49 protein-coding genes, 1 tRNA gene and 6 pseudogenes (1 of these 56 running past the window's edge) are annotated in these 57524 nt (G+C 57.1%); 23 read left to right on the plus strand and 33 right to left on the minus strand.

Annotated features, from left to right (window positions below; translation table 11 throughout):
* Positions 1-1743, plus strand: a 1743-nt coding sequence (locus ACYVG8_RS13460) for a heavy metal translocating P-type ATPase (protein WP_460746026.1), incomplete at its 5' end; no start/stop codon positions are given.
* Between the two features lie 383 nt (positions 1744-2126).
* Here the strand turns inward: ACYVG8_RS13460 and ACYVG8_RS13465 are convergent.
* The 6 genes from ACYVG8_RS13465 to ACYVG8_RS13490 all read right to left on the minus strand — a co-directional run bounded on the left by ACYVG8_RS13465 (position 2127) and on the right by ACYVG8_RS13490 (position 6479).
* Positions 2127-3254 carry an alkene reductase gene (locus tag ACYVG8_RS13465; RefSeq protein ID WP_460746028.1) on the minus strand — a complete coding sequence of 376 codons (1128 nt, stop codon included), beginning with the start codon at positions 3252-3254 and terminating at the stop codon, positions 2127-2129.
* Positions 3255-3331: 77 nt separating this feature from the next.
* Entirely contained in the window at positions 3332-3886 is a 555-nt protein-coding gene (locus ACYVG8_RS13470; RefSeq protein ID WP_460746029.1) for an OsmC family protein, read from the minus strand.
* Positions 3887-3999: 113 nt separating this feature from the next.
* Positions 4000-4683, minus strand: a complete 684-nt coding sequence (locus tag ACYVG8_RS13475) for a DsbA family oxidoreductase (RefSeq protein WP_460746031.1) — start codon at positions 4681-4683, stop codon at positions 4000-4002.
* A 104-nt stretch (positions 4684-4787) separates the two neighbouring features.
* On the minus strand, positions 4788-5351 hold the full coding sequence (locus ACYVG8_RS13480) for a TetR/AcrR family transcriptional regulator (protein WP_460746032.1): 564 nt from the start codon (positions 5349-5351) through the stop codon (positions 4788-4790).
* A gap of 105 nt (positions 5352-5456) precedes the next feature.
* Positions 5457-5813 (minus strand): carboxymuconolactone decarboxylase family protein, encoded by a 357-nt coding sequence (locus ACYVG8_RS13485; RefSeq protein WP_460746033.1) that lies wholly within the window; start codon positions 5811-5813, stop codon positions 5457-5459.
* Between the two features lie 315 nt (positions 5814-6128).
* Positions 6129-6479 carry a hypothetical protein gene (locus ACYVG8_RS13490; protein WP_460746035.1) on the minus strand — a complete coding sequence of 117 codons (351 nt, stop codon included), beginning with the start codon at positions 6477-6479 and terminating at the stop codon, positions 6129-6131.
* A gap of 93 nt (positions 6480-6572) precedes the next feature.
* Between ACYVG8_RS13490 and ACYVG8_RS13495 the strand changes: the two genes are divergently transcribed.
* Positions 6573-6752, plus strand: coding sequence for a hypothetical protein (locus tag ACYVG8_RS13495; protein ID WP_460746036.1), 180 nt, complete (start codon positions 6573-6575; stop codon positions 6750-6752).
* 212 nt (positions 6753-6964) lie between these two features.
* On the opposite strand, the gene ACYVG8_RS13500 is transcribed toward ACYVG8_RS13495, so the two are convergent.
* The 11 genes and pseudogenes from ACYVG8_RS13500 to ACYVG8_RS13550 form a co-directional block, all read right to left on the minus strand.
* A complete protein-coding gene (locus tag ACYVG8_RS13500; RefSeq protein ID WP_460746037.1) occupies positions 6965-7330 on the minus strand; it encodes a thioredoxin family protein in 366 nt (121 codons plus the stop codon).
* Positions 7331-7354: 24 nt separating this feature from the next.
* Positions 7355-7678, minus strand: coding sequence for a thioredoxin (gene trxA / locus ACYVG8_RS13505; RefSeq protein WP_460746039.1), 324 nt, complete (start codon positions 7676-7678; stop codon positions 7355-7357).
* Positions 7679-8418: 740 nt separating this feature from the next.
* Positions 8419-10248: a glutathione-regulated potassium-efflux system protein KefC gene (gene kefC / locus ACYVG8_RS13510; protein ID WP_460746040.1), complete on the minus strand. Its 1830-nt coding sequence runs from the start codon at positions 10246-10248 to the stop codon at positions 8419-8421.
* Between the two features lie 241 nt (positions 10249-10489).
* On the minus strand, positions 10490-10687 hold the full coding sequence (locus ACYVG8_RS13515; protein WP_460746101.1) for an ACP phosphodiesterase: 198 nt from the start codon (positions 10685-10687) through the stop codon (positions 10490-10492).
* Between the two features lie 104 nt (positions 10688-10791).
* On the minus strand, positions 10792-11103 hold the full coding sequence (locus ACYVG8_RS13520) for a YdhR family protein (protein ID WP_460746042.1): 312 nt from the start codon (positions 11101-11103) through the stop codon (positions 10792-10794).
* A 104-nt stretch (positions 11104-11207) separates the two neighbouring features.
* Positions 11208-11477 carry a hypothetical protein gene (locus tag ACYVG8_RS13525; protein ID WP_460746103.1) on the minus strand — a complete coding sequence of 90 codons (270 nt, stop codon included), beginning with the start codon at positions 11475-11477 and terminating at the stop codon, positions 11208-11210.
* Positions 11440-11556 (minus strand): annotated as a pseudogene (locus ACYVG8_RS13530) (hypothetical protein); the annotation flags it as partial. The pseudogene ACYVG8_RS13530 and the gene ACYVG8_RS13525, both read right to left, overlap by 38 nt.
* Positions 11557-11585: 29 nt before the next feature.
* The gene (locus tag ACYVG8_RS13535) at positions 11586-11855 is read right to left on the minus strand and encodes a hypothetical protein (RefSeq protein WP_460746043.1); all 270 of its coding nucleotides are present in this window, start codon (positions 11853-11855) and stop codon (positions 11586-11588) included.
* Between the two features lie 57 nt (positions 11856-11912).
* Positions 11913-12710: an SDR family NAD(P)-dependent oxidoreductase gene (locus tag ACYVG8_RS13540; protein ID WP_460746045.1), complete on the minus strand. Its 798-nt coding sequence runs from the start codon at positions 12708-12710 to the stop codon at positions 11913-11915.
* 88 nt (positions 12711-12798) lie between these two features.
* A pseudogene (locus tag ACYVG8_RS13545) lies at positions 12799-13023 on the minus strand (hypothetical protein); the annotation flags it as partial.
* Positions 12965-13642: pseudogene (locus ACYVG8_RS13550) on the minus strand (DDE-type integrase/transposase/recombinase); the annotation flags it as partial. The pseudogenes ACYVG8_RS13550 and ACYVG8_RS13545, both read right to left, overlap by 59 nt.
* A 12-nt stretch (positions 13643-13654) precedes the next feature.
* Between ACYVG8_RS13550 and ACYVG8_RS13555 the strand changes: the two are divergent.
* The 12 genes and pseudogenes from ACYVG8_RS13555 to ACYVG8_RS13610 form a co-directional block, all read left to right on the plus strand.
* Positions 13655-14038, plus strand: a pseudogene (locus ACYVG8_RS13555) (integrase core domain-containing protein); the annotation flags it as partial.
* A gap of 219 nt (positions 14039-14257) precedes the next feature.
* Entirely contained in the window at positions 14258-15886 is a 1629-nt protein-coding gene (locus ACYVG8_RS13560) for a methyl-accepting chemotaxis protein (RefSeq protein WP_460746046.1), read from the plus strand.
* Positions 15887-16249: 363 nt separating this feature from the next.
* Positions 16250-17275: a DUF3829 domain-containing protein gene (locus tag ACYVG8_RS13565; protein ID WP_460746047.1), complete on the plus strand. Its 1026-nt coding sequence runs from the start codon at positions 16250-16252 to the stop codon at positions 17273-17275.
* 185 nt (positions 17276-17460) lie between these two features.
* The gene (locus ACYVG8_RS13570) at positions 17461-19077 is read left to right on the plus strand and encodes a methyl-accepting chemotaxis protein (RefSeq protein WP_460746049.1); all 1617 of its coding nucleotides are present in this window, start codon (positions 17461-17463) and stop codon (positions 19075-19077) included.
* 119 nt (positions 19078-19196) lie between these two features.
* Positions 19197-19496: pseudogene (locus tag ACYVG8_RS13575) on the plus strand (integrase core domain-containing protein); the annotation flags it as partial.
* A gap of 196 nt (positions 19497-19692) precedes the next feature.
* On the plus strand, positions 19693-20391 hold the full coding sequence (locus tag ACYVG8_RS13580; RefSeq protein WP_460746050.1) for a hypothetical protein: 699 nt from the start codon (positions 19693-19695) through the stop codon (positions 20389-20391).
* Positions 20392-20555: 164 nt separating this feature from the next.
* Positions 20556-21119 carry a dynamin-like protein LeoC gene (locus ACYVG8_RS13585; RefSeq protein WP_460746051.1) on the plus strand — a complete coding sequence of 188 codons (564 nt, stop codon included), beginning with the start codon at positions 20556-20558 and terminating at the stop codon, positions 21117-21119.
* 1 nt (position 21120) lies between these two features.
* Positions 21121-22872, plus strand: a complete 1752-nt coding sequence (locus ACYVG8_RS13590; RefSeq protein ID WP_460746053.1) for a hypothetical protein — start codon at positions 21121-21123, stop codon at positions 22870-22872.
* Positions 22844-24610, plus strand: a complete 1767-nt coding sequence (locus tag ACYVG8_RS13595) for a LeoA/HP0731 family dynamin-like GTPase (RefSeq protein ID WP_460746054.1) — start codon at positions 22844-22846, stop codon at positions 24608-24610. Before ACYVG8_RS13590 ends, ACYVG8_RS13595 begins: the two co-directional genes overlap by 29 nt.
* Before the next feature lie 120 nt (positions 24611-24730).
* The gene (locus tag ACYVG8_RS13600; RefSeq protein WP_460746055.1) at positions 24731-24925 is read left to right on the plus strand and encodes a hypothetical protein; all 195 of its coding nucleotides are present in this window, start codon (positions 24731-24733) and stop codon (positions 24923-24925) included.
* A 66-nt stretch (positions 24926-24991) separates the two neighbouring features.
* Positions 24992-26079, plus strand: a protein-coding gene (locus ACYVG8_RS13605) for an IS3 family transposase (RefSeq protein ID WP_460746057.1) whose coding sequence is annotated in 2 segments (ribosomal slippage) — positions 24992-25244 and positions 25244-26079 — 1089 coding nt in all. Because the reading frame shifts where the segments join, the coding sequence is not laid out codon by codon here.
* A gap of 154 nt (positions 26080-26233) precedes the next feature.
* Positions 26234-26306 (plus strand) — tRNA-OTHER (locus tag ACYVG8_RS13610).
* A 192-nt stretch (positions 26307-26498) separates the two neighbouring features.
* On the opposite strand, the pseudogene ACYVG8_RS13615 reads toward ACYVG8_RS13610, so the two are convergent.
* A pseudogene (locus ACYVG8_RS13615) lies at positions 26499-26695 on the minus strand (transposase); the annotation flags it as partial.
* Between the two features lie 269 nt (positions 26696-26964).
* Here ACYVG8_RS13615 and ACYVG8_RS13620 point away from each other — a divergent pair.
* Positions 26965-33567: a DUF3320 domain-containing protein gene (locus ACYVG8_RS13620; protein WP_460746058.1), complete on the plus strand. Its 6603-nt coding sequence runs from the start codon at positions 26965-26967 to the stop codon at positions 33565-33567.
* A gap of 141 nt (positions 33568-33708) precedes the next feature.
* On the opposite strand, the gene ACYVG8_RS13625 is transcribed toward ACYVG8_RS13620, so the two are convergent.
* The 4 genes from ACYVG8_RS13625 to ACYVG8_RS13640 form a co-directional block, all read right to left on the minus strand.
* Complete coding sequence (locus ACYVG8_RS13625) at positions 33709-34293, minus strand: GNAT family N-acetyltransferase (RefSeq protein ID WP_460746059.1); 585 nt, start codon at positions 34291-34293, stop codon at positions 33709-33711.
* 441 nt (positions 34294-34734) lie between these two features.
* Complete coding sequence (locus ACYVG8_RS13630; protein ID WP_028499807.1) at positions 34735-35802, minus strand: alkene reductase; 1068 nt, start codon at positions 35800-35802, stop codon at positions 34735-34737.
* Positions 35803-35869: 67 nt separating this feature from the next.
* Positions 35870-36664, minus strand: a complete 795-nt coding sequence (locus tag ACYVG8_RS13635) for an SDR family NAD(P)-dependent oxidoreductase (RefSeq protein WP_028499808.1) — start codon at positions 36662-36664, stop codon at positions 35870-35872.
* Positions 36665-36716: 52 nt separating this feature from the next.
* Positions 36717-37718 (minus strand): NADP-dependent oxidoreductase, encoded by a 1002-nt coding sequence (locus tag ACYVG8_RS13640; RefSeq protein ID WP_028499809.1) that lies wholly within the window; start codon positions 37716-37718, stop codon positions 36717-36719.
* Positions 37719-37929: 211 nt separating this feature from the next.
* Here ACYVG8_RS13640 and ACYVG8_RS13645 point away from each other — a divergent pair, with 211 nt between their 5' ends.
* Entirely contained in the window at positions 37930-38373 is a 444-nt protein-coding gene (locus tag ACYVG8_RS13645; RefSeq protein WP_460746061.1) for a winged helix-turn-helix transcriptional regulator, read from the plus strand.
* A 57-nt stretch (positions 38374-38430) separates the two neighbouring features.
* Here ACYVG8_RS13645 and ACYVG8_RS13650 read toward each other — a convergent pair whose 3' ends face one another.
* From ACYVG8_RS13650 to ACYVG8_RS13660, 3 genes are all read right to left on the minus strand, one after another.
* A complete protein-coding gene (locus ACYVG8_RS13650; RefSeq protein WP_460746062.1) occupies positions 38431-41520 on the minus strand; it encodes an efflux RND transporter permease subunit in 3090 nt (1029 codons plus the stop codon).
* Positions 41517-42632: an efflux RND transporter periplasmic adaptor subunit gene (locus ACYVG8_RS13655; protein WP_460746064.1), complete on the minus strand. Its 1116-nt coding sequence runs from the start codon at positions 42630-42632 to the stop codon at positions 41517-41519. The genes ACYVG8_RS13650 and ACYVG8_RS13655 overlap by 4 nt, the downstream gene beginning before the upstream one ends.
* Before the next feature lie 84 nt (positions 42633-42716).
* Entirely contained in the window at positions 42717-43334 is a 618-nt protein-coding gene (locus ACYVG8_RS13660; RefSeq protein ID WP_028499813.1) for a TetR/AcrR family transcriptional regulator, read from the minus strand.
* 92 nt (positions 43335-43426) lie between these two features.
* On the opposite strand from ACYVG8_RS13660, the gene ACYVG8_RS13665 reads away from it, so the two are divergent.
* The gene (locus ACYVG8_RS13665; RefSeq protein ID WP_112692816.1) at positions 43427-45064 is read left to right on the plus strand and encodes an efflux transporter outer membrane subunit; all 1638 of its coding nucleotides are present in this window, start codon (positions 43427-43429) and stop codon (positions 45062-45064) included.
* 79 nt (positions 45065-45143) lie between these two features.
* On the plus strand, positions 45144-45572 hold the full coding sequence (locus tag ACYVG8_RS13670) for a VOC family protein (RefSeq protein ID WP_460746067.1): 429 nt from the start codon (positions 45144-45146) through the stop codon (positions 45570-45572).
* Here the strand turns inward: ACYVG8_RS13670 and ACYVG8_RS13675 are convergent.
* The 3 genes from ACYVG8_RS13675 to ACYVG8_RS13685 all read right to left on the minus strand — a co-directional run bounded on the left by ACYVG8_RS13675 (position 45569) and on the right by ACYVG8_RS13685 (position 48346).
* Entirely contained in the window at positions 45569-46819 is a 1251-nt protein-coding gene (locus tag ACYVG8_RS13675) for a GGDEF domain-containing protein (RefSeq protein ID WP_460746068.1), read from the minus strand. The genes ACYVG8_RS13670 and ACYVG8_RS13675 overlap by 4 nt on opposite strands.
* Positions 46816-47277 (minus strand): integrase core domain-containing protein, encoded by a 462-nt coding sequence (locus ACYVG8_RS13680; RefSeq protein ID WP_156952555.1) that lies wholly within the window; start codon positions 47275-47277, stop codon positions 46816-46818. Before ACYVG8_RS13680 ends, ACYVG8_RS13675 begins: the two co-directional genes overlap by 4 nt.
* 424 nt (positions 47278-47701) lie before the next feature.
* Entirely contained in the window at positions 47702-48346 is a 645-nt protein-coding gene (locus ACYVG8_RS13685; RefSeq protein WP_199489855.1) for a CatB-related O-acetyltransferase, read from the minus strand.
* Between the two features lie 279 nt (positions 48347-48625).
* Here ACYVG8_RS13685 and ACYVG8_RS13690 point away from each other — a divergent pair, with 279 nt between their 5' ends.
* Positions 48626-49213: a hypothetical protein gene (locus ACYVG8_RS13690; RefSeq protein ID WP_460746070.1), complete on the plus strand. Its 588-nt coding sequence runs from the start codon at positions 48626-48628 to the stop codon at positions 49211-49213.
* 51 nt (positions 49214-49264) lie between these two features.
* Here ACYVG8_RS13690 and ACYVG8_RS13695 read toward each other — a convergent pair whose 3' ends face one another.
* From ACYVG8_RS13695 to ACYVG8_RS13715, 5 genes are all read right to left on the minus strand, one after another.
* Complete coding sequence (locus ACYVG8_RS13695) at positions 49265-49606, minus strand: hypothetical protein (RefSeq protein WP_036386390.1); 342 nt, start codon at positions 49604-49606, stop codon at positions 49265-49267.
* A 36-nt stretch (positions 49607-49642) separates the two neighbouring features.
* Positions 49643-50131, minus strand: a complete 489-nt coding sequence (locus tag ACYVG8_RS13700; protein WP_460746071.1) for a DinB family protein — start codon at positions 50129-50131, stop codon at positions 49643-49645.
* Between the two features lie 77 nt (positions 50132-50208).
* Entirely contained in the window at positions 50209-50868 is a 660-nt protein-coding gene (leuE, locus tag ACYVG8_RS13705; RefSeq protein ID WP_460746073.1) for a leucine efflux protein LeuE, read from the minus strand.
* A 185-nt stretch (positions 50869-51053) separates the two neighbouring features.
* Complete coding sequence (locus tag ACYVG8_RS13710; RefSeq protein ID WP_107888504.1) at positions 51054-51347, minus strand: helix-turn-helix domain-containing protein; 294 nt, start codon at positions 51345-51347, stop codon at positions 51054-51056.
* A gap of 213 nt (positions 51348-51560) precedes the next feature.
* Positions 51561-51851 (minus strand): hypothetical protein, encoded by a 291-nt coding sequence (locus ACYVG8_RS13715; protein ID WP_211249633.1) that lies wholly within the window; start codon positions 51849-51851, stop codon positions 51561-51563.
* Here ACYVG8_RS13715 and ACYVG8_RS13720 point away from each other — a divergent pair.
* From ACYVG8_RS13720 to ACYVG8_RS13735, 4 genes are all read left to right on the plus strand, one after another.
* Entirely contained in the window at positions 51753-53258 is a 1506-nt protein-coding gene (locus ACYVG8_RS13720; protein ID WP_460746104.1) for a methyl-accepting chemotaxis protein, read from the plus strand. The genes ACYVG8_RS13715 and ACYVG8_RS13720 overlap by 99 nt on opposite strands.
* A gap of 92 nt (positions 53259-53350) precedes the next feature.
* Positions 53351-55372 carry a PAS domain-containing hybrid sensor histidine kinase/response regulator gene (locus tag ACYVG8_RS13725; protein ID WP_199489852.1) on the plus strand — a complete coding sequence of 674 codons (2022 nt, stop codon included), beginning with the start codon at positions 53351-53353 and terminating at the stop codon, positions 55370-55372.
* Positions 55369-56400, plus strand: coding sequence for a response regulator (locus ACYVG8_RS13730; RefSeq protein ID WP_107888502.1), 1032 nt, complete (start codon positions 55369-55371; stop codon positions 56398-56400). Before ACYVG8_RS13725 ends, ACYVG8_RS13730 begins: the two co-directional genes overlap by 4 nt.
* A gap of 551 nt (positions 56401-56951) precedes the next feature.
* Positions 56952-57524 carry the beginning of a YfcC family protein gene (locus ACYVG8_RS13735; protein WP_244879582.1) on the plus strand. 924 nt of this gene lie beyond the right edge of the window, so only the first 573 of its 1497 coding nucleotides appear in the window; the start codon lies at positions 56952-56954; its stop codon lies beyond the right edge, outside the window.

A 57524-nucleotide genomic window follows, 5' to 3' on the forward strand; every position in this document is an offset into this window, starting at 1 on the left:
TGGCGCGACCTGCGCAACCGCCGCGCCGGCATGGACGTGCCGGTCACCGTCGGCGTGCTGACCTCCTTTGTCGCCAGCAGCTGGGCACTGTTCAACCATATCGACCATGGCATTTATTTCGACTCGGTGTCGATGTTCGTCTTCCTGCTGCTCGGCGGCCGTTACCTCGAAGGCATGGCGCGCCGGCGTGCCGGCGACGCCGGTGAGCGGCTGGTCAAGCTGATTCCGGCCTTCACCCAGCGCGTGGCCGACTGGCCGGCCGATCGCGACACGCACATGGCGACCGTCGCCAGCGTTCGCCCTGGCGAAGTGCTGCTGGTCAGGCCGGGCGAGACGGTGCCGGTCGACGGCGAGGTGCTGGACGGCCATTCCAGTGTCGACGAATCGCTGCTGACCGGCGAAAGCCTGCCGCAGCCGAAGCAGTCCGGCGACACGCTGATTGCCGGCTCGGTCAACATCGCCAGCCCGCTGTATCTGCGCGCCACCCATACCGGCGAGTCGACCCGGCTGGCCGGCATCGTCCGTCTGCTCGATCAGGCGATGAGCGAACGACCCCGGCTGGCGGTGCTGGCCGACCGGGTGTCGGCGTGGTTCGTCACCACCCTGCTGCTGGTCGCCGTGCTGACCTATGCCGGCTGGTATATGGTCGACCCGGAGCGCGCGCTGTGGATCATAGTCGCCGTGCTGGTGATTTCCTGCCCGTGCGCCCTGTCGCTGGCCACGCCGGCCGCGCTGACGGCTGCCAGCGGCACGCTGGCCGGACGCGGCGTACTGCTGGCCAGGGGCACGGCGCTGGAATCGCTGGCGCAGATTACCGATGCGGTCTTCGACAAGACCGGGACGCTGACCTGGGGTGACATGCAGCTGAAGGACCAGCTCGTGTTCGATGCCCGCATCGACGCCCTGGCACTGGCGCAAGGGCTGGAAGCCGGCAGCGAGCACCCGCTGGCCCGCGCCCTGCTGGCGGCCGGTGGCGAGCCGTTGCGCTGCACCGGCCTGCACAGCGTGGCCGGTCAGGGGGTCGAGGGCGAGTTCGCCGGACGCCGCTACCGGCTCGGCAAGCCCGCCTTCGTTGTCGCCGTCGCCGGGGAGGCACCGGACGCACTGGCCGGATTCGGCGGCAACGACAGCGTGATCGCGCTCGGTGACGCCGGCGGCTGGATCGCCGCCTTCGCCATTGGCGACCGGCTGCGCGACGACGCGGCCGCCGTTATCGCCGCGCTGCGCGCGCGCGGCATCCGTACCCACCTTGCCAGCGGCGACCGCGCCGAAACGGCTGCCGCCGTGGCGGCCACGCTGGGCATCGACCAGGCCCAGGGCGGCATGACCCCGGAAGACAAGCTGGCCTACGTGACTGCGCTGCAGCAGCAGGGACGCCATGTACTGATGGTCGGCGACGGCGTCAACGACGCCCCGGTGCTGGCCCGCGCCGACGTCAGCGCTGCCATGGGCAGCGGGACCGATGTCGCCCGCCTCAGCGGCGACCTGGTACTGGTCGGCAACGGCCTGTCACCCCTGGTCGATGCGCTTGGTATCGCCCGCCGCACCCGGCGCATCATCCGCCAGAACCTGGTCTGGGCGGTCGGCTACAACCTGGTCGCGCTGCCGCTAGCCATCAGCGGCTGGATCACGCCGTGGATCGCCAGCCTCGGCATGGCGTTGAGTTCGCTGCTGGTGGTCGGCAATGCGCTGAGATTGTCGGAGCGGGCGGCGGGGAACAAAAAAGGAAAAGTGGCAGCGTGAATCAATAGCCGGCTTCACGCTGATGACGAAAAGCCAAGACATGATGGAAAGCTTCTCTGGTACGGCTGAAAGCCGGGTTCTTCTATCTAAACAAATTTGTCAGCATCGGGCAGCTTTAAGAGCAAATGGCGTCGCAACATCGCGACTACAACCACGAGCGGGTCAAGCTCACACTGAAAGGGCTGTGTCTTGTGCTGCACAGGACTCTGCCCGCGCAGGCTTAGCCACCGCTTTCTTCAACTGTCCAACTTCTTGGAGGCAGTTCACAGCGCCAAGCTTTTTTGTGTACAACAGCCGCTGGTGGCTGCCCTGTCAAGGCAGAGCCGAGGGCTCACAGGAGCTTGGAGCTGTGGTCTAGTTAGCGCTATTACACCACTGTGGCATCACCCATGCAGAATGGCTGCATTACCTTCACTAGTATCAAATGCAGGATAGTCTGTGTACCCCTTGGAGCCGATAACGCCATAGAAAGTTGACCGATCGCTTTCTGCGAGTGGCCAGTCATTCTGCATCCGTTCAACAAGATCAGGGTTGGCGATATATGGAGTTCCAAAGGCGATGAGGTCCAGATGACCCTTCACCAGCTCTGCTTCAGCAAGTTCGCGGTCAAATCCTCCAGCACCAATCAATGTACCCCGATATGCATTGCGGAATCCCGCCCCAAAATCGGCTGGGACTTCTGCCGCGGAGATGGTAGGTTGATAGTTCAGGTGCACATAGGCCAGTTCTCTTTCATTCAAGGCCAAAGCAACACTCGCCCACGTTTCCGCCTCTTCTGCGAAGGGGTGCAAGTCGTAGAGCCGTCCGAATGGCGAGACGCGGACGCCAACTCGGGAACCACCAATTGCACCGGCCAAGGCATCAACTGTTTCCAGCAAGAAGCGCTGACGGTTGGCGATTGAGCCACCGTACTCGTCGGTGCGGTTGTTCAGCTCGCTGCTGAGAAACTGGTCAAACAGAAAGGCGTTGGCGGCCATTAGTTCGACCCCATCAAATCCTGCTTCGACCGCTCTGCACGCAGATGACACGAAGTCTTGTACAACACGTCGGACTTCATCCGTGCTCAATGCGCGGGGCATGCTGGGAGCAACAGGTCCAGCTTGGCCAGACTCCAGCCATGCGTAAACAGTGGTATTGGTAGCAGGTATTTCACCAGAAGAGACCGGTGGTGCATTATTTGGCTGAATAGAGACATGCGACATTCTGCCGACGTGCCAGAGCTGCGCGAAGATCTTTCCGCCCTTTGCATGCACAGCGTCTGTAACTTTTCGCCATGCTTGGGTCTGCTCGTCAGTGTACAGGCCCGGCGTGTACAGATAGCCGCGGCCCTCGTCGGAAACGGGCAGGCCTTCGGTGATGATCAAGCCGGCCGATGCACGTTGCGCGTAGTAAAGCGCGGTCAGGTCACTGGGAATGTTCTCGGGTGTCCGCGTCCGGGTCATCGGGGCCATGACCACGCGGTTGGCCAATGGTAGGCCAGACAGATCGTAGGGGGTGAAAAGCTTGCTCATGAGGGGTCTCGCGGTTGGGAGCGCAGCCCTGATCTGGGGCTGCTGGTTGCAATGCGGTGCTTGGAGAGGGCCCGGCCTTAGCCTTCCAGGACTTCCAGCTTGGAAACCATTCTGATGGCTTTGGAGAAGTTGGCTAGGTTCACCGAGGTTTTGGTCACGACCTTGTGCAGCTCTTCCAACCGGTCGCGTGAGGCATTGGTGTGCAGCCGTACTACGTAGCTCACTTCGTCGTAGCCGGGGTTTACGTTTTCATCCAAGCCAAGGAACCCGCGCAGGTCCAGCTCACCATCGGTCTCGATTTCCAGGCTGTGCACCGTGATACCCATGGCCGCAGCATTGACCACATAGCCCACGGTCAGGCAGGCGTTGAGCGCAGCCATCAGTAGCTCTTGGGGATTAGGAGCGGAGTTCTGACCCAGCAGTTCGGTCGGTTCATCAGCAGCGATCTCGAAATGGCGTTCGTAGTTCACGCCACTGAGGGAGTAGTGGTTGACCGTTGCCACCGAACGGGTCTGGCCATCCCACTTTGTTTTGACGTTGAAGCGCGCGTTACGCTTGGATGTATCCTCGGCTACGCCTTTCGCAAACTGCTGGAGGGCGGCGATGTCGATACCATTGGGCTTGTTGGTCATTTCTAGTTCCTTTCTAAGTGCGCTTGTGCGCGGAGGATCAAACGATCGCCTTCAGGCGATCGTTTGATCGGGGGCAATTGGTGTAACGAAAGGCTGCTGTGACAGACGGTGAATCAGTGCGTGCAGCCGTCGATGCTGCAACTCTCGCCTTCGCCTGTATCGATCATTGCTTCGGGCGCCTCTTGGGCTGCGTCTAGGATTGCCTTCTCGAAAACGCTTACTTCCTGGGCGCCGGACACATAAACCTTGTCATTGAAGAGGAACAAGGGAATGCCGTTAGCGATGCGGTTTGCTTCCACCTCATCGCGTGCGATTTCTGCTGCGATGCGAGCCGAATCAAATTCAAAGAGGAGGTCGGTCACGCCGACCTCTTTGGCCAGTGAGGCCAGCACGTTCTGGTCAAAAATATCGAGTCCGCCCGTGGTTGCGGCCTTGTAGACACGCTCTGTCATCAGCTGCGCAACCACCGGTGAGCTGGTGCTTTTGATCAGCGCGTGGGCCATCGTCGTGTCTCCGAAACGCATGGTGTCGAAGTTGTAGACCAAGCCTTCCTGGAGCCCATTGGTGCTGACCGCCGCCATCATCCGATCAGCGCCGGCTGCGCTGCCAAACTTCTGATACAGCACGCTCTTGTAGTCCGTCGGCCGCATTCCCTTAGCAAGGCGGTAAGCCTTGTTGGTCAACACGACCTGGACCTGCCCGGCCAACGAAGTAACCGCCTTCTCGAAGCGCTTCTTCGCAATCCAGCACCAGGGGCAAACAAAGTCCGACCAGACTTCTACCTTCACTGTTTTCATCACTATTTCCTTCTGTGTGCTTGGATATGCCTACCATTCAGTAGGTAGATTGTCGAGATAAAAAAAATTGGCCAGTCCTTCCCCCTATGGGGGGAAGTAAACTATCAGGCGTGCTCAACAATGAGCCGAATGACGCTCGGGTTCAGCGGGTCTTCGTCCTTCGTGGCCCAGTTAATGAAGCTCGACCCTTCCAGAACGCTTAGCAGCAGGAAGGCCTTCTGCCTAGCACCGCTGCCCTTGGGAACTTCATTGAGAGCGATGCCGTGCTCCAGTACCTTGGTGAGCCACTTCAACTGCATGTCGAAGAACCGATGCGTCAGTTGCTGCAGGCTCGGCGGCATTGCGGACATTTCTGCTGCGAGCGCACCGCACAAAGGTAGAAGACCGCCTTCAGTACTAGCCCTGAAAATCTGGAAGAACGCCTCCAAGCGGCTGATCACATCCTGATGCTGCACCTCAACGCAATCGAACTGGGTTCGTACGCGGGCGATATAGTCTTCGACGATCGCCGTTCCCAAGTCTTCCTTGGTCGGGAAGTGATGGTGGATGCTCGCCTTCCGGATGCCAACAACCTCGGCAAGGTCCGCATAGCTAAACGCAGTGTAGCCCTTGGTCCGCATGAGATTTTCAGCGGTCTGTACCAAGGAGTCGCGGGTGCCAGCAGCCATGTCTTTTCCTCCATTATTTGGTAGACTTCCGAAAATACTCTACCTACCGCATGGTAGAGTGTCAACCATCGATGACGCAGCCAGATATACTCGTTCGGTTACGAGTTACGCACCGAGTTCTTCATACGCTTCGAGGGCTCGGGAAGAATAGACGTATGCAGCTCCGGCGTTGAGCGCAATCGCCGTGCCCAAGGCTGCAGCAATTTCTTCCTTGGTTGCACCAGCTTTCCTGGCTGCGCCGGCATGCGCTGCAATGCACCCGTCGCAACGAGTGGTCACCGCGACAGCAAGGGAGATCAGTTCGTGTGTCTTGGCATCCAGGACACTATCCTCGCGGGTGGCAAGTTCCAGTTTATGGAAGGCGCCTGCAACCGGCGCGTTCGCCCTGTTGAAACCGCTAACTCGCTTGATGAGCGACTTGAGCTCTTCAGTCCACTTCTTTTCCATTTCGATCACTTTCATGTGTTTGAGTTTACTTGCCAAGCTTGCGTGCAGCTATTACACCACCATCGACATCCCAGACTGCGCCGGTCACCTGCTGCGTATGAAGAACAGAGAACGATTCAAGTTGAGGAAGTTGTCGTAATCCTCGGGGGAGTGCTTCAGGAACGCCTTCGGGTACTATCTGTGTAACCTCAAGTTCAATTCCGCTCGTGCCGCCGACGACGAGGAGCTTGTGACCTTCAAATTACTTGGTATTCATAAATACGCCCTCTCAAGCGAGCAATCTACCAACTAGTAGGTATTGTGTTATTGTGAAGGCGTTAGATGAGGTTGTCAAGCGCTTGAATTGAATGTGTTCAGGGTTGGGGTGGGGGGGCATTCAGATGTCTGAATGAGAGGGTCCCCAGTAATCACTGACCCCTGGCGGCTTCGGATGTAGAAGGGCGTGTAGCACTCGGCACCACACCGATCCACCAACCCCTTGAACAGACTGCCTTGGATGAGCAGTCGCCAGTCGCGCTCGGATGACTTGATCTCTTCAAATGCCCTGCCTCGCAGGGCATCGGGAATGAAGATCTGGGCAAGAAGGCTCTGCGTCAGGCCGGTGTTGCTGGCGAAGTTGATAAAGGAATCAATGCCGAAGGTCAAAATTACTTCAGCGGTGATCTTCTGGCTTTCAAGCAACGGACCTACGGCCAGCTATACTGGCGCGCATCATGCCAGCGCATTTTGGCGTAGCCTTTGGTATGGGCGTCGTCTCGCTGACGGCTGGCTACCGTGCAGACATGGGAAACCGGTATTGAGCGGGCGCTGCTTAATGCTTCACAACAGATCGGCGTGGTTTTTGGCTTGGCGTTTCTTTCGAAGATTGCTGTATTAACTGGGAATAGGGTGATGCCCAATACGTTGCAACAACGCTATCAGGACCACGCAGCGGGAGACATGGTCCTGATGTAATCAGCTAGCGATATCCTCATCAATAACTATGGGGTAGCTTTGGCTCCGTGAGCTCTTACCGTCGTGATAAGCGCGGTGCTTACCGTGATTTTCATCAATTTCAGATCTGCACAGAATACCAATCGTCTTCCGCATGGCTCACCATTGGTGACACCGAGCATGGAAATACTACGCTGTAGGAATTACCGGCAGACATCGGGCGCTACCGGCGCCTATTGTGGTGATTGATCGAGCCTTTCCTGAACCCAACGCGAGATGTCGGGCGCAGGCAAAACTCCTAGGAACCGTGCTAGTTCCTGACCGTGTTCACCATACAGCACGAGCATCGGCACTGATGCGACTCTCAACGAGTTCAGCAGTTGAGAGTCGGTCGCTGCATTTACCTTAACAAATCGAACCTGATCGCCCAAGGCTGCAGCGGCAGCTTCGACCGCTGGCCCCATGGTCGTGCAAGGTGGACACCAAGGTGCTCCAATGTAAAGTAGGAGAGGGCCGCTATTGGAGCGGGTCAAGCGGTTGAATTCTGTGGCGCCCAGTTCTTCCACTTTCCCTGCCCATGAGGGCACAGTCATATTCATCGCCTCACCCTTCCGCTCTGTGACCTATTTTACAAACGCAGCCAGATGGACCTGCAGCGCCTGCTTCGGCATTGAACCAACAATTTCCTTGGCGACCTTGCCGTCGACGAATACTTTCAATGTGGGGATAGACCGCACCCCAAATCGCTGAGCTAGTTCAGGATTCTGATCAATGTCGACCTTGATCACCTGGAGCTTTCCTTCGAGTTCGTCGGAAATTTCCTCTAGGGAAGGGGCAATAGCCCGGCAAGGCGGGCACCAAGGGGCCCAGAAGTCGACCAAGACCGGCGTCTTGCTCTGTATCACATCGGTCTCGAAGTCGAAGGTGGTTGTGCTGCGAGTAGCCATTTGAAACCTCATCTCTATCGGTGTGCACTTTTGCGCGAGTGCATTGATCAGTTGCAAGGGAGCAGCATTCCTTAGCTCGCGTTGCGACTGAACGAAGCACAAAAAATGCTGCATTAAATAAAGTTACCTACTAGTAGGTAGTCTACGATGATGGATGGTCATTGTCAATGGTGCGTGGCGTGCGAGGCAAGTTGTTGATTTAAAAGTAAATAATGTTCATTGCTGGTGGCCCATGCTAGAGACGGCTGGCATTCACAAGCCTCGGTGTAAAGTTAGATCTACCACTAGCTAGGTGGCGCGGCGCTGAGGCGCTCTAGACGAACCGGATGAAGGTTGACATGGAGATCATTGGTTCTGCTGCGCCGGCATGATTACCTACCGAGCCAAAACAGCGGCTTGGCGTGCAAGAATCCGAAGGTTGCGTCGTGCGACGGCAATACGACGCGGTTTGAGCACTCTACAGATGTGAGAACGGTGATGCTCTCGCCATGCTCCGGGCCAACATTGACTCGCATTTTTGCTGCTGCGCGTGTCACGCAGTGGTTACTACGCCTGGCGGCAACGGCCGCCATCGGCACGGAAGATGGTTAATCAGCAATTAACACGGGTCATTCGACTGGTGTTTGCCGTGGTCAATGGCATCTATGGCCATTGATAAATTCACGCCGAGTTGCGTGTCCATTTGCACACTTCTTAAAGTCTCTTGGCAGCCGTAACTGTACGGATGTCATCCGTATGCTTCAATCTAATTTATCGGAACCATTCGATGATTGCATTTGTGTTTTGCGCTCCTGCGCCATCTGCTCCTCCAACTGCTGACGGCCTTGTTTTGCGACTGCAATCGACTTGGCGCTGTCGCGGTAATGTGGGTACATCTGCTCGAAGAGGTCAAGGTTGTATTTTCGAAACCGCTGGATGCTTTGGTCGGCAGCATCTGGCTCGAACTCCAAAAGTTCGAGCACACTGTGGGCACTGCACAGGCTAGACTCAAACAGTTCTCGCTGCACTTGCATAACGTTTCGATCTCGCAACTTGTTCCAGTGCGTTACATCACGCGCTCTGGCCACAATCTGCAGGTGGGCGAAGTGAGCTTGTACCTGATCGACAATTTTCAGCGACTGTTCCACATTATCAACTGCTACCACCAAAATTTTGGCAGTCTCTGCACCAGCGGTACGCAGCAGGTCCAGGCGTGTGGCATCACCATAAAACACTCGGTAGCCAAATTTGCGGGCGGTTTCAATCATTTCCGCATCGTGGTCCAGTACCGTCGCGGCGATGCCGTTGGCCAGCAGAACCCGAGAGACGATTTGTCCGTAACGTCCAAAGCCAGCAATGATGATAGAAGCGCTTTGTTGTTCGGCAATTTCATCCAATTTCGGCACGCCACAATTGGCGTAGCGCGGCAGCACAAGCCGATCAATAGTGGCTAGGATCAAGGGGCTAACCAGCATGGAGACAGCCACCGCCCCAATGAGCAAGGACGCTGCTTGCGTTGTGAGTACATTCGCACCCGCGGCCGCTTGAAACACAACAAAGGCAAACTCACCGCCTTGAGCCAGCAGTAACGTAAAGACCGGGCGTTCCTGATAGGGTAGCTTCATTATTCGTGCAATTGCATAAATAATGATACCTTTAACTGTCAAAAGCCCAGCCACTATTGCCAACATCTGGCTAGGTGATGCGAGCAGCACTTTGAAATCAATGCTCATGCCAACTGCAATGAAAAACAAGCCGAGGAGCAAGCCTTTGAAGGGCTCAATGTCTGTTTCCAGTTCGCGGCGGTACTCGCTTTCGGCCAATAGTACTCCGGCCAGAAAGGCGCCAAGTGCCATCGACAGCCCTACCAGTTGCATCAACGCTGCGATCCCTACTATCAATAGCAATGATGCGGCGGTGAATATTTCTGGCGTATTGGACCTCGCGATCCATCGAAAGATAGGCCTCAAAGCCAGCCGTCCCCCGACCACAATACTGGCAATCACCGCGACAATTGTTAAGACTTCAATTGCCTTTGCTGAAAAATCTGGGGGGGGCGTCTGCCCCGAAACAACACCTAGCAAGGGCAGCAAAGCCAAAATAGGAATTGCCATGACATCCTGAAAAAGAAGGATGGCAAAAGACGATTGCCCACTGGTGGTGGGCAGCAAGTTTCGCTCTCTCATCACTTGCAGGGCGATTGCTGTGCTGGAAAGGGCCAATCCGAGTCCAGACACCAATGCTACGCGCCAACCTACACCAAGCACTATGGCCACAGCAGACAAGGCAAGGGCACAACCAACCACCTGTGCGCTGCCCCAACCAAAGATGGGATGCCGCAAGCTCCATAGGCGCGTGGGCTCAAGCTCAAGTCCCACTAAGAACATCATCAGCACGACCCCAAACTCGGCAAAGTGCAGGATTTCTTGAACGTCACTCACCAACCCCAGTCCCCAGGGTCCAATGGCAATGCCTGCGGCCAAGTAGCCAATAATCGACCCCAGCCCCAATGCTTTGCTCAGTGGCACTGCAATGACGGCGGCACTCAAGTAGACGAAGCTGTTGATCAGCCAGACGGGTATGTGTTCCATGGTCTCAAATGTACAGGCGTTTCTTGGTAGGTGTCTCCATTTTTCCGTGCGCGATGTTTGGCACGGGTTGAGACACTTAGTTTGCTGCTAAGTTGTCACTGATCTGCAAACACTCTTTCATCAGCCGAAAACCACTCAAAGCCTGTTGTGAATCCAGCGGCATCTGTAAGAAACTCCACCTCTCCCTCTGCGAGAGGATTCGGTTGCCGCGCTCGCTGAGTCATGCGACTTAACACTTTTTCTATTCCGTCCAGTTCCGCCGAAAATCGGAATTGGTTTCAAAAAATCCGTCAATTGCGCGGTGCAATGCGACCCCTTGTGCCAAGTCCATGGGCAAGTAGCCGGGCCAAATTCCTTTGGCCCAGTTCCCAATAATGCCGCCGACCACCAAAGCTGGTGTTCTTTTATCAAGAACGGAATGTGCCAGAAAATTAATCAGATTGCTTTAACAAAATATTATGCATGACTTTATTTTTATAAATGTGGTGATTGGTCCACCCTCAGGTGATTTGTAGCGTGGACCTAGCATTGAAAATGCCTCAATTAGAAGCGGCAAATACCTGCTGTTACTGACGTGCCTTCCGGCATGTTTTCATAGCAATTTGTATTGAAATTTGCCAAATTTGGATGGGTGCTAATCATTTTGTACAACTCTGATTGGAGGTAATTTTCATAGTCTTCCTCTGACGCCCAAAAGTACACCCCACCGTAAGTGCCTATCTTGCTTTGTTTGATCCAGACCTTGGATACCAATCCCGGTACTTGTGCATAGCCTAGGGCGAGAGATTTCACAGCCTCTCTGTAGGCTTTTTCATCAATCCCGCTTAGGTTAAATGTGACATGTGTGACATACATAGTTTTGCTCCTGTTTGTAAGCGTTGTTTGAAAATTGCTAGGTTCACAGGGAGAAATTAGTTTATTTTTCTAATCCGTAGCGCGCGGCGCGCGCCAGCGAATCATCACAAATTTCTCGGCCGCCATGGGATGTATCGCCACAATATCGTCAGTTCCTTCTTGGCAACTCCCATCTTCAAGGCAACTGCAAAGCCGTGCAGAACCTCGTCCATACCGTGTCCGATGTCGTGGATACCGACCATGCGCTCGTCTGGCCCAACGCGCACGAGCTTCAATTGCCCCATTTGCCGGTGATGCGTGACCGCGGTGTACATGGGGGTGAACAGGGATACTGGTGTTCTGGTACTTGTCCACCCGAATGTGGCCGGTGTCATCAAGTGCTACTCTGGTGGCCTCCAAGAGAAGCCCCGACGTGTTCGGCTGGCGGCCAATCGCCCACTCCAGGCAATCTTCGGTATAGCTCTGGCCGAAGGGTCAAGCTGCTATCGCTCTTCTTGATGACAGCCTTCGAAACCGAATGAGGATGCAGTGTCACCCCTTTTGCCCTCCATCACCTGCACCAGTGTCCCGCTTAAACATATGCCGTCCCCTGCCTTCTTGGTCGTGGCAGCCACGACCAAGAAAATCAGCTCATGCATTTTGGCATCCAGGACATTGCCTTCTCGTGTCGCCGTTTCGAGTTGATGGAGTGCGTTGGCAACCGGTGCATTCGCCTTGGGAAAATTTTTTATACGCTTGGTCAGTGCAGTCAATTCATTTATTCATTTAGTTTCCATTTTGAGTTTTCTTTGTGCTGTATCTGTTGGTTCTTACTTTCCCAGCTTGCGGGAAGCCATGACACCACCATCCACATCCCAGACTGCGCCGGTCACCCAAGAGGCCTTATCGGAGAGCAGGAAGATAATGGACTCAGCAACATCGTGCGGCGTGCCGTTGCGGCCAAGTGGATGGAAGTCATTGAAATCCTTCAGCGCGCTATCCAGTTTCTCGTCAGGAATGAAGCGCTCGAAAATCCGAGTTTCCACCATTCCGGGGGCGACTGAATTGATACGGATGCCGTTTCCTGCAAGTTCTGCCGCCACATGCTTCGTCATAGCCTCCAGTCCGATTTTGGCCATCGAATAGGCTGATGCGTGAATGGTTTCGATGGCCTGCCGGGCGGCAACTGCAGTGACATTAACGATCGAGCCAGGCCTTCCTTGGGTAACCAGAGAGCTGGCAACCTGCTGTGTGATGAAGAAGATCGCACGGTTCAAGTTGAGGAAATTGTCATAGTCTTCGAGCGAATGCTCAAGAAAGGTCTTGGGGTAAAAAATTCCAGCGGAATTAACCAGTAGATCGATATCGCTGTGTTCGCGCGCCAGCTTGTCGATGAGCGTACGCACGCTAGCGAAGTCCGATAGATCGGCAGAGAAGGCGAAAGCCTTGTCTTCACCAGCAACGGCCGCCAGTTGCTGGCGAGCCACTTCTGTCTTTCCTGGCCGGTTTCCGATGACTACGACTGCGCCACCCTCTTGGGCAACCATCATGGCAGTTTCCAGGCCGATGCCGCTGGTTCCCCCAACGACCAGGAGTTTACGGCCTTCAAAGTTCTTGGCTTGCATCATTATGTGTCCTAAGGGTTATGATTAAAAAGTACACTACCTACTGGTTGGTAGTTAGAATATGCGTGCCAAGTCGGTCTGTCAACTGCGGCAGCTGTTTGAGCTCGGCATTCTCCTCATTGAGTTGGCACAGTTGCTTTAGTTCAGAGGGCCCCAAGCCACCGTACTCCTTGCGCTAGTTGTAGAAGGTGGCGTCGCGGATGGCAGTTCCGCCTGCTGTGGACTTGCCCCCGTACCTCAGGACACCCGTTCCCGCTTCAGGTTGAAGGAATCGCCAGCCGTCGGAACTCCCGGGGTGACCGGTAGCCCAGCGCACTGCGCGGGTGGTGCTCGTTATAGTGCTCGAAGGCCTGCGCCAGGTTCGCCAGCGCGGTTTTCCCGTCCGGCTTTGGCATGAAGGCGATGTAATCCCGCTTCATCGTCCGGACGAAGCTCTCCGCCATCCCGTTGCTCTGCGGACTGCATACCGGGGTCGTCACCGGCTCCAGTCCGATCTCCCGGGCAAAGCGGCGGGTCTCTTCCGCCGTGTAGGCACTGCCGTTGTCACTCAGCCATTGCACGGCATACGGCGGTCGTTCCTGGCCGAAACGGTGCTCGACCGCCGCCAGCATCACGTCGCGTACGTCGTCACCACGGTATCCACGCCGACTGGCGATCCAGCTCAGTGCTTCCCGATCACAGCAGTCCAGTGCAAACGTGACCCGCAGTTTCTCGCCGTTGTCGGCATTGAACTCGAAGCCATCCGAACACCAGCGCGTGTCGCTGGCTGCCACGGCCACACGTCCTTCATGCCGGCGAGCCTGTCCGGGCCGCTTGATCCGCAGCTCCAGCAACAGGCCATGCTCGCGCATGACCCGCTTCCGGTTCACTCTCGGCAAGGCCAACTGATCGCGCTGGCGCCGCAGCACACCCCAGGTACGACGGTAATCCGCGCTGGCCGGCAATTGCGGGGGGAAGACGTGGTCGATGAGGTGGATCGTATTGCCGCAAGCCGAGGTACCCCTGGGAGGATCAGAACGGACAACGGTAGCGAGTTCATCTCGAAGGTGCTGGATCGCTGGGCTTATGAGCAGCGTACCGAGATGGACTTCTCCCGTCCCGGCAAGCCTACCGATAACGCGTTCATCGAGTCGTTCAACGGCAGCTTCCGCGATGAGTGCCTGAACGCGCACTGGTTTCTGTCACTGGAGGATGCGCAAAACAAGGTCGAAAAATGGCGCCAGGACTACAATGAATTTCGGCCTCACAGCGCCATTGGCAATCTGACGCCAAGCGCATTTGCGGGCCAGTACCGCGTTTTATCCACAGGCGAGCAAGGTGAGAGTTTCTAGTTTTGCCTGGAGTAAATCTTGGGGGCGGATCACCAGGTGAGAGTTTCTAGTTCTGCCTGGAGTAAATCTTGGGGGAGGATCACACCCACATTACTGTTGCGCTGAGCTTGCCGTAGTTTCATTATTCCAAGTGGGCAAGACCTCATATCCGTAGAAATACTGAAGTACTTGTCCCGAAAACGGAAATCGGCATAGCTAAAACAAAATTTGAGCGCGATCATGAATTTTTTTGACAACATATCCATGCGGGCAAAGTTCATTGTCAACTTCCTCGCCAGTGCTAGCATACTGATTGCTGCCATTTTTTTCTGCATCTGGCAGATTCGCATCATCGGTCAGAATACTGATGCCATTGCGAGCAACTGGTTGCCGTCGGTACAGGCTGCAGGAGAAATCAGCCAGCTGCGGCTGCGCTATCGCGTTCGCAGTCTTGAATTCATGCAGCCGAATACGCCAGAGGAGCATGCAAAAATTGCTGGTTCGATGACTGAGCTGAATGGAAAGCTGGAGCAGGCTTTTAAGAAATATGAGCCGCTGATCAGCAGTGCAGAGGAGAAACAGGCCTATGACGGGGCAGTAGCAGCTGCCGTCGGCTATCGTGAGGTCGTTCAGCAGGCGGTTCACCTGATGCAGTCCGGAAAGGAAGATGAAGCGCGGGTCTTGAGCAAGGGGGAGTGGACCAAGCGTGCCAACCTACTGCGTGACCAAACCGATGCGCTGATCAGGATCAACGCTGATGGCGCCAAGGAGGCCGCAGCGGTGGCGGCGGAGAGCGCTGCAGCCGGTATCCGGGATGCGCTGATGGCGCTGCTGCTCGGGGTCGTGATGGCGCTGGCACTGTCCTGGCTATTTGCCAGGAGGGTCACAACCCGCTTGGGCCAGACCATCGTAGCGGCGCAGGCTATATCCAGCGGCGAACTCCATACCACCTTGCCAGCCAGCAGCCGGGATGAGGTGGGCAAGCTCATTGATGCGATGGCCGGTATGCAGATCAGTTTGCGAGCCATTATCAAACAGATCTCGCAGTCGGCCGGCCAATTGGCACATACAGCGCACAGCATGACTGAACAAATGGAGCGACTGGAGCAGGCTTCTAGTTCTGCTAACGAATCGACCTCGTCGGCCGCTGCCGCAATCGAGCAGCTATCGGTCAGCATTGATCACGTGTCCGCGAACGCCCGTGAAACCGAAATCGATTCGCGTGGTGTGGCCGAACTGGCGCAGCAGGGCCGGACCACGGCTCACGATGTATCGGCCAACATTCTTTCCATTTCCGGCGAAATTAGTGCCGCATCGACCCAGGTAGAGTCTCTGGCGGAACGCACGCGCAATATTAGCGGCATTGCCGATACCATCCGTGATATTGCTGACCAGACCAACTTGCTGGCACTGAATGCCGCGATCGAAGCTGCTCGTGCAGGCGAGGCGGGGCGAGGATTCGCGGTGGTCGCGGATGAAGTACGTAAGCTGGCCGAGCGCACTGCGCTGGCCACTAACGAGATCTCGACCATTATCCAGGCTGTAGTCAAAGAAACGGCGACTGTCTCCGAGGTCATGGATCATGTAAATCCGATGGTCGTGGCCGGGGTCACCCAGGTAAACCAGCTAACAGCTTCGCTGGGCGACATCGACGACCGCATGGAGCGAGCGCTGGAGCGTTTCCGCAACGTGGCAGAAGCGGTGACCGAGCAGAGCCAGGCCGGTACCAATCTGGCCGGTGATGTTGAACGGGTGGTGGGTGTGGTCGAGGAGACCCAGTCGACGGTTCAGTTTACCCGCGAGGCGGCGCGGCAGCTTGAATCGCTGGCGCTCGGCCTGCAGCAGGAAGTTGCTCGCTTCTCGATCTGACGCATTCTCAGTTTTTGTCAGGTGTCGGGCGTGCCTTGCCGTGATTTCGGGGAGGCGCGCCATCGTTTTCATAGCAGACGTTCCCGCCAAGATAGCCTGGTATGTCCCTGTACCCCAGTTTTATGACGATGTCAAATATGCGTATATGTTCCGTTGTGGTGTGTTGAGTGTCATATGGCTTGACCGTCTGATGCGGAAATGAATCGTGATTATTAGCGGTAAATTAGGTAAAATTTTCTGCACACGGATGGAGTTTTTATACGTGGCGCTAGCCGGCGATTTTTTTTGAACTTATTCTGGTTCTGCCGCTTCACCCGATAGCGCTGTCCGTGTCCTGTTATTATTTCAATAAATGGATAATCCGTGAAGATTACTGCAAAAATTGTAGCTGTCAGTGTGATTGCATTGGGAGTATTTGTTTACAAAATGGATGTATTGCCATCATTCGGTAATGTAGCTTCACCTTCGGCATCCGCGCCGGGGCAATCGCCCGAAGACGAGGCGCAGAAAACCAAAATGGAACCGTTTATCCAGTGCATCAATGGGGTCGATTCCATCTGGGGTGAGCGTTACCAGATTTATCGCGAGATGTATGCAGACTTTGTACGCAGCGGTCCCGCGCCCAATCTTCGCGCTCGCTTCTACCTGACCATGCATGGCGACCGCTATCAGGGGGCCAAGACCTGCATTGCCGGTCTGGAAAAGGGCATCAAGGCAACGCCGGCCGATCCGGAACTCGACAAGGCCGGAGAGGCCTATCTGCAGACCTTGCGCGAACTGCTGCCGCTGATTACGGAACTTGACACCTACTACGACCAGCAGTCCTATCGCGACGACAACAAGGCGAGGGGCAAGGTGCTGGATACACAGATCGGATCGCTGTTCGAGCGCCTGTTCTCGGCCTCGTCACAGATGCATAAGATCATCAGCGGCCGCAACCTGGATATGCAACGCAAGATGCTGGCAGCCATGGAGAAGGAAAACGGCAAGGACATCTGGTGGCAGACTGAAAACGTGATGCTGCAGGCCCGTGTCGCCGTCGATGCCATCGAGGCGCTATCGACGTCGGGCAAGATGTCCGCAGAGAGCGTGCAGGTGGTCGAAACCGCTTATACCAAGGCTTATGAAGAAGCTAAGGCATATGGTGAAGCCAATCGGCCTGCTGCAGGAACTGCCAAGACGGCTGCAGACCCGTTCTGGTTTGACATTGCTAGCACCGCCGACAGCCTCGCATTGTCGATCAAGACCCTGCGGCGCGATCAGGGAGACGGCAAAAAGAACGTATCGCGTGATCTGGACGATATAACCCGCAGCTTCAACCGGCTGGTCGAGCGCTACAATGAGCGCAACCAGATGCGTCAGCGCTATATTGCGTCGACCGGAAGATAAGCGACAGCGCCGTGCCGGATGCCAGAGGCGCCGGCCGGCACAATTTGATTCACTGCAACGAGATGGTTTTTCGGGAGGGGTCAAGGGCGCCGTAATAATCACAACAAACAGCTCATGTCTGTAATGGATACTCCGATAAACACTACGGGTTTACTTGAACACCGTCATACCAGACAGGGCATACCATGCGCGTTTCCACCCGACTCATTGTCATTCTTCTTGCGAGCTTTCTCGGCCTGCTGTTGCTAGCGGGCTTCTCTCTCTACAGCATCCGGAGCGCGCTTTCCCACGAAAAAGAAACGTTCATCGTCAGCCAACTGAAAGCAGCGGAAGGCATCCTCAAGCACTATGCTGACCAGGAAAAGCTGGGCAAGCTCACCCTGGCGGAAGCCCAGGCCCGTGCAGCGCAGACGCTGAACATGATGAAGTACGACGATTTCTATTACTTCGCCCGCACCCGAGACAACGTGCTGGTCGTACATACCAAGGCCGAGCGCATCGGCAAGGTCGATACCGGCAGTAAACTTCCCGATGGGCGCACCACGGTCGACGCCTATAATGACGCGCTGAAGGGCGGCGTGACCTACGGGCTGACCGAGATCCTGACATCGCGCAAGGGCAGCACGCAGGAGTTGCCGAAACTCAATGGCGTCTTCCGCTTTGAGCCGTGGGGCTGGGTGGTGGGCACCGGCATGTTTACCGACGACATCGCCAAAACCTTCTGGGCCAGCGCGTGGGTGCTGCTGGGCATCGGTTTCGCCGTGCTGGTTGTGGTTGCCGGTCTGGCGCTGACCATGTCGCGGCAGATCGTCGGTGCACTCGGTGGCGAACCAGCCTATGCGGTTCAGGTAGTCGAGGCGATTGCCGGCGGCAATCTGTCCACCGAGATCCAGACCCGCGGCAAGCCGCACAGCCTTCTGGCTGTCATGCACACCATGCAGACCAGTCTGCGCGGCATGATTGAACAGATCTCTCTGTCGTCCCGGCAACTGGCTGAGACCGCACGCAGCATGAATGAGCAGATGGGCAAGCTGGATGTCGCATCGACGGCGGCCAACGAATCGACCTCTTCGGCAGCAGCGGCCATCGAGCAACTGTCGGTTAGTATCGATCACATATCCGAGAACGCACGGGAAACCGAGGTCGATTCGCACGGTGTTGCTGAACTCGCCCAGCAGGGCCGGACCGTCGCCCGTGACGTGTCGGAAAGCATTCGCTCGATTTCCGGTGAGATCGGTACCGCATCAAGCCAGGTGGTGTTGCTGGCCGAACGCACGTGCAATATCAGCGGTATTGCCGATACCATCCGTGATATTGCTGACCAGACAAACTTGCTGGCGCTGAATGCGGCGATTGAAGCTGCACGTGCAGGCGAGGCGGGGCGAGGATTTGCCGTGGTTGCGGACGAAGTACGCAAGCTGGCAGAGCGAACGGCGCAGGCGACTAACGAAATTTCCACCATTATCCAGGCCGTAGTCAAGGAAACAGCGACTGTCTCCGAAGTCATGGATCATGTAAATCCGATGGTCGTGGCCGGGGTCACCCAGGTAAACCAGTTGGCCTCCGCTCTCGGCGAAATCAATGACCGTATGAGCCGGACTTTGGCTCGCTTCCGAAGTGTTGCGGAAGCGGTTGCAGAGCAGAGCCAAGCCGGCACCAATCTGGCCGGCGACGTCGAGCGCGTAGTCGGCGTGGTCGAAGAAACCCAGTCGACAGTGCAATTCTCGCGCGAGGCAGCCAGCCAGCTCGAATCGCTGGCGCTTGGCCTGCAACAGGAAGTATCACGTTTCAGATTGCATTAGGTCAGCGCCCGGTCATCCCCTGCTGACGCACACAGTTACCCCGCTGTTGATCACCTCCTGTGCGCCAGCTTCTCCGCGAGCAGACTCTGCTTCTGAGTTGGTAGGCGGGTAGCCCCACGCCGCAACGGATTCAGGTCGACAACGGCAGTGAATTCATTTCGGTGGCGCTGGATCAATGGGCGTACGAACAAGGCGTCACGCTGGGCTTCTCGCGGCCCGGGAAACCCACGGATAATGCCTTCATCGAGTCGTTCAACGGCAGTCTGCGGGATGAGTGCCTGAACGTGCATTGGTTTCTGTCGCTGGCTGACGCACGTGACAAGATCGAGCGTTGGCGGCAGGATTACAACGAATTCAGGCCGCACAGTTCACTGGGCGACCGGACGGACTCCCAGCGAGTTCCGGCTAGCCCATCTTGAAGCCGGAAATCTCCAGCTTAGACCGCTCGGTTAGTCGGGTGGAGGTCACTGGTGCTGGTGATCGTGGTGATCTGCTTCCCTTGGGTGGGGATACCTCTGCTGGTGTGGGGCCTGATGATGTAGAGATTGTGGGGCTGAATTGTGGGAGCGTTGACAGGCTTGTTTTCTAACACGTGGATTAAAGTGGAAATGGATAGTGGGAATCTTTGACGTAAATCTAAAGCCTGAACTGGAACAGCTTGAATCTGCTGTTGGGCGGGTTGTTGATAATAAGTTTTCACCACTTGTTGAAAGGGCTATTAAGCAGGCAGGTGACAGCCTTAATGGCGTTGTTCTCGAGGCAAGCGTCCAAGTGCAAAGCAATATTCAGACTCTGTCAGACGAGATCCACAATCAGCGTCGTATGACACGTGAGGATATTGAGGGATTGATCGATTACGCAGCCATCAAGATGGGGGAAAGTATTGATCAGCGAGTAGAACGCATTCGGCAGGAAACCTCGGTGTTACTTGAGGAAAAAATTGGAGTGCTGAAAAACGAGTTGAATGATGCAGCCATTCGTAGCAGAAGAACTTTGTATTTCAACCTTTGTGTATCCATTGGGTCGGCGCTGCTAATGGCAGCGATTGGTCTGGTATACAAGAAGATATCACTAGGGCAGTTGGATGTATTTACATTATTCCGAGTCCTGTTGCTTGCATCCGTAGTCGGGACCGGCGCATTTTCATTGCTCAAGCTGATAGGGCAGTGGCGCGGATTGAACCGTGAGAAGAGAAATGTCTCAGTTATTCTCGTGAGTTATCTAGGGGCCATGAGGCCAAACGGTGCTGTTGGATATTTTATGCTATCCATCGCTTTGGCTTCAGTTTGGTTTGTGGTTAATTTTTATGTGTAAGATGCGTAAATATTAATGGCTCTAGTTTTATTGCGCAGTGTGCTGATGTTAAAACTATTGAGCTGGTGTGTGTGGTTTGAATGAAAATCTAGAATAGGCGCCGCCAAAGAATACTCTGCAATTAGTCGTATCGATATGAGGTTGGCAAAATATGAGAGCGTGCAATGAACCCGAAACAAGATTTTAATAATTTGTACTCAGACGTGTCCGAAAGCATAGCGACTGCTATGGCAGAGATTGCAACCCTTAAGGTTGAGCATAAGGATGGCAAGCAAGAGCTCAGCAACATCATGGAAAAGCTGCGTGGTATTCAGGCCCGCTTTGATGATGAACTAAGCCTTCTCGAGCGGCACGCGGAGTGGGATAAATTCACCTTGGCCTTTTTCGGTGAAACCAACGCCGGCAAAAGTACCATCATCGAGTCGTTACGTATCCTGTTCCAAGAAGATTCTCGCCAGCAACTGCTACAACAGAACGCCCATGACTTGGCGAAGTACGAACAGGAGCTTGAAGGTCATGTAAATCTGGTTCGCGAGAGCTTGAACAAGGTTTATGGGGAATACGTAGCTGAAATCATGGCGATTAAACAGAGCTCAGCTGTACTTGCTCGGGTGCTGCAGGAGGAGTCCTCTGCTCGAATGAAACGCAAACTATGGCTATATGCCATCGGTGGTATCGTCGCAGGAGGAGTCGTGACTGCTATGATTGCCATGCTGGCAGGGAGCTAACATGAACAGCGAGATGGAACTGGAAGATCTGTATGAAGAAGCAACATGTGCAACTTCGTCAAAAGATCAAGCCTCCACCATTTTTAACAATCGGCCTGCCATTAAAGCAGTGCAGGCAAAACTGGAAGAACTGTCGAATTTTCTTCTTCCAGCGTTGTTGCAATCTGCGATAACGTGCGAGAAACATAAAGCAAATTTACATCGGGTGGACGGCCGCATCATTGGGACCGGCGAAGCAGATTTCACCAAAGGCAACACCTTCTACACACTCAACTACAAGGGGAAAATCTTTCAGCTGATAGATGTCCCCGGCATCGAGGGTGATGAGATCAAGTATGCGCACATGGTGCGCGAGGCCGTGGCTAAAGCGCATCTGGTTTTTTACGTCAATGGTACAAATAAGAAGCCAGAGAAGGCGACAGCCGAAAAGATTCGTTCTTACTTGCGCCATGGCACTCAGGTTTGCCCTCTTGTTAATGTGCGTGGTAATGCCGACGCTTACGAATTCGAGGAAGATAGAAAGTCGCTGGAAAATCATGAGGGGGCTCGCACTGCATTAAAACAGACGACGGATGTGTTGGAATCAGTGCTGGGTAAAGATGTTTTGCTCGCTGGGTATAGTGTTCAAGGATTGCTTGCATTCTCATCACTAGCAATAAATTCAGTAAATGGGAAAACCACCATTCATCCATCACGTGAAAAGGATTTGGTGATCCAGCAGCGCAACTACCTGAAATACTTTGCGTCGGGAAAAGCGATGTTTGAGTTAAGTCAGATTGGTGCGGTTGCAAAAGTTTTACATGCTAAACAGGTTACCTTTAAAGACGATATTATCGAGAGTAATAAGATCAAGGTTCGTGAACTGCTTGTTGAAAATGTTGACGTTTTGTGTGTGGCACTTAAGGAGCATCGGACTTTTATTGCTAGGGTAATGCCGGAGTTTGAAAAATGCCGAGAATCCATCAGCGGAGCTGTACAGACCTTTGAACGCCTGGTCACTGCAGGACGCAAAAATTTGTGGAGTGAGTTCTTTAACAGTATGAGTGAAAAAGCTGACGAGATTGTGGCCGAAAATTTTGGCGACAACGATCGGATCGCTGCGAAGTTGAAGACGGCTTTTCAAAATCATCAACAAGGCATGGGGCTGCGTCTGCAGGAACAGGTAGAGGAGCAAGTGCAGGTCTTGCAAGAAAGTATAAGCCAGGCAATGAAGCGTCTTATTCAAGATGTTCGGCGCATCGAATTCCAGCAGCGGATTGTCTTCGACGAAGGTGGGCAGAAAGCAAACTACTATGCTACCGAACTGGATATGGATTTGAGTTTAAAAGATTGGGGCTCGATTGCTTTTAATATAGGCTCATATGCGTTGGCAGGTGCAGGGATCGGATCGGTGTTTCCTGTGATAGGTAATATGATTGGGGCGGTCGCTGGTGCTGTGGTGGGGCTTTTAGTCAGTGCCCTAGGTTTCCTTACTAGTAAGGAGAAGCGCATTCGCAAAGCCCAAGCCCAAGTACAGGAGAAAATTGATGAAATGCGCGACCAAGCGATGGGTAGGCTCTCCGACGAGTTGAGCAACTTGATGAGTCTTGTTCGCAAGGAAGTAAATGAAACAACGTTGAGTCAGATTGATGCTATCTATGCCAGTCTGTCCCGTCCACTCGACATAATTCAGCAGCAGATTATGCTGATGACCGATGTAAAAGACAAAATTGAGAAAATGCCTCATGGAACAATTCAAGCAATTCAACGTTGAAAAGCAAACGGCCATCGAAAGCCTTGAAAATTTGCGGGGAGTCCTCCTGGACCTCGGCGATATAGGCATTGATGTACAGGAAGATTTGCAGAAAATCGAGGCAGCGTTGGGGGCCATCGAGTCGGATGTGCTGCGTATCGCGCTGCTGGGAGCATTCTCCGATGGTAAAACCAGCGTAATCGCTGCATGGCTTGGCAAGATCATGGATGACATGAAGATCGACATGGACGAGTCTTCTGACCGGCTAGCGATCTATAAACCCGAAGGGCTACCGGGCCAATGCGAAATCGTGGATACCCCTGGGCTTTTTGGCGACAAGACCTTCGCAGGTGAACAGGTAATGTATGAGGATGTGACCAAACGTTACATTTCCGAAGCTCACCTGATCCTCTATGTGGTTGATGCTACTAACCCCCTCAAGGAAAGCCATAGCACCATCGCTAAGTGGATTTTGCGTGATCTCAACAAACTGTCGTCCACAGTTTTCGTGATCAACAAGATGGACGAAGTGGCTGATCTGACTGAACAGGCGCTGTTCGACGAACAGGCAGCCATCAAGAAAGATAACCTTAAGTCCAAGCTACAACGAGCAGCAAACCTAACTGCGGTGGAACTGGCTCAACTGAATATTGTCTGCATTGCCTCCAACCCCAATGGCCGTGGTTTAGGGTTCTGGTTCGGCAAGCCGGAGCACTATGAGAGCCGTTCTCGCATCAATAATCTCAAAGCAATGACCAGCCGTATTTTACAGGCTAACGTGCCTGAGGTACTCATTGCTAAAACCGGCCTGGACGTTGTGCGCGATGTCGTGGGACAGAAGCTCGACTTGGCGAAGGTGCAGTTGAGCAATCTGGCATCGTATGAGCGACAGAATCGGGAAGAGTCCGCACGCATTCAAGGGGATATCAATCAGGGGAGAAGCGAGGTGAAGCGCTTGGCCGGCGAACTCTTCAACGAATTGCAAGCCATGGAGAGTCAGATGCTGGGGCGCTTGCGTCCATTGTCGCTAGAAGATATCCGTGGCTTTCTTGATGAAGATATTGGCTATATGGAAGAGGGTGCCGGCTACAAACTTCACCTGAAGATCAAAACTACAATCGATCGCTTCTTCGATCAGTCATCCTCTGTAACAAGCCGTATTTCCCTCGACATTAGCAGGCAGCTCGACTCAAGCGAGAGATTTCTTGACGCGATGAGTGAAGGGGCTCTGAAGTCGGTTGGCGGGGCTCTTAAGGGGGTATCTCGGCTGGACCCTTCTGTCATCAAGGGGACAATTTTTGCTGCTCGCGATGCACTGGGCCAAGTGACCGGCATGGCAATCAAGTTCAAACCCTGGGAAGCGACCAAGCTTGCAGGCGCCATTTCCAAGTGGGCTGGCCCAGCTGGGGCAGCCATTTCATTGGGGACAGATATTTATAAGGCGTACAAGGAGCACGAGTTAGAGCAGGAGCTAAAACAAGCCAAGGATGCCATCGCCAGTGTAATTAAGAACGCATATAAAGACATTTACGATCTCATCAGCCATGACGAAAATATGTTCGAATTCTTTGCTCCTCAATTGAAAGAGTTTGAGAAAGTCGTCCATGAAATGAGAGAGGGTGCCGAACTGATTCGAACCAACCGGAACAAGATCGTGAGTATCCAGGAGCGCCTGAACAGCCTCTCCTTGCGAGGGCAGGCCGATATACGAGTGGATTGCCGCAGTGATGAGGCAAAGATCGGCGTGCACACCTTGTAGTCACTGCTCTCGCTTGCAGCGGGGCGTGCCTACAAGTTGGCCAGCAAATAGGAAAATTGATGACGGGGCTTGTTTGTGCTTTTATCTTCATTATGTTGTGGTTATTGATAGGGAGACACTATGAAGCACTATGTGCACTTTTCCGAGCAGGCAATTACCCAGCTTTTGCTAAATGGTTTCGAGGCTTTTGTGATCAGTCATGGTAACAATAAGCGTAGTGGCATTGAAATGCATGCATCGCTGTACGGTTGGCAGGAGGAAACCAGCCGTACCTTGCATCATCACATCGAATTTTTATCAGTAGATACATGGTAATCCCCCCGACAAGTAAGCGTCGCGAGAAGTAGAATTTTCTAGCCGCAGCACCTTAGGGGATTTTGCATGAAGACCTCCCGATTCACAGACAGCCAGATCATCGCCATCCTGAAGCAGGCCGAGGCCGGTACGCCGGTTCCGGAACTATGCCGTGAGCACGGTATGAGCAGTGCCAGCTTCTACAAATGGCGGGCAAAATATGGCGGCATGGATGCGGCGCTGATGACACGGATGAAGGAGCTGGAGGCAGAGAATGCCCGGCTCAAGAAGATGTACGCCGAGGAGCGCCTGAAGGCCGACGTCCTGAAAGAAGCCATCGAAAAAAAGTGGTAAAGCCATCTCATCGACGTGAGATGGCTATGCGTGCCGTGCGGGATCGCTCCCTGACCGTTAAGGCGGCCTGTGCGGCGTTTGGTGTGAGTGAGACCTGCTACCGATATCGTGCCAAGGGCTCGGTAGAGAACGAGCTTATTGCCGATTGGCTGGTCAGGCTGGCCCACAACCAGCGCAACTGGGGCTTCGGCCTGTGCTTCCTGTACCTGCGTAACGTCAAGGGCTTTGGCTGGAACCACAAGCGCGTGTATCGCATTTACCGGCAGTTGGAACTGAACCTGCGTATCAAGCCGCGCAAGCGGCTGGTTCGAGAGCAACCGGAGCCGCTGGTGGTACCACAGGCATTGAATGAAAGCTGGTCGATGGACTTTATGCACGACCAATTAGCCGATGGCCGTAGCATCCGGCTCTTCAACGTTATCGACGACTTCAACCGCGAGGGGCTGTGCATCGATGTGGGCTTCTCTCTGCCGTCACTACGGGTGATTCGGGCGCTGGAGCAGATCATCGAGTGGCGTGGTCGACCACAGGCGATTCGGTGCGACAACGGCCCTGAATACGTCAGCGGAGCGTTGAAAGGCTGGGCCGAAAAGCGCGGGATCAGGCTGCAGTTCATCCAGCCAGGCAAGCCCCAGCAGAACGCCTATATCGAGCGGTACAACCGAACCGTACGGTATGACTGGCTGGCGCATTACCTGTTCGAAACCGTCGCGGAGGTCCAGGACTACGCCACGAAATGGCTATGGTCGTACAATCACGAACGCCCGAACATGGCCCTCGGTGGCATTACACCGAAACAACGATTGGCCATCATGGCCTAGCCTCTACTTCTGGCGACCGCTAAAAATGGGGGGAGTACCGTGGTAACTTTAATTATGACTTTTGCATGCTGCAATTTTGCTGCAGTTGGCCCGGTAAAATCAGGTAAGATGAAGTAATGCAGGGTAGGCTAATTATTTGATTTTATTGAAAATAGCCGTTGATTTTGGCCTCATTTATCTGATTCGTAATCAGTAGGTCGAGTGTTCGATTCACTTCAACGGCACCAGTAGAATCAAGGGGTTAGCGAAAGCTAACCCCTTTTTTGCGTGGTATTTTAGACGGCTTATTAGACAGTATTGTCTGATAAATAATGTCACTTTGCAGTCTTGTATTGAGGCTTGCTCAAAGTCCTCGGGACTGACTCCGCCCAGATGGAGATGACGGCGGTTGCGATTGGTGAAATTGGGCCCGCAGATCACAGGATCTCGCTCTTGGTTTCCAAGTAACTCGCTGGCATGTTCGCTCCTGCCGGGCCGTACTGCCTTGATCCACTTGTAGAGGCTATGCGCGTACACGCCAAAGGCGGGCCGAGAATTCAGCGACAGCGTAGCCTTGTCCGACGATCTGCCGGACCGCTTCTTCCTTGAGTTCCAGGGTAAAGCGCTGGGACTGCATGGGCTTTCTCCCATGCTCGGATTGTTGACCGAGAGTGCCCATGGACCCTGGGGCAGTCCATGGCGGGTCAAACGATGCTCATGTCAAAAGTGATGTCTATTGGTACTATCTATGTCGTTATGCTTTTTTGGTAACCATTGAGATCTTGTGTGCGTTCATCCCGCGCCTGCAGCTAAGGGTTTGTAGATTTTTCAGTAGGGTGCATCAGGACATCGGTGGCAGACCAAATCGCTGCAGATGGAAAAGAAATGGACCGGATTGGAGGTCAGATGGAAGAAAATATCCTTGAATCGGCAGGAACGCCGGCACAGCCGTGTTGCGTGTGGATTCAGGTCACGCTAGCAAGCAAGGTGAATCTGGCCGACTTCCAGAATGCGGTGCCGGTCGTGCGCGAGCTGTCTGTGATCAATGAGACGGGGGCCGACGTTAAGGAGCTGCTGCTAACGGCCGCATCCGAGCCTCCATTTCTTAAACCCAAAGCCTGGCACATTGACCATGTCGGCGCTGGTCAGACAGTCCGTATCAATGACCTTGACCTGTCGCTTGACGGTGCTCTGCTCGGACGTCTGACTGAGTCCGAGAAGGCTGTCGTCACGTTCAGCCTTACAACAGGGCTGGACGCTACCGCTGAGCTCGCGTCCAGTGAGTCAACAGTCGAATTGCTCCCGCGTAATCAATGGGGTGGTTTGTCAGCGCTGCCTGACATGGTCGCTGCGTTCGTCCAGCCTAACGAGCCTGCCATTGAGCGCATCTTGAAGCAGGCTGCCGAAGTTCTCAGGAAGGCTGGCAAGCCTGGAGCGATTGACGGCTATCAAGGTGGTGCGCGGCGTGCATGGGAACTTGCCTCTGCCATCTGGAACGCAATTGGAGCCATGGGGCTCGACTACGCCTTGCCACCGGCCAGTTTCGAACAGACGGGTCAAAAAGTGCGTAGTTCCAGCCAGGTTGCCGACTCAGGGCTTGGCACCTGCCTCGACCTTGCATTATTCATGTGTGCAGCTCTGGAACAGGCTGGCTTGAATTCTGTGCTGGTGTTTACCAAGGGGCATGCATTTCCGGGGGTCTGGCTCAAAGCCGAAGAATTCTCTACCTCCGTTGTCGACGATGTTACTGCATTGCGCAAACGCGTGAAGCTGAAGGAAATGGTGCTTTTCGAGACGACCCTGCTCACGCAACGGCCGCTGCCTACCTTCAGCTATGCCATTGGCCGTGGCGAAGAACAGATTTCAGAGGAAGAGGAGCAGAATTTCCAACTGGCCGTTGACATCCAGCGAGCCCGCCTTCAACGAATCAAACCACTGGCTAGCGAACAGGCGGTCGCGCGAGGAATGCTCGGTACAGAGTCCGCGAACATTCAGTCGGTGTTTGAGGATGCGCCGGACCTGCCGGACGAACTGGATGATGAAAAACCAAGCACAGTGGTTGAGCGCCCTGAAGACCGTCTGACCCGATGGCAGCGCAAGCTACTTGACCTTTCGCTGCGTAACAGTCTCCTCAGCTTCAAGGCCGGCAAGAAGTCATTGAAACTCGATGCCCCTGACCCCGGCCACCTCGAAGATATTCTGGCAGAAGGGCATGCTCTTAAGCTGTTGACCCGTCCAGACTTGATGGATGGAAACGATCCCCGCAGCCAGGCCATTCATGAAGGGAGGGTGCGCGAGAATATTCGCCGCCAGCATGCACTCGACGCATTGAAGCGCAAGGAGGTCTTCGTTGGCCTAGCGCAGGACGAAATGGACTCGCGCCTTGTTGAGCTGTTTCGTTCTTCGCGGACCTCTCTTCAGGAGGGGGGCTCCAATACGCTGTACCTCGCACTTGGCTTCCTATCATGGACCCGTGATGAAAAAGAAGACAAAAGGTACCGCGCTCCTCTCATTCTGGTTCCGGTGTCGCTGGAACGCCGCAGCGTACGCTCTGGTTTCAGTCTGAAGCTGCACGACGATGAGTCGCGTTTTAATCCGACGCTCCTCGAAATGCTGCGTCAAGACTTCGAGCTCGAGCTTGGTGTGCAGGATACCGAGTTGCCAAAGGATGATTCTGGGCTAGATGTTGCGGGTATCTGGAAGACCGTTTCCAATGCGGTTAAGGACATCAAAGGGTGGGAGGTTGTTGAGGATGTTGTACTCGCCACATTCTCGTTCGCCAAGCACCTGATGTGGAAGGACCTGACGGAGTGCACTGAACAGCTGAAGCAGAATGCGGTTGTCTGTCACCTTATCGAAACGCCACGCGATTCGTATGAAAGCAGCGTTGAATTTCCTGATGTTCGGAAGCTTGATGTTGAGTTGCCCGTGAAGCAGACCTTCTGCCCGCTGCCTGCAGACTCGTCGCAATTGTCGGCAGTCGTGGCTGGCAGTCAGGGTAAGGACTTCGTACTGATTGGGCCGCCGGGTACCGGCAAGAGCCAAACCATCTCGAACCTCATCGCGCAGTGTCTTGCGGAACGCAAGCGCGTGCTCTTCGTTTCCGAAAAGATGGCTGCACTCGATGTTGTTTATCGGCGTCTCGCGGATGTCGGCCTAGGCAATTTTTGTCTTGAACTTCACTCGAGCAAAGCGCGCAAGACGGACGTACTAGAGCAACTTCGTAGGTCATGGGATGCTGCTGCTGAGATGGCTCCAGATGAATGGCATGCGGAAGCTGCACGGCTTGAGGGGCTTCGGTCGCAACTGAACCGCTATGTCGAACATTTGCACACTCGGCATTTGAACGGGCTAAGCGTTTACGAGGCTATCGGTAAGGTAGTTGTCGGCCACGATCTGCCCCTTCTCCAGCTATCCTGGCCGTCTGCGCAAGTCCACGACGCGGCAGCCATGCGCGTCCTGCGTGAGGCGGCAGAGTTACTTGATGTCCATGCCAAGGTGATGGGAGAGGGACAGCTCACTGCTAATCCGCTAGCACATGTTGCTCAGACCGAATGGTCGCCCCTTTGGCAGGCCAAACTGCTGGAAGCCGCTCGGCACGTCGGGCCCACTGTCCGCAAATTTGAGGCTGCTGCCGCTGCGCTTACCGCTGCCATTGGGCTGCCGGTATTGCAACTGGAGCCACGTGTCCGCGATGGGCTTCGGTTGCTTGTAGAGACACTGCCGGCGGCATCAGGCCACGACTGGCAGTTTGTTTTGCTCCCTGATGCGAAGACGATTGCTGACAGCCTGCGTCAGGCCGTTCCGTTGGTTGAGCGTTATCGTGAGTTGCATGGCTCTCTGTCGTCGCCTTGTAGCAATCAGGTGCTGGAAGACATTCGCCTCGGTATCGCGCAGCTTTCCCGTTATTTTGAGCTTCACGCGCAACTCTCGCCACCGTGGAATGAGACGCTTCGGGCGCGGCTGGCTTCGGGCATTGAGCTGTTGCGCAACCGACAGGAGCTTCTGAGCCAGCTGACCCTTCCTTACAAGGAAGGGATTCCGACTGCCACTGTGCAGCAGCTTCAGGCAGAGTGGCGAGAATTGCAGAGTTCGTCATGGCCAATGAGCGTGATGCGGCGTCGTGCGTTGACTCGGAAGCTCAAGGAGCTGGCAACAGGAGGAGCTGAACCGAACATTGGCCCCGATATTGAACGTCTCGGAAAGATTGACGCACTCCAAGCCGAGATAAAACCCCTCGACGACCTTTCTCTGCTCACGTCCAATGCATGGGCTGGGTTGAAGACAGAGCTGGACGTTGCCCGCGCATCGCTCGGTTTCCAGGTGGCTCTTGAACAGGCCCGCGCTCGGCAGGCATGGGAAGATATTGGCCTTGACCCGGTGAGCCGGGGGCAATGTGGCGATGTCGCGCGCGAAGACCTCCAGCGCATGCGAGAAATGCGCCAGATTGACCAGGTTGTAAACCGGTTGGCCGCACTCGGCAGTGAAACCGATAGTGTCTGGTCGGGCTATGAAACGGACCTGGCCGTCGCGAAAGCCTTTGTCATCTATCAGGGCGCATTGGCGGCCGCCCGCAACAACAGCACATGGCAGGACGATGGGTTTGGTGCCGTTGAAAATGGGCGGGCTGGGGCCACTGCCGCAGCTGATCTAAGAAAGATGCGCGAACTGGTCTTGCTGCGTGGGCGCTTGCAGGAATTCGAAGACCTTTCAGCCAAGACGTCTGGGCTGTGGAACGGGCTGCAAACGAAGCTGGAGGCAGTCGAAGCTGTCCTCAGGTTCTTTGAAACATTGTCTGGTGCACTCGCCATTCTCGCGAGTACACCCGAAGCACTTGCGGCCGTTAAGGCTCCGGTTGCATTGCTGTTGGGCAACAGCAACGGCCTACTTGAGCCGACTGGCGCTATTGCCAGAGAGGGGCAGGTCTATGCTGATGCGTTGCATGCTCTGGATGAGGCCGTCACGCACTTCTCTGTTGCGAGCGGACTGCCTGAGCCGGACAAGACAACGCTTGGGGGGCTGCTGCCACTGCAGGTCATGCAGCGCGCGGACGACGTCCTGAACACATCGAACCGATTGAACGCATGGTGTGCGTGGTGCAAGGCCCGTCAAGAGGCATTTGCACTGGGACTGGCAAATATCGTCACGGGTCTTGAGCAAGGCACCATCCAGCTTGGCCGAGTCAAGGAAACCTTCGAAACGGACTACTGTCGTTGGTGGCTGAATGCGGTTGTCGACGCTGACGAAGTTCTCCGAACATTTGTTTCTGCTGAACACGAGAAGCGGATTCGTGATTTCCGAGAGCTGGACGAGCGTTTCATCGGTCTCACTCAGGCATTGGTCCGTGCACAGCTTTCCGCTGGCCATCCTGCGCCTGACCGCGTATCTCGCGGTTCCGAGTGGGGGCTACTGCGCTATGAGATGCAGAAGAAGACCCGCCATCTGCCGCTGCGTGAGCTAATGGCGCAAGCGTCGGATGCTGTCATGCGCCTGACGCCGTGCCTGCTCATGAGTCCGCTGTCTATCGCCCAGTATTTGCCGGCGGAAACCGCGAATTTTGACGTCGTTGTTTTCGATGAGGCGTCGCAGATTCCGGTGTGGGATGCTATCGGCGCAATGGCGCGCGGGAAACAGGTCATCATGGTCGGAGACCCGAAGCAGCTGCCGCCAACGAGCTTCTTTGACCGCGCGGAATCCGATGTCGACGACAGTGATGTCGAGACTGAGCTCGAAAGCATTCTTGAAGAGTGTATCGGTGCAAACCTGCCCACGATGAAGCTGTCGTGGCACTACCGGAGCCGCCACGAAAGCCTGATTGCGTTCTCTAACTATCGTTATTACGACGGGGATCTGGTTACGTTCCCGAGTCCTGTGACCAACGACCGTGCTGTGAGCTTCAATCATGTGCCGAACGGGCAATACGAGCGCGGCGGTGCACGGACAAACAAACTGGAAGCGAAAGCATTGGTAGCGGACCTCGTCGGCAAGCTGAAGTCGCCGAGATTCCGCGAAAGCGGACTGACCATTGGCGTTGTCACGTTCAATGCCGAGCAGCAAACGCTCATCGAGAACCTGCTGGATGACGAACGCCGTAAGGACCCTTCCATCGAACCGTACTTCCTTGAGACCCAGACGGAGCCGGTCTTCGTCAAGAATCTGGAAAGTGTGCAGGGTGATGAGCGCGACATCATGTACTTCTCCATCACTTATGGCCCAGGTATTGATGGTTCGATGCCCATGAACTTCGGTCCGTTGAACCAGCAGGGCGGTGAACGACGACTGAACGTTGCCATTACCCGTGCTCGCCAGGAGCTTCGGGTGTTCGGAAGCTTCCAGCCGGAACAGATGGATCTGTCAAGAACGCAGGCGCTGGGAGTGCGGGACCTGAAGCACTTCCTTGAGTTTGCGGACCGTGGTGCGCGTGCACTTGGCGAGGCCGTTGTTGGCAGCATTGGTGATTTTGATAGCCTGTTCGAGAAAAGCGTCTCTGCAACGCTTGCTGAAAAGGGATGGATTTTGCACTCGCAGGTCGGTGTGTCTGCATTTCGCATTGACCTTGGCGTCGTTGACCCTGACGCACCGGGTCGTTATTTGGCCGGTGTTGAATGCGATGGGGCAACCTACCATCGTTCGGCGACGGCCCGGGATCGCGACAAGCTCCGTGAGCAGGTATTGCGAGGCTTGGGATGGGAAATCCTGCGAATCTGGTCGACTGACTGGTGGATTGACATGCCTGGTACCGTCGAAAAAATTCATGGGCAACTTGAGTCACTTCTGGCTGAACAACGTGTGGTGCGGGCAAAAGAAGCAGAAGACGCTGCAATACTTGCACGGCAAGCTATTGCTGGGGCCATGGCAACCTCGAGCGAGGGCTCGACTGGCGCATTGTCAGGCGGTATCGAAAAGCCCGTCATACCGGAGAACGATGCGGATGTCTCGTCATTGACCTATGCACAAAACGCTTGCGCCGTATCCAATAATGCATCGTCGGAGGCGCGGTTCATTGAAGTGGACCTGGCATTGACCGGTTTCGAAGTCGACGCAGAAGCGTTCTTCGAGGTGGCGTACAACCCGCGTCTTCTCTGCATGATTGAGCACGTGGTGAGCGTCGAAGGCCCAGTTCTGGATGAGGTTCTGGCACGCCGCATTGCACGCCTGCATGGTTGGGGGCGCACAGGTGCGCGCATCCAGGACCGGGTCGTTCGCCTAGCATCCCTGCACTACGAGAGTGAGGCGGAAGACGTTGGTACATTCTTCTGGCCCAAAGGCAGTGACGTTGCCGGGGCGACTCGGTTCCGGCGTCCAGCAGTAGGCTCGGTGCGTTCGGTCGATGAGATTTCATTGACCGAGTTAAAGGCACTGGCGTTCGAGATGAGGGATGCAGGACATGACAAGGAGTCGGGTGTTCTGGCCATGTCGCGTGAAATTGGCTTGCGAAAACTCAGCGCAATAAGCCGGAGTCGATTGGAGCGTGCTTGGGGGGGCATGGTCAAGAGCCTCGAAGTATGAGGCCGGCTGTTGCCCAGTGGGATCCTGAGGGCTCGACAGGTTGTAATGCTCCACGCTACAGAAAGGGCCCTCCCCAAATCGAATCCGGCCGCTTGGCATGCTCGCGCAGATGAGCGGGCGCCCGATGCAGTGCAGCGGGCGTCAATTGCCGGGTGGCTCCGGCGGTTGTTCTGCGGTCCAGGTGTCAACACTATTCAGGACGGGTGATGACGGGATGCCGGTATCCGCCACCATCACCAGGACATGAACGCCTTTGTAATTAACGTGCTCAACGGCCTTGAAACCATGACGACAATAAACGCCACCGGTCAGGTTCTCGGTTTGCAAGTACAGCTTGCGTATCCCTGCACCACGAGCACGGCTGAGAATCTCTGTTATCAGCAAGGAGGCGACCCCCTGTCCGCGAGCTTTTTCAACGACATATACCCCACCCAACCAGTATTCGTACTCGGGAAATATCGCCATTTCACGGATCTTGAGCTCGGCAGCCCCCACCCATTCACCGGCCTGGCGGGCCAGTACGATCAGCTGCGCCCTGTCGACATGAGTGGCAGCCATGACCTTGGCCAGCACCTGATCTTGAGTGTAATGGCCGCTGTCGCGGCACCATTCGTCAAAATACCATGAGGCAACCATGCCTGCGGCAGATGGCTCATCAGCCAGTAACAGCAACTCCATAAATCCTCTTTGCGCATAAGCCATGACCAGCAGGGAAAGGATGACCACGGCGAGGTACAGCCCTGGATAGTGCCGGCGGGGGGGCTGGCCGCTGGAAGCGAGTCTCCATGGACCCGCTTGCCCCGGACAGGATTATCAAATGGATATCATAACCAGCCGGGGAGCGGAAGGCCGTGGATGTCTGGAAAGACCGGCGCGGCCCCATCAATTGCCCGGGCTCCTGATGGACGGTGAGCAGGCTGTGCGAAGGCGCCGGGAGCAAAGGCGCGCGTTCCCGCAGTGACTCACTGGCAAGGAGGCTCACTCCCGCCGTTTGTCCGCAAAAAAACCTGCTCCGAAGAGCAGGTTCAGACTGTCCACAAACGCCGTCCACGATAAACGGACGAGCGAAGCGAGGCTTCCCCGCAGCGGCAGGATTCAATTCAAGGGGGTGATGCACGAGCGGCTTGCTCCCTGATCGTCATGCAAGTATGTGATCCGGCTCAGGCTTCAATAATCGGTGTAGCCTTTTTCTCCTGGTGTGTAAAAGGTAGAGAAATCAGGCGCCACCAAGGCCTGTCCTGACTTCAGCCTGGCTACCAGATCCGGATTCGAGATAAACGGACGACCGAAAGCCACCAGGTCGCCACGCTGTGCGTCGAGATCGGCATTGGCCCGGGCGACATCGTAGCCTCCGGAGAGAATGTATTGCCCGTTGAACGCGGCACGAAGCCTGGCTTTCAATGCGGGGCTGACTTCCGGCGCCCCCATGGAGCTGTGATCCACGACGTGGATGTAGAGCAGACCGAGCGCATTCAACTCGTCGATCAAACGCAGGTACAAGTCATCCATCCCGGCATCCGGCACCTGGGCGTTGAAGACGCCATACGGCGAGATACGCATGCCAACGCGCCCGGCACCAATGGCAGCAACGGTTGCCCTGGCGACTTCAACCGCGAAGCGGATGCGGTTTTCGACCGGGCCGCCCCAGCGATCGTGGCGCAGATTGGAAGCCGTATTGAGGAACTGGTCGATCAGGTAGCCATTCGCCGCATGCAGCTCGACGCCGTCGAAGCCGGCCTGCATGGCCAGATTGGCCGATGCCGCATATTCGGCGATGCTCTGGGCAATGTCCGCCTCGCTCATTTCGAGTGGCTCTGGATGCTGCTGCATTCCGTCGGTGTCGGTCCACATCTCGCCGGGAACGGCGACCTGCGAGGGAGCCAGAACGCTGGCGCCGGCCGGCATGTTGGCGGGATGGCTGACCCGGCCAGTGTGCATCAATTGCACAAAAATCCTGCCGCCGGCCTGATGAACGCCATCGGTGACCCGTCGCCAGGCCTGCACCTGCTCTTCGTTGAACAGTCCGGGAATGCGTGGGTAACCCAGACCGTTGGGCGACGGTGACGTGCCTTCGGTAATGATCAGCCCGGCATCCGCCCGCAGGCGGTAGTACTGCGCCATCAGTTCATTAGGCAGGTTTCCGATCGCGCGGCTGCGTGTCAGCGGCGCCATGACGATACGGTTCTTCAGCGGCAGGCTGCCGAGCCGGGTGGGGGTGAATAGTGCGCTGCTCATCAAGGTTTCCAGTGTGTCGGGTTTGGATCAGGCGGGATTGAGACAAGGGCGCTTCGCCCGACTGCGGTCAGAGGGCAAGGAGTCGCGGTGCTGGCTGGCTGGTTTGCATCGCAGCGAACAGCTCGGCGCGTGCCGTATCGAATCGCTCCCAGAGGCCGGCATCAGCCATGGATGGCAAAGTGACCGACTCGCCCTGGTCGAAACCGGCTAGTGCGGCGTCGACAAGATGCTCGGCAGACATCACCGTTTCTTGTGGCAACGCGGCCAGCGGCACGCCGGAGATATCCCAAAGATCGGTGGCGGTGGCGGCAGGCAGCACCACTTGAACCCTGATTCCGGTATTCGCTAGCTCCTGCTGCAGGCCGCGACTGAAGTTGAGCACGAAACCCTTCGTGCCGCTGTATACGGCGCTGACCGGCAGCGCATCTAGTGCCAGTGCCGAGGCAATATTTATAATGATGCCGTCGTTGCGCGCCTTGAACGCTGGCAGCACGGCATGCGTCAAGCGCGTCAGCGCCGTGATGTTCAAGGCGATTTGCGCCAGCGAGTCTTGCGGCGGCGCTTCGGCAAGCTGGCCCAGTCTGGCAATACCCGCGTTGTTTACCAGTACCCGGATGGCGGAATGATCAGCGAGGACGGTTTCCAGAGCCGTCAGGTCGGTTTCTTTTTCAAGGTCGGCCACCAGCGCTTCGGCCCTGATGCCATAAGCCTGCTCAAACCTTGCGCCGAGACTTTGCAAGCGGTCGCCACGTCGGGCGACAAGCAGCAGGTCATAGCCGCGCCGGGCAAGACGATCCGCGTAGATGGCGCCAATACCGGATGAGGCACCGGTTACAACCGCGACTTTTCTGGATGAGTTCATGGTTTTTCTCTGTTGGTCAGGTGAGTAAAAAAAGGGGCTCGATGGGGACTGCTCATCGCATTTTGACGACGACTTTCCCCCTGGCATGGCCTTGGGCAAGATAGGCCAGCGCCTCTTTTGCCTGCTCGAACGGGAATACCTTGTCGATTACCGGCTGGATGCGTTCCGTCTCAAGCAGTTGGCCAATGTGGTCGAGTTGGGCGCCGTCCGGACGCACGAAGAGAAACGAGTAAGTGACGTCCCGCTTCTTTGCCTGGCGCATGATCTTGCGGCTCATCAACCCGAATACGAATGCCAGGAAGAAATTCAGCCGTTTCGCACGAGCGAATGCCGCATCCAGCGGGCCGACGAGAGAGACGATCCTGCTTCCCGGTTTGAGGATGGAGATGGATTTTTCAATCACATCACCCCTGACCGTACCAAGCACTGCGTCATAGCCATGCAGGACCTTCTCGAATTCCTGCTTCTTGTAGTCGACCACCTCGTCTGCGCCCAGACCGCGCACCAGTTCGATATTGCCCGTACTGGCGGTGGTTCCCACCCTGGCGCCAAGGTGCTTTGCCAGCTGGATCGCAAGCGTGCCGATTCCGCCCGACCCGGCAGGGATGAAGACTTTCTGGCCGGCCTGGAGATTGGCGCGTTCCTTCAGCGCTTGCCACGAGGTGAGGCTGACCATCGGCATCGAGGCGGCTTGCACGAAGTCCAGATTGGCCGGTTTCAGCGCGGCAACGCTCTCCGGCACGACCGCGAATTCGGCAATTGACCCTGTGCCAAGGTCAAAGACGCTGGCGAAGACGGCGTCGCCTGGCTTGAAGCGAGTCACGTCGCTGCCAACCCCGGTCACCACGCCGGCCAGATCGCTGCCCAGGGTGGCCGGAAGCCGGAAAGGCAGAACCGGTTTGAACATCCCGGTCGGAATCATATTGTCGATCGGGTTCAGGCCGGCGGCGTAAACCTGTACCAGCAGCTCGCTGGCTTTTGGCGTGGGGCGGGGAACTTCGGTGAGCCCGATCCCGGGCGACTTGCCATAGCGTTTGAAAGTGAGTGCTTTCATGGTCTGACTTTTCATCCTGCACTGCCCATCGGCCACGCCGCTGCGGCTGCGCAGATGTCTGAAAATGCTCCGGTTACCGGAGCGATACCTGCATTGCTCGTGCTCATCAACCAAGTCTCCGTACCGGGTAGATTGCCTGTCATTGAAGTGTTAGTATCAAACTGATACGAACACTACTACCAATCTGAAAACAAGTCACTATCAAAATAGTATGAACAGCGAAAATAGTTGCAATGACCCATGCCCGATCGCGCGCAGCCTGGCTGTCGCCGGTGACGCATGGAGCATACTGATCCTGCGGGACGCCCATGCCGGCCTCACCCGCTTTGACCAACTCCGGAAAAGCCTGGGCATTGCACCGACGATGCTGACCCGCCGGCTGGCGGCATTGACGGAGGAGGGGCTGCTGGAGAAGCGGCGCTACTCGGAGCACCCGCCGCGCGAGGAGTACCTGCTGACTGCTGCCGGTCGCGATTTTCTGCCGGTACTGTTCATGATCGGCGCATGGGGACGCCAATACCGCGGCGGGGGCAAGCTGACTCGTTTCCTGGACGCGGAAACAGGCAAAGAAATCAAGGCAGTCGCTGTGGATGAAGGCACGGGGGCGAAGATCGGGACTCGCCCCATGCGCATGGTCACGCCTGATGAAAGCTGACAGCCGATCTGGCGAACCGGATGGCTGCCTTGCGTATTCACCGATGGCGGCCCATCTTCATGCGGGTTCCTTCTCTGAGGGTCGACTGACGCTGCTGGGCCGGATCCTGAACCAGATGGAATACATCGCCGGCAGGAATACCAGGGTCAGGATCGTCCCGGCGAAGGTGCCGCCGATCAGTGTGTAAGCGAGCGTTCCCCAGAATACCGAATGGGTCAGCGGAATGAACGCCAGGATTGCCGCCAGCGCCGTCAGAATTACCGGACGGGCGCGCTGCACGGTCGCTTCGACTACGGCACGGAATGGATCCAGCCCTGATTTTTCGTTCTCGCGGATCTGTCCGATCAGGATCAGCGTGTTGCGCATCAGGATGCCCGACAACGCAATCAGGCCGACCAATGCATTGATGCCGAAGGGCTGCCGGAACAGGAGCAGGGTCGGCACCACGCCGATCAGGCCCAGCGGGCTGGTGAGGAAGACCATGACCATTCCGGAGATTGAACGCACCTGCAACATGATGATGAGCAGCGTGATGGCCAGCATGATCGGGAAGATTGGCAGCATCGCCACGGTGGCCTTGCCCGACTCCTCGATGGATCCTGCTTCTGCGATGTGATAACCCTCCGGCAGCTTTTTCATGATCGGCTGGAGTTGCTTTGTAATGGCCGCCGACACGTCCGGTGGCTGCAAGCCTTCAGCGATATCGCCTCGTACGGTGATCGTCGGTGTGCGGTCGCGCCGGCGCATGACGGGCTCTTCCATGCGCACCTCGATCTTGCCCGCCTGCGACAGCGGAATGCGTTGCCCATGGGCGCCCGCCAGCGTGAAATCGCCAATCCTGGCCGGGTCGAGCCGGACATTTCCGGCCGAACGTGCGACGACCTGCACCGTGCGGATGTCCTCGCGCACCGTGGTGACGGGCACCCCGGTCAGCAGGAATTGCAGCTGTTGCGCGACGGCGCTGGAAGTCAGTCCCACCGCCTGCAGCCGGTCTTGCTGCAAGGTGAAGTGCAGCGTGGGCACACGTACTCCCCAATCCGTGTTGACGGTGCGCACAAGCGGGCTGGCATCCATGACCTGCTGTACCTCGGCGGCGACTTTACGCAATACCCCGGGATCAGGGCCGGTGACACGGTAGGCCACCGGAAATGGTGAATAGGGGCCAAATACGAGCTGGGTGACGCGCAAGCGTGCCTCGGGGGCCAGTCCATTGGCGATGGCCTGCCGCAGCCTGAGTTTCAATGCTTCGCGCTCGCCCTGGCTGTCCGTGCGTACCACGATCTTCGCAAACGACGGATCGGGCAGTTCCGGTCCCATCGCGAAAAAGAAGCGTGGTGCACCCTGGCCGACGTAGGCGGTGACGATTCTGGCTTCCTTCTGCCTGGCCAGCCAGGCTTCCACCTTCGCTGCCGCTTTGCTGGTTTGCGTGATCGACGTGCCATAGGGCATCTGCATCTCGACCAGAACTTCAGGTCGGTCAGAAACCGGGAAGAATTGTTTCTTGACGACAGCCATGCCGAGCACCGACAGCACGAAAAGGCCGATCACCGAACCGGCGACGATCCACTTGCGGGCAATGACGCGCCCGAGCAGCCGGCGGAAGCGGTTGTAGCGTGGCGTGTCGTAGATGCCCTCGTGACCGCCTTCGGCCGCCTTGAAGTCGGGTAACAGCTTGACACCCAGGTAGGGGGTGAACACCACCGCGACCAACCACGAGGCGATCAGGGCTATGCCAACGATCCAGAACATATTGCTGGTGTACTCGCCGGCCGTGGACCGGGCGAAGCCATTGGGCATGAAGCCGACTGCCGTGACGAGCGTGCCCGACAGCATTGGTGCTGCGGTGTGGCTCCAGGCATAGGCCGAAGCGGCGACCCGGTTGTAGCCTTCCTCCATCTTCACCACCATCATTTCAATGGCGATGATGGCGTCGTCCACCAGCAGGCCCAGCGCCAGGATCAGCGATCCCAGTGTTATGCGATCGAAGTTCTTGCCGCTCGCCAGCATCACGGCGAAGACGATGGCCAGCGTCAACGGCACGGCCGCGGCAACCACGATGCCCACACGCCATCCCATGCTCACAAAGCTCACCAGCAGGACTACCAGCACTGCAGCGAAGAACTTGACCATGAACTCATCGACCGCTGCGCTGATGTTGACGGCCTGGTCAGTCACTTTGGTCAGGCGCATGCCCAGCGGTTGTGCTGCGTTGATCGCAGCCACCTCGCTGTCCAGGGCCTTGCCCAGGTTCAGCCCGTTCCAGCCATCGCGCATGACGACGCCCAGCAGCAGGGCTGATTCGCCGCCGTTACGGATCATGAACGTTGCCGGGTCTTCGTAGCCGCGCTTGACCGTGGCGATGTCCGACAGTTTCAGCGTGCGGCCTTGTGCCACCACCGGCGTATCCTGGATTTTCTGCAGCTGGTCAAAGGCGCCGTCCAGGCGGATGAACACCTCCGGCCCCCTGGTTTCCACCGAGCCGGCTGGCGTCAGAACATTCTGGCTGTTGAGGGCAGCGAATACGTCCTGCGGGCTGATGCCCAGTGTGGCCAGGCGGTCATGCGAGAACTCGACAAAGATCCGCTCGGCCTGTTCGCCAACGATATTGACCTTTTTCACGCCCGGTACATGCAGCAGACGCTGGCGCAGCGTTTCCGCATCGCGAACGAGCACACGCTGTGGTTCATCCTTGGCCTTGAGTGCGAACAGGGCGAATGTCACATCGGAGTATTCGTCATTCAGAAATGGCCCCATCACGCCAGGAGGAAGATTTTGCACTTCATCGCCGACTTTCTTCCGTGCCTGATAGAACTCCTCTTTCACTTCCGATGGCGGGGTGCTGTCCAGCAAGGTCAGCGTGGTGAAAGCCAGCCCGGGGCGGGTGTAGGTCTCGCTGCGGTCATACCAGCGCAGTTCCTGCAGGCGCTTTTCGATTTTCTCCGCGACCTGGTCTTGCATCTCCTGTGCGCTGGCGCCGGGCCAGGCAGTAGCGATAGTCATCACCTTGATCGTGAATGATGGGTCCTCGGCACGTCCCAGCCGGAAGAAGGAGACGGCTCCCGCCAGCGAGATCAACAGAATCAGGAATAGGGTAACGGCACGTTCGCGCACGGCGAGCGCCGACAGGTTGAAACGGCCCTCGCTCACGGCTTGACTCCTTCTGCGGCCGTGGCGACGGCATTGTCAGCAAGCCGGACCTGTTGTCCTTCACGCAGCAGATGCGCACCGAGCGCGACGACCCGGTCGCCTTGCCTGATCTGGCCGTCAATGCGCGCGCCATCATCACTCAGGTGCAGGACGGAGACTGGCCGCCAGGTTACCCTGGCTGGCTTGCCATTAATTACCCAGACGCCAGGTCCTTTCCCCGCGTCGAACAATGCTCCGATTGGTACCTGCATGCCCGCCGTGTTTACTGCATGCCCATCCGGGATCTGTATTGTCACCGTGGCACCCAAAGGCGCATTGGCCAAGTCGCCATCCAGCACATAGCGTGCTTCGAAGGTGCGGGTGAGTCGATCTGCGGCATCGGAGAGCTGACGAAGTCTGGCGGGAGCGCTGACCCCTTCCTTGCCGAACAGGGTGGCTTGCCCGATGGAGCCTGCCGCAGGGCGCAGGGTCTCCGGCAGCTGGATGACGGCCTCTCGACGACCGGTGCGAGCCAGGCGCACCACGACCTGCCCGGCGCTGACGACTTGGCCGGGCTCGGCCAGCGTTTCCATGACGACCCCGTCACCATCGGCCACTAGCTCCGCATAGCGGCTTGCATTGCGGGCCACGCTGGCCTGCGCTTCGGCTGCGCCGAGCTGGGCCCTGGCTGCATCTGCCGCCGCTTTGACCTGGTCGTAGGCTGAAGCAGAAATCGCACCGGTTCCACGCAGGTCACGGTAGCGGGCCTCGTCTTGTACTGCCTGCTGCGCCCGCGCTCGCGCCGCGACTACCGCCTCCTGTTGCGCATGGGCGGCAAGTTGCAGGTCGACCGGGTCAATCCGCATCAGCGGCTGACCGCGTTTGACGGTTTGCCCTGCGTCCACCAGGCGCTCCAGCACCTTGCCGGAGACACGGAAGCCGAGATCGCTCTGTACACGGGCGGCTATGGTGCCAGTGAATGAACGTGATTCAGGGGCAGTCGCCCGGGCGATGGCCGTACGCACAAGCGGCGTGACGGTGCGGGGATCTGTCTGTGCCTGTTCGCCACAGGCGACCAATGCAAACGGCACGGCACAAATGACTGCAGGGATGGCAAGGCGATGCCGAAGCATGAAAGTCCCTTTGACGAAGTGATCGGGACTTTCAGTATTGTTATTGTGACCAATTTAGTCAATGGTCACTAACGGATTGTATCGTCACGGCGACAGGCTGCGCAGCACCAGGCTGGAGAGCTGCGCGGGGGCCTCCTCTGCGTTTTCGATGTTGTACTGCAGCTGCAGCGGATGCAGATAGGGGCGCATGACCAGGTAAATCGCCTTGGCGGTTTCATCGAGCGGCGTCTTGCGCTCAAAGTCCCCGCTCAGCCGCCCCTGCTGCACGACATCCTGCAGCAAGTTCTGGATGCGCTCCTCGTAGGCGACCGTTGCCTGCCAGTGTTCGCCTGCAGCCGAGGCCGCAATTTCATAGAGTTTGCGGTCCTGGAAAAACAGCCGCAGGCTTGCATCCACAATGGCCTTGAACATCCGCCGCAGTTTCTCGGGCGGCCGCCCGGTTGCATCGACTGCTGCTCTGACGTCGGCCTCGATCTCGCGCAGACAGTTGGCGCAGATCATCTCGCCGATGGCTTGCTTGGATTCGAAGAACTTGTAGATATAGGCCTTGGAAAAGCCAATGGCTTTGGCGAGGTCGGACACCGTGGTCTTCTCGTAGCCGTAGTGGCTGAAGTGCTCGGTGGCGGCGGCAACAATTTGATCGCGGACTTCGTGGTCGGCCGGGCCGCGGGCGGAAGGAGGGGAAGTATGGGGGCTCTTCATGGCTTGTAGCTTACAGGGGTGCTCAAAAATTGACAATGAGTGACCAATATGTAATATGGTCACCATAGTTCATTCTGACCCGGAGCCTGTCCGTGCTAGCCAAACGCTCTCTTGCCTTGCTCATCGCCGCCAGTTTATTGGCCGGCTGTGCTGCTGGTCCCGATTATGCCCGGCCCAACATGCCGATGCCTGAACGGTATCTGGGCGCTGCCGCAGTGGAGCAGCGGCATGCGTCCACCCGTGCCGACCAGGCTGCATGGTGGACAGGTTTCGGTGATCCGCAACTGAGTCGATACGTCATGCTGGCGTTAGCGCAAAATCTCGATCTCGCGCAGGCATCCGCCCGCGTCATTCAGGCGAGGGCGGGGCTTGGAGCGGCCAATGCCGCGCTGCTGCCGGCTGGCCATGTCGGCGGCCAGGCTGCCAGAGCCTACCAGTCCGTTGAAACGCCCCTGGGGCAAGTCCTGAATTCGGGACCGGGTTTCGACCGGTATGGCAATGCCTATGAGGCCGAACTTGGTGCCAGCTGGGAACTGGACTTGTTTGGTGGCTTGCGCCGTGGACGAGAAGTGGCACTGGCCGAGTATCAGGCTTCGGAAGCCGGCAATGCGGCTACTCGCCTGGCAGTGGCAGCGCAGACCGCCGACATCTATATCGAGATCCGCGGGTTGCAAACCCGGCTGGATGTTGCCCGTCGACAGGTGCAGAAGCAGCAGGTGCTGCTTGAAACCATCCAGCTGCTATATGGCAAGGGGTTGGTGGCCGAACTGCAGGTGAGCCAGACCGAAGGGGGGCTTGCCCAGGTCCAGTCTTCCGTGCCTGTCCTTGAAGCGGGGCTGGACGCAGCCATGAACGCACTGGATGTGATGCTGGGTTCGTCACCCGGCACGCATCGTGCCGAGCTGGCCGAAGCTGCTGCCATCCCTGTTGCCCCGCGCATTGGCGCTACCGGATCACCGGGCGAGTTGCTCCGGCGCCGGCCTGACCTGATCGCGGCCGAGCGCCGCCTTGCTGCAGCGAATGCACGTATTGGCGTTGCCGTTGCCGAGTATTACCCCAAACTTTCCCTGAGCGGGTTGATCGGCAGTGCAACGGGCGTGACGGCGGGCAATCTGTTCACTGGCGGTGCCAGCCAGGCTTCCGGTGTGCTGGGGCTGCGCTGGCGCCTGTTCGATTTTGGTCGCATCAACGCGCAGATTGACCAGGCCAGGGGCCAGGAGGTTGAGATGCTGGCCGCGTATCGGCTTGCGGTGCTGCATGCGACTGAGGACGTGGAGAACGCTTTCACGGCCCTGGTCAAACGCGAGGAACAGGCGGCAGTCCTTGCCCGGGGAGTGGACTCGCTCAGCCGGGCCCGGTCGGCTTCGTTTGCTGCCTATCAGAAAGGGGTCGTTAGCCTGATCGAGGTCCTGCAGGCAGATGAAAGCTTGCTGCGTGCCTCCGACGCACAGGCTCAGGCGCAGACGGAATCGGCACGTGCAGCGGTTGCTGCCTTCAAGGCGCTTGGCGGCGGTTGGCAGACGGGGCTGAGTACAGAGGCTGACATGGCGGGCTTCAATAAAACTTCCAGAGCAGGGGGCGCGGTCGCGTGCAATCGTACCGGGGCTGCTGCTGGCCCACGCCGTGCTGCATGGGCCAGTGGGCCGTCAGAGCAGCTGCATAGTCGAAGCGAGTACGCCCAAAGCGCTCTTGCAACACAGCGCTCACGGTTTCGCCGGGGCATTGCATAAACGTGCAAGCTTGTCGTTCTGCACGCTATGCTGCGCATACATCGCGCCAGGCGCTTGAATGACCACTCAAGGGGGCTGTATGGAAACGCAAGAAATACATCGGGGTCGTCTGATCGACCACATCCAGTTGGTAGTTCAAGACCTTTCTGCGAGCCAGGCCTTTTACGCAGCCGTTTTTGCTTCTCTCAATGTGCCCATGGGAGGCGCGGGTGACGGGTACTTCTGGGCAGACGAATTGTTCGTGACCGCCATGGATGGCCCGGCGGCGCTGGGGGCGCTGACGGGGCGTCACCACCTGGCATTCCAGGCGCAAGACCGGGCGATGGTCGACCGTTTTTACCAGGCCGCGCTCGCGCATGGTGGCGAGGACAATGGCGCTCCCGGGGAGCGTGCCTATCATCCTGGCTACTACGCTGCCTTTGTTCTGGATCCGGACGGCAACAATATTGAAGCGGTCTATCACGGTGAAGCGACGCGCAGTGCTGCTTCAGTGTCGATCACTTTTTAATCCTGGCGTGTTGATTGCCACCGGGCTGGTTCTCCGGGGGGCAGGGCGCCGTATCCCGCCTGATGGACTGCCCCTTGCCTCTCCAATGAAGGGTAATATTGACGCGCGGCGTCTTCTATATTGAACCACACTTGATTTCTTCCATTGTTTTTTGCCATGTACAGACAGGCATCTACCCTTTTTATCAGATCATCGGTGGATTCATTTTTCTCAAATTTGGATACTCCAATAGAAACCGTGATTGAAATGGGTGGGTCAGATATTAATTCATGGTGCTGAATGTCGGTTCTGATCCTCTCTGCAATTTCCAGTGCCATTTCCAAATCGGCATCAGGCAGAATGGCGATAAATTCTTCACCGCCATACCGGGAAAGCACATCTGATGATCGTAAATTGGCTTGTACCCGCTGGCCAAAATGAAACAAAACCTTGTCCCCGATGGCATGGCCATGAACATCATTGATTTTTTTGAAAAAATCAATGTCAAGCATAATCAGGCAGGAATTCGCTTGTCCGCAATCTTTCTTGTGCTGGAAATTGATCAGCATTGAATTGAGTGATCTTCGATTCGCCAGATTGGTCAAGGCGTCATTGTTTGCCAAAATCTCGACTCTTTCAAGAGATTCTGCCAGGTCCCTGGTGAAAATATTGTTTTCCAGTTGCAGTTTGATCCCGAGGATAACCTTGGTCGATAAAACATTCAAATTGTAATGTAAAATCAGCAAGTATACCGTAAACCCTATTGAAAATTCTGATGCTGCAAATACCTCTGCGCCCCACTGCAGCGCAGGTGGTACAGAGAAAGCCCAAAATCCAGTTGCAAAATATCTGAATGCGGACATGCATGTTACGTATACAGGTGCATTGATGGCGGCAACCCCGCATAAAACAACAACCAGCCAAGAGTCAACGAGTTGATTGTAAAGAAAGAGAAGCGGCACCATGGCGCCCCAGGCAATCCCATCCGCTGCTGATAATAAATTTAAAAAAGCGGTAATTTTTTTATTGCTCAATCTTGATGATTTTATGTAAATAATTATCCCGTGCGAAATGAGCCATTCTATTAAGAATATCAAAACCCATGTGGTTATATTTCGTGTGGGGATGTAACCGTAGGATAGCCATACAACCAACCCCCATCCGAGTGGTGTCAAGAACAGGGTCTTTTGCAATGACTCTACGCATTGACCAAGGGCTTTGGTTGTAGCGTCCTCGTGCACAATTTTTGCGTGAGTGGCATTGTTCATAAATATTTATAAATATGAAAATTAAAGATATTCATCATTGTGTCGTTGCTTTCATTTGTATTTGAATATGTTGCAAGGCAATGATGATTTTCTCTCCGCAGGCCGATCACCACGCACCTGGGGTTCTGGCTGTCAATGAGTGCGGGCCGGAACTCGCGGGGCGTCGGATTGCATGGTGAACTGTGCGGTCTGAATGGATTTTCACCCTGTCGCCCGGTTTCGGTCTTTTCACGCGAATCCCCAGGTGACAGGGACCAATGCACGTTCAGGCATTCATCCCGGAAACTTCCGTTGCCTGCTTTGGCGAGGGGAGGGGCTGCGAGCTTTCCTGGGCTGGAGAAGTCCAGGGGCACCTTGTGTTCATGCGCCCGGTAAGCCGGCGCATGCAGGATGAACCTGCTGCCATGGTCAATCTGGATGCGCTTTGGCACAGCACAAAGTGCTTTCAGATGGTTCATCGTCAAGTCATTCAAGGTGGGGATTCCCCGTCGTTCCAGGCGAGCCGCCGCCGCACCATCATGCCTTGATCGCCGGGGGGCGCCTCAGGGAGCTCCATCTTGTGGCAGGTCCCGGCCATTGATGGACTCGCAGCCAGCAGGGTCCCCGGCGTGTTGACGACTGCCGTCTTGTCAGCATTGCTCCCACCAGCCAGGGCATGCCAGCCGGGCTGGCGGGTCGGCTTCGCATGGGTGAGCCTGCAGAAGTTCTCAATGACCAGTCCGGCTGGGTGCATTCTGTCGCCCTTCTAAGCTGACAAGTGCCTGTCTTGGCAGGGTGTGCCGTTTCAGCATATGTCATATAAATTTCCAATGCCAGTTGCTACTACCCGGGCATCGACCGGGCTTCTGTCTGTCGGGCGCCATCGACGGGCATGTCGCGTCATCAGTCTGACGCCTGATCGTAGCGACGGCTGGCCGCTTCCAGTGCGTCGATGTCGGCGCTGCACAACTGTCGCTTCAGCGTATCGAATTTCGCTTCAGGCCAGTCATAAACCTTGAGCGCCAGCAGCCGCTCGATCACTGCCGGCGAAAAACGCGTCCTGATCGGCTTCGCCGGGTTGCCGCCCACCACGGCATAAGGGGCGACATCGCGCGTGACCACACTGTTGGCCGCGACAATCGCGCCTTCTCCGATCGTCACGCCGGGCATGATCATCGCGCGCATGCCGATCCAGGCGCCGTCGCCAATCACGGTCGGCCCCTTGCCCTGGCAGGACTCGTCCAGAAAATCGGCAAAAGGATACAGGCTGAACCAGTCCGCCCTGTGCGTGTGATTGCCGCCGAGCAAGATTACCGCCTCCGCACCGATGCATACGTAATCACCAAGATAAAGCGGGTCGATGTCCCATTGCGGCTCCCACGCCTGCAGGCTGTATTCGTCGCCATACAGATAGCGCACCACGGATTGTTCAAAGCTGCCGCTCCACGCATCGCTGTAATAGCTGTGCGTGCCCTTGATGTGGATGTTCGGGTTGCGAACGGTCTGGTAAATCAGTTCGACTTTTGACCAGTGTTTTTGATGTTGCATACAGGTTGCCATGGCGATGCTTGATACTCCGGATTGTCCCCTCCCGCACTGGAATAGCAAGGGTCGGTGGCGGCCTGATGCGTGATGGCCGGGACCAGGAAGCATGTCAGGGTGCTGGCCGGTGCAGGAAGTATCCGGTTTTCCATGGAGGTCGCGACTGGCGCGACATCATTATTCGATATGACGAGCAGAAGCGGGGTGGGATAGAATTTATGCCTCTTTACCCCCTCGGCCGACTGGCTTCTGACTGGATTGAAAATGAGTTCTGGAAATAAAATCATGAAAATGATTGCTGGTGCCGTATTGCTTCAATGTTGCGCGATGGCGGTTGCCGATGAACTGCCCCCGGATGAAAAAACACCAGAGCTGGAAAGCCCGGCCAAGGCAAGAATAAGAGTTTTTGGCCGGAATAGCGTTTATGTGGATCTGTTCAAGAACAGTGAATGCTATACGAAAAAATTCATTGGCACGGCGCCGAACCAGATTGTGGCCTCCGGCGGATTTTCCGACACCATGGGCTCATTTTTTGGCTCGGTTTCGAATGTCACCATTGGCATGCCGGAATCGCCCACCACCAGAAGAATCGACGACATCAGTTTTTTTGGCGCGCGCGCGTTTTTCAAAGAGTATGAAATCGAGGCCGGGCAGCCATTGACCATCAGCAGCGGCATTGTCGATCCCCATGCCTCTTGCCGGGTGACAGCCAGCTTTATCCCCCAGCCCGGCAAGGATTACGAGGCGTTTTTCCAGATCCGGGGTTCGGCCTGCGTTCTGCAAACCGGGGAAATCGTGATGACGCCGGATGGCACCGACCTGGCCGTGATTGCCGGCCTGAAGCGTGCGTTCATCTGCAGCGAAAACAAATAGGGCAGCCGGATGGCCATCCGGGTTGTCGTGCCCGCAAGGCCGTTCAATGCCCTACAACCCGTTCTCCCCGCACGCGACCACCGTCTTCGTGATGGCCAGTACCGGCCAGACCTCTTCCACGCTCACGCGACGGTCGGCATCGACCAGTGTGCGCGCGTGCTTTTCCTCGCCGGTCTGGCGGGTCACGGACTGCCAGCAGACGTCGCCGGTTTTCTCGACCGTGCGACCCAGCTGATAGGGGACGGTCAGTTCCATGATATTGGCCTCGTCGCCATGGGCGATCTGCCGGTGAACCGTGAATGTCCGGGTTTCAGCGTCGGCAGGTGCGCCGGCACAGGCCTGGCTGGCCAGAGCCAGAACGGTGGCAAGCAGCGTGATCCGCGTCGACCTCATCATTCCTCCGCTGTGGGGCAAGGCCCCGGCATGTCCTTATCCGCGCCGTGCCGGCTCGGCCTCATGAATGAACACCGTATACGTATCCGCCGGATGCGCGACCCGGGCCAGGTCCAGTGCATGGCCGATGGCGCCACGGTGATAGGTACCGTGGTTGATGATGTGGAACAGGATCTCCTGTCGGCTCATGCAGCCCTGCCTGCCATCGGCAAACGTGAACGAGAGCCGCTGCTGCCGTTGTGCCGGCGTCAGGTCTCTTGCCTGACAGGAAAACCATTCGCTGGATGCCGCCAGCCTTTGCGCCAGTTCCTGCAGATCGGGAACCGTGTCGGTGTTGGTCGTGCGGTGCGGGGCCGGGGTGCCGGCCAGGCGGGCCCTGAACAACTCTTCCACGATGACCATGTGGTTCAGCTGCTGGGCCGTGAAGGCGGCGGCTTCGGGAAACGCTGCCCGGTCAATGCGCGCCATGGCCGCCAGCGTGCGGCGGTCTGACCATTGTTTGTAATCGAATGCGCTGACCAGCATGGGTCCCTCCGGCGATAAAATCGGCAAGAGGCCGATTATCGCGCGGGCAGCGGCGGGTTTCCATGCCGGAAAGGTATTCAGGCGGCGAGGCGTATGCCAAAACTGACGAACAGGCCGCCGATCATGCCGTGCAGCAGGGCCTTGAGCTTTTTCTGACGCGAAAACACCCTGGCCAGACTGGAGCCGGCCAGAATCAGGATGCTCAGGTAGCACATGCTGAAGGCCTGCATGATGAGCCCGAGAACCAGGAAGCTGATTGTCGGATAGGCATAGTCCGGGTCAACGAACTGCACGAAGAATGACAGGAAAAACAGGATCGCCTTGGGATTGATCAGGCTGATCATCAGTGCCTTGCGGCAACTGGTCCCGAACGGGGTGTGCTCGCGGGCGGCAGGGGCTTCGGTGACGTCAGCCTGGGTGGTCTCCGTGCGTTTGCCGACGAGTGAGCGCACGCCGTTGAACAGCATGCCGGCGCCGAGATAGCACAGGTAGGCTGCGCCAGCCAGCCGGACCACATTGAACAGGAACAGATTGGCATGCAGCACCGAGGCGGCGCCCAGGGCGGACAGCGACATCAGCACCGAGTCGCCGATAAAGATACCCAGTGCGCCGCCGTAGCCGCTTCTGATGCCGCTGCGGGCCGCGGTGGTCAATACGTAGATCGAGTTCGGGCCCGGCACCAGCACAATGGCGAGCACGCCCAGAATATAGGAAAACAGATACATCACACCAAACATGGCAAGCGCTGGACCGTATGAATGGCGCCGGAAAGGCGCCTTGCGGCAAGCATACGCGCAGTGCCGCTCATGCGGTCTGCACATGTCGCGAGGGTGACAGGTGCTGACTCCCTTCTGTGGAATCCGCTGCCGGGGATGGCAGAAACGCCCGGATTTGATCCAGGGCCAGAACTTGCGGACGAATATCAGTGACTATCCATTACCGGCATGAGGCGCTCCATGGCCGTCAGCAGGTCGGCGGAGCTACAGTCGAGCGCGCGGGCAATCCTGAGAATGAGGATCAGTGACGGCATGTGTTTGCCGCGCTCGATCTTGCCCATGTGCGAGCGTTCAATGCCTGCCAGCTGGGCCAGTTTCTCCTGGGCGACACCCTGTTCCATTCTCAGCTTGCGAACGACGTTGCCGAATGCCTGGGCGGGGCCGGTTTCAAATGTGGTTGTGCCAGGTGGCCGGCCATGCCGGGTCATGAGCTTTTTCATATTAAAAGCGTCATGGATTGTTAACCCTGCCGCAACGTTAAATTTAACTCTTTTATCCCGTCATTCTTCAACATTTTTATACCCTGCCGGTTTGTTATGCAAAGTGCGAAAGTTTTGTTGAATTGCGTATCCGCCTGGGATATGCTTTAAAAACTGATACCCGATACCCTGTCGACAATATACATGCAGATTGTCGATGCTTTTTTGCGTCCATTACAAGGTGGTGTGCCTGTTTTCCGGACGATTTCCGCATTTTCCCGGAAGGGCGGTGTGCGTTTGCGGCATGGGGATGGGGTGCCCTGTTTCTGCATCAAGGAAAGTGAGCTGTTCATGCGTGACAACCAGCCGGTTACCTCGAAAGAGGTCCTGTATCCTCGCCATGCGCAATTGATCACTACGACGGATTTGCAGGGTGACATTACCTTTGCCAATGACGATTTTGTTGCCGTATCCGGTTTCAGCCGCGAGGAGCTGGTCGGGCAGCACCACAATATCATTCGCCATCCGGATATGCCTGCAGCCGCATTCAGGGACATGTGGCAGACAATTCAGTCCGGCCGTTCATGGAAAGGCATGGTCAAGAACCGCTGCAAGAACGGCGACTATTACTGGGTTGATGCCTATGTCACGCCGATTCTGAAAAACGGGCAAGTGGTCGAGTACCAGTCCGTGCGCACGCAGCCGGACGAGCAGGCCCGGGCCCGGGCCGAACGGCTGTACCGGACATGGCGTCGGGGGCGGCAGGCATGGCGGATGCCGGGGCAGAAGAGCGCCTGGGGAACCCGCATGGCGCTGGTGGCCGGCATGCCGGCCACGGCGCTGGCCGGGCTGGCCGCCAGTTCGGGAGACCTGCTGATGGCCGGCAGCGCACTGCTGGCAGCCGTGGCGTCCGGCGGCGGCGTCATGGCCCTGCTGACGCCGTTTCGCCGGCTGGTGAACGAGGCCAGTCCGTGGGGCGAGGGTCATCCGGATCTGGCCTATCTGTACAGCGGGCGCCGGGATGAGCTGGGGCGCATCCGCTATAGCCTGCTGACACGGACCTCGGAAATGCGTGCCATCGTCGCCCGGCTGGAGAATACCTGCCACTACCTGCTGCGCTCGAAAAAACGCAGCGACGCTTTTGTCGAGCAGTCGAATCAGGCGATTCTTGGCCAGGGCCAGCATGTGGAGCACATTGCCAGTGCCATGGCCAGCATGCTGGACGGTCAGCACCAGGTCGCCCAGTCGTCGGCCCGGGTGGCGGAGGCCTCGACCGCATCGCGCCAGGCAACGCTGCAGGGGCGGGAACAACTGGAATGCATGGTGCAGGCCATCGACCGGCTGGCTGCGTCGCTGGACGGGACGCGGGCCACGGTCTCGGCGCTGGAACAGCGCAATCAGCGCATCAGCAAGGTCATCGACGTGATTACCGATGTGGCGGAGCAGACCAATCTGCTGGCACTGAACGCCGCGATCGAGGCGGCCCGGGCCGGGGAGGCCGGCCGGGGATTCGCGGTCGTTGCCGACGAGGTCCGCAGCCTGGCGCAGCGCACGCAGGAATCGACCCGCGATATCCGCGACATCATTCTGGGGCTGGTGACGGAAACCCGCGCCTGTGTCGAGGCGATCAGCGGCGGGGTGGAAACCTCGCAGCAGACGGTCAGCCTGGCCGGTGAAACCGATCGCGCCTTCGGCATGATCCTGGAGTCCGTGGGCAATATTCATGAACTGGCAGCCAGTGTCGATCGTGCCATGGCGGAACAGTCCGTACTCAGCGAGCAGACCAGCAGCCAGATGCGGGTACTGCGGGAAAGTGCAAACCGGGCCGTCGATGCCAGCCGGGAAGCCGGAAACGAAGCCGGAAAACTGGGCCGGCAGGTTGATAACCTCAATTCTCTCGCCGGGCATTTCATTGCCAGTCTGAGCAAATAGGTGCAGTCTGTTCCCCCCGCAGTTCTCCCTTAATAAAGAAAGCACTCTCGCGAGTGCCAGAAACCGGTGCGGTTTCCGCATAGCGCCATACCATGCCCTCATTCCCGGCTGATCCCGTCATCGCATTACTGCTGTCCGCTCTGGTCATTGCCCTGGTCGTAGTCATGCTGGCAATCAAGCGACTGTTTTATTACCGCCGCCTGTTTCTCCGCGAGGAGGAAAGCGAGTCGCGCATGCGGGCCATTGTCGAGACGGCAGTGGACGGCATCATTACCATCAATTGCCGCGGCATCGTCCAGGCATTCAATCCGTCGGCCGAACGACTTTTCGGCTGGTCGGCCGGTGAAGTCATCGGCCACAATATCAAGATGCTGATGCCGGAGCCGGATCAGTCGCAGCATGACGGCTATCTGGCCAATTACCTGAATTCCGGTGCCGCCAGAGTTATTGGCGTGGGACGGGAAGTGACCGGTCTGCACAAGGACGGGCATTCCGTCCCGATGAGGCTTGCCGTCGGCCGGGTCGAGCTGCCGGGCGAACCGCTGTTCGTCGGCTTTGTTTCCGACATGACCGAGCGCCGGGCGCTGGAATCCTCGCTGCGCGAGGCGGCCGAGCGTGCCGAACAGGCCGCTGCGGCAAAGGGGATCTTTCTGGCCAATATGAGCCATGAGATCCGCACCCCGATGAATGCCATCATCGGTTTTACCGAATTGCTGCTCGGCGGTGAGCTGTCTGATCTGCAACGCCGCCACCTGGGAACCGTGCGCCAGTCGGCCCGTTCACTGCTGGGCCTGCTGAATGACATCCTGGATACCACCAAACTGGAGAAGGGCGCGTTCCGGCTGGAACAGATCCATTTCTCGCTGCAGGCGCTGGCGACCCAGGTCATGGCGTCAATGCGACTGGCTGCCGAGGCCAGATCACTGGAACTGACGGTGCATTTTCCACCGGATCTGGACGAGTACTGCGTGGGCGATCCGCTGCGTGTCCAGCAGATCCTGACCAACCTGGTCGGCAATGCCATCAAGTTTACCGAGCGGGGCCATGTCGGCCTCGATTTCCGCCGCGAGGATGGCTGGCTGTTCATCGAGGTGCGGGATACCGGGATCGGCATGAGCGCCGAGCAACTGGCGAGGATTTTTGCGCCCTTCACCCAGGCCGATACCTCGATCAGCCGCCGCTTTGGCGGCACGGGGCTGGGGACGACCATTGCCCGGCAACTGGCCGAGCTGATGGGCGGGACGATCGAGGTTGAAAGCGAGCCGGGGCACGGCAGTGTCTTCCGGGTGGCGCTGCCGCTGCCGGCCGGTTCGGCACCGGCGGAAAAGGCACAGACCATCGGCACCATGAGTCTGCCACCGCTGCATATTCTGGTAGCGGATGACGTGGCACAGAACCTCGAATTGCTGACCCTGATCATGGAGCAGGGCGGGCACAGGGTCACGACCGCGCGCAATGGCGAGGAGGCCCTCGAACAGTTCATGGCTGGCCGGTTCGACATTGTGCTGATGGACGTGCACATGCCGCACATGGACGGTCTGGAGGCCGTGCGCAGGCTGAGAAGCTGTGAGCGGGAGCAGGGGCGGGTGGCGACACCGGTCATTGCCCTGACCGCCAGTGTCCAGGACACGGACCGGGAGGCTGCCCGCGAAGCGGGAATGGACGGCTTTGCCATGAAGCCGCTGGATGTACCCCGGCTGCTGGTGGAGATGGCCAGGGTACTGGGACTGCAGCAGCCGTTTCTGTCCCCCCGCACCGCTCGTGCCGCCGTTCCTGCCAGGACGCCGCTGCCGCTGGCCGACGAACCGGCCGGGTCGGCGCGGCCGGCACCTGCTGCCCGGACCCGGGCCGACCCGGTGCCGCCGTCATGGCCCGACGCTTCGCCCCGGGCGGTCCAGGATGCGGTCCGGACCCTGCTCGGCTACCTGGCCCGTGGTGAACTGGACGACCCGTCCCTGCAGGCCGTCTGCGAGGGATTCCGGGCGCAGGGCGAGCAGGAGCGCGGGCAGGCGCTGAACAGTGCCGTCGATGCCTTCGATTTTGATCTTGCCGAACAATTGCTCCGGGACTGGCTGGCCCGCCTGCCGTCCGACCAGGCCGAATGCCACTCATGATGCGACAGAACGATGCCAGACCGACCCTGCTGCTGGTCGACGACGAGCCGGTCAACCTGCAACTGCTGCGCCATACCCTGCAGGACGACTACCGGCTGCTGTTTGCCCGGGACGGGAACAAGGCGCTGGCACTGGCGCGGACCGGACAGCCGGACCTGATCCTGCTCGACATCATGATGCCCGGCATGTCGGGCTACGAGGTGTGCCAGACGCTGAAGCAGTCAGCCGCGACGGCTGACATCCCGGTGATATTCGTGACGGCGCTGGCGGAGGCGGCCAACGAACAGCATGGCTTTGACCTGGGGGCCGTCGACTACATCACCAAGCCTTTCAGTCCGGCCATCGTCAAGGTCCGCGTCCGCAACCAGTTGTCCCTGGTGCAGGCCGACGTGCTGCGCCGAACGCGTTTGCAGATTGTGCAGTGCCTCGGAATGGCCGCCGAATACAAGGACAACGAGACCGGGCTGCATGTGGTCAGGATGAGCCACTACGCCCGGGTGCTGGCGCTCGCTGCCGGCTACAGTCCGTCCGCCGCGGAGGAACTGCTGCATGCGGCGCCGATGCACGATGTCGGCAAGATCGGCATTCCCGATGCCATTCTGCAGAAGCCGGGCAAGCTGACCGACGCCGAGTGGCAGATCATGCGCCAGCACACGGTCATCGGTGCGCGGATCATTGGCGAGCATGACTCGGGCCTGCTGCGGATGGCCGCCATCATTGCCCTGAATCACCATGAGAAGTGGGATGGCAGCGGCTATCCGCAGGGATTGCGCGGCGAGAACATTCCGCATGTGGCGCGAATCGTTGCCATTGCCGACGTGTTCGATGCGCTGACCAGCGTCCGCCCCTACAAGCAGGCCTGGCCGGTCGAAAAGGCGCTGGCGCTGATCCGGGACGAAAGCGGTCGCCACTTCGATCCGGAACTGGCCGCGCTGCTGCCGGGCTGCATGGATGACATCCTGCGCATCAAGCAGCAGTGGGCCGAGCATGAACCGGCGCGCACACCGGCGTCCGTGCTGCTGGTCTGAGCCGGCGCCGGCGTCTGGCAGCCGAACTGCGTCTAGCATGTTTACCTTTTCAATGACACCCCCCTGTTTGCGGATAGGCAATTGTCATTGAGGCGGATTGCTTTGCATAAACAATTTTATTCCCTGATTCAGGCTGGATATCGATAAAGATTGCGTGCTCTGAAGCGCAATTTTTATCAAAAAACGCCCGACGCCGTGGTCAATAATGCTCTTATGCAATAAAGACATCCTGAATCGGGTATTTTCCGATGATTTTCATAAAAACCACGAGTTGTCTTTGGATGAAAAAACACATGGCGACTTGTGACAAGTGGGTTGAGGCACGTCAAATCACGACAGGTACACTCTCCGATAGACTCAATTCCGTTAGTAGAAGAAACGTCTGGTAAAAAATAAGCAGAACATTCTCTGACAAGCGCGCACCCCGTCGGCAATATGCCGCACCAGATGCGCACCTTCCCATAGGAAAGCCCCTGGCCCGGCATTAGCCCCGCCTCGGCACAACTTTTGATGCGGAGTTCCTAATGGCTTCCCTGAGCATAAAAAGACCGATGCGTTTTCCAACCGCGTTCACCATTTTATTTGCCATTCTGCTGCTGGCGATAGGTATGACCTGGATTATTCCTGCCGGTTCATATTCAAGACTGGCCTATTTGTCAGACAGTCATACTTTGCAAATTACCACTCCGCACGGGGTAACGGAAAAAATACCTGCCAGCCAGCAAGCGTTGACCAAACTGAATATCAATATTGGTCTCGACAAATTTGCCGATGGCACCATTCGCAAGCCGATTGCCATTCCGGGTACGTATGAACGTCTGCAGCAGCAGCCAAAGGGTCTGGGCGACATTACCGTCAGCATGGTCAAGGGCACCATTGAAGGGGCCGACATCATCGTGTTCATTCTGGTGCTGGGTGGCCTGATTGGCGTGGTGAACAAGACCGGTGCCTTCGATGCCGGGCTGGTGGTGCTGGCACAAAAGACCAAGGGCAACGAGTTCCTGTTCGTGATGCTGGTGTGCATGGTCATGACGCTGGGGGGGACCACCTGCGGTCTGGAAGAGGAGGCGGTGGCTTTCTATCCGGTACTGGTGCCGATTTTCCTGGCGCTCGGCTATGACTCC

The sequence above is a fragment of the Microvirgula curvata genome (assembly GCF_054781615.1).

What these genes read in the sequence shown, in the direction of transcription:
- ACYVG8_RS13465 (WP_460746028.1), bottom strand. Translation starts at nt 3,254, where the DNA reads ATGAGCAAGCTTTTCACCCCCTACGATCTGTCTGGCCTACCATTGGCC.
- ACYVG8_RS13470 (WP_460746029.1), bottom strand. Translation starts at nt 3,886, where the DNA reads ATGACCAACAAGCCCAATGGTATCGACATCGCCGCCCTCCAGCAGTTT.
- ACYVG8_RS13475 (WP_460746031.1), bottom strand. Translation starts at nt 4,683, where the DNA reads ATGAAAACAGTGAAGGTAGAAGTCTGGTCGGACTTTGTTTGCCCCTGG.
- ACYVG8_RS13480 (WP_460746032.1), bottom strand. Translation starts at nt 5,351, where the DNA reads ATGGCTGCTGGCACCCGCGACTCCTTGGTACAGACCGCTGAAAATCTC.
- ACYVG8_RS13485 (WP_460746033.1), bottom strand. Translation starts at nt 5,813, where the DNA reads ATGAAAGTGATCGAAATGGAAAAGAAGTGGACTGAAGAGCTCAAGTCG.
- ACYVG8_RS13500 (WP_460746037.1), bottom strand. Translation starts at nt 7,330, where the DNA reads ATGAATATGACTGTGCCCTCATGGGCAGGGAAAGTGGAAGAACTGGGC.
- trxA (WP_460746039.1), bottom strand. Translation starts at nt 7,678, where the DNA reads ATGGCTACTCGCAGCACAACCACCTTCGACTTCGAGACCGATGTGATA.
- kefC (WP_460746040.1), bottom strand. Translation starts at nt 10,248, where the DNA reads ATGGAACACATACCCGTCTGGCTGATCAACAGCTTCGTCTACTTGAGT.
- ACYVG8_RS13520 (WP_460746042.1), bottom strand. Translation starts at nt 11,103, where the DNA reads ATGTATGTCACACATGTCACATTTAACCTAAGCGGGATTGATGAAAAA.
- ACYVG8_RS13525 (WP_460746103.1), bottom strand. Translation starts at nt 11,477, where the DNA reads ATGACACCGGCCACATTCGGGTGGACAAGTACCAGAACACCAGTATCC.
- ACYVG8_RS13540 (WP_460746045.1), bottom strand. Translation starts at nt 12,710, where the DNA reads ATGATGCAAGCCAAGAACTTTGAAGGCCGTAAACTCCTGGTCGTTGGG.
- ACYVG8_RS13560 (WP_460746046.1), top strand. Translation starts at nt 14,258, where the DNA reads ATGAATTTTTTTGACAACATATCCATGCGGGCAAAGTTCATTGTCAAC.
- ACYVG8_RS13570 (WP_460746049.1), top strand. Translation starts at nt 17,461, where the DNA reads ATGCGCGTTTCCACCCGACTCATTGTCATTCTTCTTGCGAGCTTTCTC.
- ACYVG8_RS13585 (WP_460746051.1), top strand. Translation starts at nt 20,556, where the DNA reads ATGAACCCGAAACAAGATTTTAATAATTTGTACTCAGACGTGTCCGAA.
- ACYVG8_RS13590 (WP_460746053.1), top strand. Translation starts at nt 21,121, where the DNA reads ATGAACAGCGAGATGGAACTGGAAGATCTGTATGAAGAAGCAACATGT.
- ACYVG8_RS13595 (WP_460746054.1), top strand. Translation starts at nt 22,844, where the DNA reads ATGGAACAATTCAAGCAATTCAACGTTGAAAAGCAAACGGCCATCGAA.
- ACYVG8_RS13600 (WP_460746055.1), top strand. Translation starts at nt 24,731, where the DNA reads ATGAAGCACTATGTGCACTTTTCCGAGCAGGCAATTACCCAGCTTTTG.
- ACYVG8_RS13620 (WP_460746058.1), top strand. Translation starts at nt 26,965, where the DNA reads ATGGAAGAAAATATCCTTGAATCGGCAGGAACGCCGGCACAGCCGTGT.
- ACYVG8_RS13630 (WP_028499807.1), bottom strand. Translation starts at nt 35,802, where the DNA reads ATGAGCAGCGCACTATTCACCCCCACCCGGCTCGGCAGCCTGCCGCTG.
- ACYVG8_RS13635 (WP_028499808.1), bottom strand. Translation starts at nt 36,664, where the DNA reads ATGAACTCATCCAGAAAAGTCGCGGTTGTAACCGGTGCCTCATCCGGT.
- ACYVG8_RS13640 (WP_028499809.1), bottom strand. Translation starts at nt 37,718, where the DNA reads ATGAAAGCACTCACTTTCAAACGCTATGGCAAGTCGCCCGGGATCGGG.
- ACYVG8_RS13645 (WP_460746061.1), top strand. Translation starts at nt 37,930, where the DNA reads ATGAACAGCGAAAATAGTTGCAATGACCCATGCCCGATCGCGCGCAGC.
- ACYVG8_RS13655 (WP_460746064.1), bottom strand. Translation starts at nt 42,632, where the DNA reads ATGCTTCGGCATCGCCTTGCCATCCCTGCAGTCATTTGTGCCGTGCCG.
- ACYVG8_RS13660 (WP_028499813.1), bottom strand. Translation starts at nt 43,334, where the DNA reads ATGAAGAGCCCCCATACTTCCCCTCCTTCCGCCCGCGGCCCGGCCGAC.
- ACYVG8_RS13670 (WP_460746067.1), top strand. Translation starts at nt 45,144, where the DNA reads ATGGAAACGCAAGAAATACATCGGGGTCGTCTGATCGACCACATCCAG.
- ACYVG8_RS13675 (WP_460746068.1), bottom strand. Translation starts at nt 46,819, where the DNA reads ATGAACAATGCCACTCACGCAAAAATTGTGCACGAGGACGCTACAACC.
- ACYVG8_RS13680 (WP_156952555.1), bottom strand. Translation starts at nt 47,277, where the DNA reads ATGAACCATCTGAAAGCACTTTGTGCTGTGCCAAAGCGCATCCAGATT.
- ACYVG8_RS13685 (WP_199489855.1), bottom strand. Translation starts at nt 48,346, where the DNA reads ATGCAACATCAAAAACACTGGTCAAAAGTCGAACTGATTTACCAGACC.
- ACYVG8_RS13690 (WP_460746070.1), top strand. Translation starts at nt 48,626, where the DNA reads ATGAAAATGATTGCTGGTGCCGTATTGCTTCAATGTTGCGCGATGGCG.
- ACYVG8_RS13695 (WP_036386390.1), bottom strand. Translation starts at nt 49,606, where the DNA reads ATGAGGTCGACGCGGATCACGCTGCTTGCCACCGTTCTGGCTCTGGCC.
- ACYVG8_RS13700 (WP_460746071.1), bottom strand. Translation starts at nt 50,131, where the DNA reads ATGCTGGTCAGCGCATTCGATTACAAACAATGGTCAGACCGCCGCACG.
- leuE (WP_460746073.1), bottom strand. Translation starts at nt 50,868, where the DNA reads ATGTTTGGTGTGATGTATCTGTTTTCCTATATTCTGGGCGTGCTCGCC.
- ACYVG8_RS13710 (WP_107888504.1), bottom strand. Translation starts at nt 51,347, where the DNA reads ATGAAAAAGCTCATGACCCGGCATGGCCGGCCACCTGGCACAACCACA.
- ACYVG8_RS13715 (WP_211249633.1), bottom strand. Translation starts at nt 51,851, where the DNA reads ATGGCGAATGATATTGTGGTGCTGCCCGACCAGCTCCTCGCGGCTGAA.
- ACYVG8_RS13725 (WP_199489852.1), top strand. Translation starts at nt 53,351, where the DNA reads ATGCCCTCATTCCCGGCTGATCCCGTCATCGCATTACTGCTGTCCGCT.
- ACYVG8_RS13730 (WP_107888502.1), top strand. Translation starts at nt 55,369, where the DNA reads ATGATGCGACAGAACGATGCCAGACCGACCCTGCTGCTGGTCGACGAC.